Annotated in this window: 53 protein-coding genes, 1 tRNA gene and 3 pseudogenes; 29 read left to right on the top strand and 28 right to left on the bottom strand. The window is 46.9% G+C overall.

Going from position 1 to position 57671, the window contains the following annotated elements; all coding sequences use genetic code 11:
* The first annotated feature begins 62 nt into the window (after nucleotides 1-62).
* Nucleotides 63-326 (top strand): hypothetical protein, encoded by a 264-nt coding sequence (locus LPW36_RS03950; protein ID WP_230608167.1) that lies wholly within the window; start codon nucleotides 63-65, stop codon nucleotides 324-326.
* Here the strand turns inward: LPW36_RS03950 and fldB are convergent.
* The gene (gene fldB / locus LPW36_RS03945) at nucleotides 321-839 is read right to left on the bottom strand and encodes a flavodoxin FldB (RefSeq protein ID WP_230608166.1); all 519 of its coding nucleotides are present in this window, start codon (nucleotides 837-839) and stop codon (nucleotides 321-323) included. The genes LPW36_RS03950 and fldB overlap by 6 nt on opposite strands.
* Nucleotides 840-943: 104 nt before the next feature.
* Here fldB and xerD point away from each other — a divergent pair, with 104 nt between their 5' ends.
* From xerD to LPW36_RS03920, 5 genes are all read left to right on the top strand, one after another.
* Complete coding sequence (gene xerD / locus LPW36_RS03940) at nucleotides 944-1843, top strand: site-specific tyrosine recombinase XerD (RefSeq protein ID WP_230608165.1); 900 nt, start codon at nucleotides 944-946, stop codon at nucleotides 1841-1843.
* Between the two features lie 37 nt (nucleotides 1844-1880).
* Entirely contained in the window at nucleotides 1881-2618 is a 738-nt protein-coding gene (gene dsbC / locus LPW36_RS03935; RefSeq protein ID WP_230608179.1) for a bifunctional protein-disulfide isomerase/oxidoreductase DsbC, read from the top strand.
* A 95-nt stretch (nucleotides 2619-2713) separates the two neighbouring features.
* A complete protein-coding gene (gene recJ, locus LPW36_RS03930) occupies nucleotides 2714-4444 on the top strand; it encodes a single-stranded-DNA-specific exonuclease RecJ (protein ID WP_230608164.1) in 1731 nt (576 codons plus the stop codon).
* 479 nt (nucleotides 4445-4923) lie between these two features.
* Nucleotides 4924-5730 carry a DUF937 domain-containing protein gene (locus tag LPW36_RS03925; protein ID WP_230608163.1) on the top strand — a complete coding sequence of 269 codons (807 nt, stop codon included), beginning with the start codon at nucleotides 4924-4926 and terminating at the stop codon, nucleotides 5728-5730.
* Nucleotides 5731-6147, top strand: coding sequence for an OmpA family protein (locus tag LPW36_RS03920; protein ID WP_338085961.1), 417 nt, complete (start codon nucleotides 5731-5733; stop codon nucleotides 6145-6147).
* Between the two features lie 55 nt (nucleotides 6148-6202).
* Here LPW36_RS03920 and LPW36_RS03915 read toward each other — a convergent pair whose 3' ends face one another.
* From LPW36_RS03915 to LPW36_RS03860, 12 genes are all read right to left on the bottom strand, one after another.
* The gene (locus LPW36_RS03915; protein WP_230608162.1) at nucleotides 6203-7144 is read right to left on the bottom strand and encodes a p-hydroxyphenylacetate 3-hydroxylase reductase component; all 942 of its coding nucleotides are present in this window, start codon (nucleotides 7142-7144) and stop codon (nucleotides 6203-6205) included.
* A 23-nt stretch (nucleotides 7145-7167) separates the two neighbouring features.
* A complete protein-coding gene (locus LPW36_RS03910) occupies nucleotides 7168-8337 on the bottom strand; it encodes a p-hydroxyphenylacetate 3-hydroxylase oxygenase component (RefSeq protein WP_230608161.1) in 1170 nt (389 codons plus the stop codon).
* Nucleotides 8338-8543: 206 nt separating this feature from the next.
* Nucleotides 8544-9476 (bottom strand): 4-hydroxyphenylacetate catabolism regulatory protein HpaA, encoded by a 933-nt coding sequence (gene hpaA, locus LPW36_RS03905; protein ID WP_230608160.1) that lies wholly within the window; start codon nucleotides 9474-9476, stop codon nucleotides 8544-8546.
* A 511-nt stretch (nucleotides 9477-9987) separates the two neighbouring features.
* Entirely contained in the window at nucleotides 9988-11376 is a 1389-nt protein-coding gene (gene hpaX, locus LPW36_RS03900) for a 4-hydroxyphenylacetate permease (protein WP_420844711.1), read from the bottom strand.
* A 403-nt stretch (nucleotides 11377-11779) separates the two neighbouring features.
* Nucleotides 11780-12592 carry a 4-hydroxy-2-oxoheptanedioate aldolase gene (gene hpaI, locus LPW36_RS03895; protein WP_276574006.1) on the bottom strand — a complete coding sequence of 271 codons (813 nt, stop codon included), beginning with the start codon at nucleotides 12590-12592 and terminating at the stop codon, nucleotides 11780-11782.
* 16 nt (nucleotides 12593-12608) lie between these two features.
* Entirely contained in the window at nucleotides 12609-13412 is an 804-nt protein-coding gene (gene hpaH, locus LPW36_RS03890) for a 2-oxo-hept-4-ene-1,7-dioate hydratase (protein ID WP_230608158.1), read from the bottom strand.
* A 14-nt stretch (nucleotides 13413-13426) separates the two neighbouring features.
* Nucleotides 13427-14878: an NAD-dependent succinate-semialdehyde dehydrogenase gene (locus LPW36_RS03885; protein WP_276574005.1), complete on the bottom strand. Its 1452-nt coding sequence runs from the start codon at nucleotides 14876-14878 to the stop codon at nucleotides 13427-13429.
* A complete protein-coding gene (locus LPW36_RS03880) occupies nucleotides 14875-15267 on the bottom strand; it encodes a 5-carboxymethyl-2-hydroxymuconate Delta-isomerase (RefSeq protein WP_230608157.1) in 393 nt (130 codons plus the stop codon). The genes LPW36_RS03885 and LPW36_RS03880 overlap by 4 nt, the downstream gene beginning before the upstream one ends.
* A gap of 29 nt (nucleotides 15268-15296) precedes the next feature.
* Entirely contained in the window at nucleotides 15297-16172 is an 876-nt protein-coding gene (hpaD, locus tag LPW36_RS03875; protein ID WP_230608156.1) for a 3,4-dihydroxyphenylacetate 2,3-dioxygenase, read from the bottom strand.
* Nucleotides 16173-16286: 114 nt separating this feature from the next.
* Nucleotides 16287-17753 (bottom strand): 5-carboxymethyl-2-hydroxymuconate semialdehyde dehydrogenase, encoded by a 1467-nt coding sequence (gene hpaE / locus LPW36_RS03870; protein ID WP_230608155.1) that lies wholly within the window; start codon nucleotides 17751-17753, stop codon nucleotides 16287-16289.
* Nucleotides 17744-18514, bottom strand: a complete 771-nt coding sequence (locus tag LPW36_RS03865) for a fumarylacetoacetate hydrolase family protein (protein WP_230608154.1) — start codon at nucleotides 18512-18514, stop codon at nucleotides 17744-17746. Before LPW36_RS03865 ends, hpaE begins: the two co-directional genes overlap by 10 nt.
* Nucleotides 18511-19146 (bottom strand): fumarylacetoacetate hydrolase family protein, encoded by a 636-nt coding sequence (locus LPW36_RS03860; RefSeq protein ID WP_230608153.1) that lies wholly within the window; start codon nucleotides 19144-19146, stop codon nucleotides 18511-18513. Before LPW36_RS03860 ends, LPW36_RS03865 begins: the two co-directional genes overlap by 4 nt.
* A gap of 403 nt (nucleotides 19147-19549) precedes the next feature.
* Between LPW36_RS03860 and hpaR the strand changes: the two genes are divergently transcribed.
* Nucleotides 19550-20002, top strand: a complete 453-nt coding sequence (gene hpaR / locus LPW36_RS03855; RefSeq protein WP_140920942.1) for a homoprotocatechuate degradation operon regulator HpaR — start codon at nucleotides 19550-19552, stop codon at nucleotides 20000-20002.
* Nucleotides 20003-20328: 326 nt separating this feature from the next.
* Here hpaR and LPW36_RS03850 read toward each other — a convergent pair whose 3' ends face one another.
* Entirely contained in the window at nucleotides 20329-22344 is a 2016-nt protein-coding gene (locus tag LPW36_RS03850; RefSeq protein WP_230608152.1) for an LTA synthase family protein, read from the bottom strand.
* Nucleotides 22345-22638: 294 nt separating this feature from the next.
* Between LPW36_RS03850 and prfB the strand changes: the two genes are divergently transcribed.
* The 5 genes from prfB to LPW36_RS03825 all read left to right on the top strand — a co-directional run bounded on the left by prfB (nucleotide 22639) and on the right by LPW36_RS03825 (nucleotide 27238).
* Nucleotides 22639-23737 (top strand): peptide chain release factor 2 gene (gene prfB / locus LPW36_RS03845; protein ID WP_230608151.1). Its coding sequence is split into 2 segments (ribosomal slippage): nucleotides 22639-22713 and nucleotides 22715-23737, totalling 1098 coding nucleotides; the frame shifts between segments, so codons are not numbered across the junction.
* A 17-nt stretch (nucleotides 23738-23754) separates the two neighbouring features.
* Nucleotides 23755-25278 (top strand): lysine--tRNA ligase, encoded by a 1524-nt coding sequence (lysS, locus tag LPW36_RS03840; RefSeq protein ID WP_230608150.1) that lies wholly within the window; start codon nucleotides 23755-23757, stop codon nucleotides 25276-25278.
* Nucleotides 25279-25538: 260 nt separating this feature from the next.
* Nucleotides 25539-26210 carry a CsgG/HfaB family protein gene (locus LPW36_RS03835; protein WP_230608149.1) on the top strand — a complete coding sequence of 224 codons (672 nt, stop codon included), beginning with the start codon at nucleotides 25539-25541 and terminating at the stop codon, nucleotides 26208-26210.
* An 18-nt stretch (nucleotides 26211-26228) separates the two neighbouring features.
* Nucleotides 26229-26585, top strand: coding sequence for a DUF4810 domain-containing protein (locus tag LPW36_RS03830; RefSeq protein WP_230608148.1), 357 nt, complete (start codon nucleotides 26229-26231; stop codon nucleotides 26583-26585).
* A complete protein-coding gene (locus LPW36_RS03825) occupies nucleotides 26582-27238 on the top strand; it encodes a DUF799 domain-containing protein (protein WP_230608147.1) in 657 nt (218 codons plus the stop codon). Before LPW36_RS03830 ends, LPW36_RS03825 begins: the two co-directional genes overlap by 4 nt.
* 168 nt (nucleotides 27239-27406) lie before the next feature.
* Here the strand turns inward: LPW36_RS03825 and focA are convergent.
* Nucleotides 27407-28249 (bottom strand): annotated as a pseudogene (gene focA, locus LPW36_RS03820) (formate transporter FocA); the annotation flags it as partial.
* A gap of 524 nt (nucleotides 28250-28773) precedes the next feature.
* On the opposite strand from focA, the gene dps reads away from it, so the two are divergent.
* On the top strand, nucleotides 28774-29280 hold the full coding sequence (dps, locus tag LPW36_RS03815) for a DNA starvation/stationary phase protection protein Dps (protein WP_230608146.1): 507 nt from the start codon (nucleotides 28774-28776) through the stop codon (nucleotides 29278-29280).
* Nucleotides 29281-29521: 241 nt separating this feature from the next.
* On the opposite strand, the gene LPW36_RS03810 is transcribed toward dps, so the two are convergent.
* The 5 genes from LPW36_RS03810 to LPW36_RS03790 form a co-directional block, all read right to left on the bottom strand.
* The gene (locus LPW36_RS03810; RefSeq protein WP_230608145.1) at nucleotides 29522-30436 is read right to left on the bottom strand and encodes a LysR family transcriptional regulator; all 915 of its coding nucleotides are present in this window, start codon (nucleotides 30434-30436) and stop codon (nucleotides 29522-29524) included.
* A 417-nt stretch (nucleotides 30437-30853) separates the two neighbouring features.
* A complete protein-coding gene (locus LPW36_RS03805) occupies nucleotides 30854-32065 on the bottom strand; it encodes an acetyl-CoA C-acetyltransferase (protein WP_230608144.1) in 1212 nt (403 codons plus the stop codon).
* Nucleotides 32066-32084: 19 nt separating this feature from the next.
* Entirely contained in the window at nucleotides 32085-32816 is a 732-nt protein-coding gene (gene fabG, locus LPW36_RS03800) for a 3-oxoacyl-ACP reductase FabG (RefSeq protein ID WP_230608143.1), read from the bottom strand.
* Between the two features lie 81 nt (nucleotides 32817-32897).
* Nucleotides 32898-34454 carry an acyl CoA:acetate/3-ketoacid CoA transferase gene (locus LPW36_RS03795; RefSeq protein ID WP_230608142.1) on the bottom strand — a complete coding sequence of 519 codons (1557 nt, stop codon included), beginning with the start codon at nucleotides 34452-34454 and terminating at the stop codon, nucleotides 32898-32900.
* A 30-nt stretch (nucleotides 34455-34484) separates the two neighbouring features.
* The gene (locus tag LPW36_RS03790; protein WP_230608141.1) at nucleotides 34485-35876 is read right to left on the bottom strand and encodes a GntP family permease; all 1392 of its coding nucleotides are present in this window, start codon (nucleotides 35874-35876) and stop codon (nucleotides 34485-34487) included.
* 731 nt (nucleotides 35877-36607) lie between these two features.
* On the opposite strand from LPW36_RS03790, the gene LPW36_RS03785 reads away from it, so the two are divergent.
* Nucleotides 36608-36681, top strand: a tRNA-Gly gene (locus LPW36_RS03785).
* A gap of 333 nt (nucleotides 36682-37014) precedes the next feature.
* On the opposite strand, the gene apgM is transcribed toward LPW36_RS03785, so the two are convergent.
* Nucleotides 37015-38256 carry a 2,3-bisphosphoglycerate-independent phosphoglycerate mutase gene (gene apgM / locus LPW36_RS03780; protein ID WP_230608140.1) on the bottom strand — a complete coding sequence of 414 codons (1242 nt, stop codon included), beginning with the start codon at nucleotides 38254-38256 and terminating at the stop codon, nucleotides 37015-37017.
* A gap of 11 nt (nucleotides 38257-38267) precedes the next feature.
* The gene (locus LPW36_RS03775; protein WP_230608139.1) at nucleotides 38268-39749 is read right to left on the bottom strand and encodes an SLC13 family permease; all 1482 of its coding nucleotides are present in this window, start codon (nucleotides 39747-39749) and stop codon (nucleotides 38268-38270) included.
* A gap of 208 nt (nucleotides 39750-39957) precedes the next feature.
* Here LPW36_RS03775 and LPW36_RS03770 point away from each other — a divergent pair, with 208 nt between their 5' ends.
* Nucleotides 39958-40860, top strand: a complete 903-nt coding sequence (locus LPW36_RS03770) for a LysR family transcriptional regulator (protein WP_230608138.1) — start codon at nucleotides 39958-39960, stop codon at nucleotides 40858-40860.
* A gap of 211 nt (nucleotides 40861-41071) precedes the next feature.
* Here LPW36_RS03770 and LPW36_RS03765 read toward each other — a convergent pair whose 3' ends face one another.
* Together LPW36_RS03765 and LPW36_RS03760 are read right to left on the bottom strand one after the other, a co-directional pair.
* Nucleotides 41072-41470, bottom strand: a complete 399-nt coding sequence (locus LPW36_RS03765; protein ID WP_230608137.1) for a hypothetical protein — start codon at nucleotides 41468-41470, stop codon at nucleotides 41072-41074.
* A 120-nt stretch (nucleotides 41471-41590) separates the two neighbouring features.
* Nucleotides 41591-41854: a hypothetical protein gene (locus tag LPW36_RS03760; RefSeq protein ID WP_230608136.1), complete on the bottom strand. Its 264-nt coding sequence runs from the start codon at nucleotides 41852-41854 to the stop codon at nucleotides 41591-41593.
* Nucleotides 41855-42152: 298 nt separating this feature from the next.
* On the opposite strand from LPW36_RS03760, the pseudogene LPW36_RS03755 reads away from it, so the two are divergent.
* From LPW36_RS03755 to LPW36_RS03715, 9 genes and pseudogenes are all read left to right on the top strand, one after another.
* Nucleotides 42153-42338: pseudogene (locus LPW36_RS03755) on the top strand (hemin ABC transporter substrate-binding protein); the annotation flags it as partial.
* A gap of 84 nt (nucleotides 42339-42422) precedes the next feature.
* Nucleotides 42423-43739, top strand: a complete 1317-nt coding sequence (gene hutW / locus LPW36_RS03750) for a heme anaerobic degradation radical SAM methyltransferase ChuW/HutW (RefSeq protein WP_230608135.1) — start codon at nucleotides 42423-42425, stop codon at nucleotides 43737-43739.
* 29 nt (nucleotides 43740-43768) lie between these two features.
* Nucleotides 43769-44263: a heme utilization cystosolic carrier protein HutX gene (gene hutX / locus LPW36_RS03745; RefSeq protein ID WP_230608134.1), complete on the top strand. Its 495-nt coding sequence runs from the start codon at nucleotides 43769-43771 to the stop codon at nucleotides 44261-44263.
* Entirely contained in the window at nucleotides 44260-44889 is a 630-nt protein-coding gene (locus LPW36_RS03740; RefSeq protein ID WP_230608133.1) for an NAD(P)H-binding protein, read from the top strand. The genes hutX and LPW36_RS03740 overlap by 4 nt, the downstream gene beginning before the upstream one ends.
* A 123-nt stretch (nucleotides 44890-45012) precedes the next feature.
* Nucleotides 45013-45552, top strand: a complete 540-nt coding sequence (locus LPW36_RS03735; protein ID WP_230608132.1) for a DUF2058 domain-containing protein — start codon at nucleotides 45013-45015, stop codon at nucleotides 45550-45552.
* A gap of 92 nt (nucleotides 45553-45644) precedes the next feature.
* Nucleotides 45645-45842 (top strand): annotated as a pseudogene (locus LPW36_RS03730) (IS256 family transposase); the annotation flags it as partial.
* A gap of 267 nt (nucleotides 45843-46109) precedes the next feature.
* Nucleotides 46110-46316, top strand: a complete 207-nt coding sequence (locus tag LPW36_RS03725) for a hypothetical protein (protein WP_230608131.1) — start codon at nucleotides 46110-46112, stop codon at nucleotides 46314-46316.
* Between the two features lie 93 nt (nucleotides 46317-46409).
* Nucleotides 46410-46646 carry a type II toxin-antitoxin system Phd/YefM family antitoxin gene (locus tag LPW36_RS03720; protein ID WP_230608130.1) on the top strand — a complete coding sequence of 79 codons (237 nt, stop codon included), beginning with the start codon at nucleotides 46410-46412 and terminating at the stop codon, nucleotides 46644-46646.
* A gap of 224 nt (nucleotides 46647-46870) precedes the next feature.
* Nucleotides 46871-47125 carry a CopG family ribbon-helix-helix protein gene (locus LPW36_RS03715; protein ID WP_230608129.1) on the top strand — a complete coding sequence of 85 codons (255 nt, stop codon included), beginning with the start codon at nucleotides 46871-46873 and terminating at the stop codon, nucleotides 47123-47125.
* Nucleotides 47126-47394: 269 nt separating this feature from the next.
* Here LPW36_RS03715 and exuR read toward each other — a convergent pair whose 3' ends face one another.
* The 4 genes from exuR to LPW36_RS03695 all read right to left on the bottom strand — a co-directional run bounded on the left by exuR (nucleotide 47395) and on the right by LPW36_RS03695 (nucleotide 51253).
* Nucleotides 47395-48177 carry a transcriptional regulator ExuR gene (exuR, locus tag LPW36_RS03710; RefSeq protein ID WP_230608128.1) on the bottom strand — a complete coding sequence of 261 codons (783 nt, stop codon included), beginning with the start codon at nucleotides 48175-48177 and terminating at the stop codon, nucleotides 47395-47397.
* A gap of 191 nt (nucleotides 48178-48368) precedes the next feature.
* Nucleotides 48369-49688 carry a TRAP transporter large permease gene (locus LPW36_RS03705; RefSeq protein ID WP_230608127.1) on the bottom strand — a complete coding sequence of 440 codons (1320 nt, stop codon included), beginning with the start codon at nucleotides 49686-49688 and terminating at the stop codon, nucleotides 48369-48371.
* Entirely contained in the window at nucleotides 49688-50188 is a 501-nt protein-coding gene (locus tag LPW36_RS03700; RefSeq protein WP_230608126.1) for a TRAP transporter small permease, read from the bottom strand. The genes LPW36_RS03705 and LPW36_RS03700 overlap by 1 nt, the downstream gene beginning before the upstream one ends.
* 75 nt (nucleotides 50189-50263) lie before the next feature.
* Nucleotides 50264-51253 (bottom strand): TRAP transporter substrate-binding protein, encoded by a 990-nt coding sequence (locus LPW36_RS03695; protein ID WP_230608125.1) that lies wholly within the window; start codon nucleotides 51251-51253, stop codon nucleotides 50264-50266.
* A 316-nt stretch (nucleotides 51254-51569) separates the two neighbouring features.
* Here LPW36_RS03695 and uxaC point away from each other — a divergent pair, with 316 nt between their 5' ends.
* The 5 genes from uxaC to LPW36_RS03670 all read left to right on the top strand — a co-directional run bounded on the left by uxaC (nucleotide 51570) and on the right by LPW36_RS03670 (nucleotide 57524).
* On the top strand, nucleotides 51570-52982 hold the full coding sequence (gene uxaC / locus LPW36_RS03690; RefSeq protein ID WP_230608124.1) for a glucuronate isomerase: 1413 nt from the start codon (nucleotides 51570-51572) through the stop codon (nucleotides 52980-52982).
* Nucleotides 52983-53078: 96 nt separating this feature from the next.
* A complete protein-coding gene (locus LPW36_RS03685) occupies nucleotides 53079-54542 on the top strand; it encodes a tagaturonate reductase (protein WP_230608123.1) in 1464 nt (487 codons plus the stop codon).
* Nucleotides 54543-54557: 15 nt separating this feature from the next.
* Nucleotides 54558-56048: a UxaA family hydrolase gene (locus tag LPW36_RS03680; RefSeq protein ID WP_230608122.1), complete on the top strand. Its 1491-nt coding sequence runs from the start codon at nucleotides 54558-54560 to the stop codon at nucleotides 56046-56048.
* 181 nt (nucleotides 56049-56229) lie between these two features.
* On the top strand, nucleotides 56230-56940 hold the full coding sequence (locus LPW36_RS03675; RefSeq protein ID WP_230608121.1) for a GNAT family N-acetyltransferase: 711 nt from the start codon (nucleotides 56230-56232) through the stop codon (nucleotides 56938-56940).
* Nucleotides 56941-57083: 143 nt separating this feature from the next.
* The gene (locus LPW36_RS03670; RefSeq protein WP_230608120.1) at nucleotides 57084-57524 is read left to right on the top strand and encodes a helix-turn-helix domain-containing protein; all 441 of its coding nucleotides are present in this window, start codon (nucleotides 57084-57086) and stop codon (nucleotides 57522-57524) included.
* The last annotated feature ends 147 nt before the right edge of the window (nucleotides 57525-57671 follow it).

Here is a 57671-nt window from a genome sequence, read left to right as displayed (position 1 = left end):
TAGAATAACTGAACAAATTCTGTAAAATGTTTCAGATAATAGGGACATACGAGGTTAATCAAATGGTTAAACAACACTTGCTGCAACAATTTGTTATAATTGAACGAGTAACTTATTTGCACCGGTCCGATTTCGGTCTGAAATTGCTGGCAGTAAGATATTCAGTGGAAGAGGCCGAAGCATTGGTGCAGCAACTCAGGCAATCCTATCGGCAGAATGAACATAATCTGATTAGCTTTCTCTACTTACAAGTCGATAACGCCTTGCTTAAACAGCGATTAGGCGTGAATCATCTCGCAGAGAGTGGCACTGAGTATCAGTTATAACAGCGCCTGCATCTCACCTAATATTTGTTCGCACCAGTTCTCAATACGTTCATCGCTGGCGTCATACTGCACCACATCATCCAGCGCCAAACCAACAAACTGAGTGCCGTCCGGCGTAACGGCTCTTTGACTGGTAAAGTTATAACCTTCGGTTGGCCAGTAACCAATAAATTTAACCCCCATTGGTTTAAGATGGTCGTGCAGCATACCCAGTGCGTCCAGAAACCATTCGCTATAGCCTTCCTGATCGCCCATGCCGTAAAGCGCTACGATTTTACCGTGCAGGTCAACGCGTTCCAGCGCTCCCCAGACCTTATCCCAGTCTTCCTGCAGTTCGCCAAAATCCCAGGTAGGAATACCCATGATCAGTATTGGATACTGTTCTATCAGGGTAACGGGGTCGTCTTTAACGTTGTGCAGAACCACTAAATCTTCACCGAGAACATCGCGGATTTTTTCTGCCGCCATTTCGGTATAACAGGTACTGGAACCATAAAACAGGCCGATCTTCATGGTGTATATCGCTTTATTACAGGTAGAAGTTTAGGGAGAAGTATACCAGATAGGGTATTATCAGACATCATTAAGCAAAAGGTCGTGTCAGCGAAGGAGGAAAGGTGGCGCAGGATAACACAATTCTGATTGAACAATTTCTGGATGCGCTCTGGCTGGAACGCAATCTGGCAGAGAATACGCTGGCATCTTATCGTCTGGATTTACGGGCCTTAAGCGAATGGTTACAGGCTCACGACCTGACGCTGGAAAACGCGCAGGCATTAGATCTGCAATCGTTTCTGGCAGACAGAGTCGATGGTGGATATAAGGCAACCAGCTCGGCGCGTATGTTAAGCGCAATGCGGCGGCTGTTTCAGTATCTGTATCGTGAGAAAATCCGTAGTGATGACCCTTCGGCTTTGCTCTCTTCGCCAAAACTACCACAGAGATTGCCTAAAGATTTAACCGAATCTCAGGTAGAATCGCTGTTGCAAACCCCCCGCACTGAAGAACCGATTGAACTGCGCGATAAAGCCATGCTGGAAGTGCTGTATGCCACCGGGTTGCGGGTGTCTGAACTGGTCGGTTTGACCATCAGTGATGTCAGCCTGCGTCAGGGGGTGGTGCGGGCCATTGGTAAAGGTGATAAAGAACGGCTGGTTCCCCTGGGGGAAGAGGCGGTTTACTGGCTTGAACAATATCTTCAGTATAGTCGACCATGGTTGATCAATGGCGGCACACTGGATATCCTGTTCCCCAGCAAACGCGGGCAGAAAATGACCCGCCAGACATTCTGGTATCGCATTAAACATTATGCGGTGCTGGCTGGTATCGACAGTGAGGCACTTTCGCCTCACGTATTGCGACATGCATTTGCGACACATTTATTGAATCATGGTGCAGATTTGCGTGTCGTACAGATGCTATTAGGTCACAGTGATTTGTCGACCACCCAGATCTATACTCATGTAGCAACCGAACGGTTGAAACAGTTACACCAACAGCACCATCCCCGGGCCTAACCGGATGGGCTCGGACTGATACTCCAAAGGAAAAATGATGAAGAAAGGTTTATTGCTATTAACGCTGGCGCTGACAGCATTCACTTCCGCAGTTCAGGCGGATGATGCGGCGATTAAGCAGGCTCTGCAACAGAAGCTTGGCGCCACTCAGATAGAGATTCTGCCATCCCCTATTGCCGGGTTGCAGACCGTGCTGACTGAGGGTGGGGTACTTTATGTCTCCAGCGATGGTAAACATATTCTGCAAGGACCTTTATATGACATCAGCGGGCCGGTGCCGGTTAATGCCACTTCCGATCAGTTAGGGCCAATTCTGTCCAAGCGTATGGAAGCTCTGAAAGATGAGATGATCATTTATAAAGCACCACAGGAAAAATATGTAGTGACCATTTTTACCGACATTACCTGCGGTTACTGCACCAAATTACACAAAGAAATGTCCGGTTATAATGACTTAGGTATTACCGTTCGTTATCTGGCTTATCCACGTCAGGGCGTTGAATCAGATGCAGAGAAGAAAATGGCTTCCATTTGGTGTGCATCTGACCGTATGACCGCTTTTGATGATGCAATGGCCGGTAAAGCGGTAAAACCTGCCAAGTGTAATATTGATATTAAACGTCATTATGAGCTGGGGTCGCTGTTCGGTATTCAGGGTACGCCAGCTATCGTTGTCGATGGAACCACCGTACTTTCCGGCTATAGCGCACCAAGCGATCTGAAAGCGACGCTGGATGCCTATACCGCTCATAAAAGCGGTGTAAAAGTTAACTAATTCTTTCGTTAGTCGCCCGCAGCGGTTGGTTCTACTGCTGCGGGTACTGCTTTTTGCGTTCCGCTGTAAACATCAGGTTTAAATACGCTTTCGCTATGAATAAAACACAATTACGTCGTCGTCCTCAGGTTGACAGCAGCACTCTGCCATCGACAATCCCACCGCTATTGCGTCATTTATATGCCTCCCGTGGGGTAACGGATGCCAGCCAGTTGGATAAAGGTGCCAGAAGTTTGCTGGGTTATCAGCAACTGGATGGTATTCAGCAAGGAGTTGATTTGCTGTTGGCGGCGCTGAAGGATAAACGTCAGATTGTTATTGTGGGTGATTTTGATGCAGATGGGGCAACCAGCACGGCGTTAAGCATTCTGGCGCTGCGCAGTATGGGATTCCCCCGGGTGAATTATCTGGTGCCTAACCGATTTGAAGATGGTTATGGTCTGAGCCCGGAAGTGGTTGAGCAGACCGCCGAACTGGGGGCAGAACTGATTGTCACCGTTGATAACGGTATCTCTTCCCATGCCGGGGTTGATAGCGCCCATGCCAAAGGTATTCAGGTGTTGGTTACTGACCACCATCTGCCGGGTGAGGTTTTACCCGCTGCGGAAGCCATTATTAATCCAAACTTAGCTAACTGTGAGTTTCCCTCCAAATCTCTGGCGGGAGTTGGCGTTGCTTTCTATTTGATGCTGGCGTTGCGGGCGCGGTTACGCGAAGAAAAATGGTTTGAACTGCAAGGCATTGCGGAACCTAATCTGGCAGAACTGCTGGACTTAGTGGCGCTGGGCACTGTAGCGGATGTGGTTCCTCTGGATGCTAATAACCGGATACTGGTGCATCAGGGGCTTAACCGTATTCGCGCCGGGCAGTGTCGTCCGGGCATTAAGGCATTGCTGGAAGTCTCCAAACGCGATGCCAGACAGCTAACGGCGAACGATATGGGCTTCTCGCTGGGGCCACGGCTGAATGCGGCAGGGCGTCTGGATAATATGTCTATCGGCGTTGAGCTGTTGCTGTGTGACGATATGTCTGAAGCGCGCGGAATGGCAAGCGATCTGGATACCCTGAATCACACGCGCCGTGAGATTGAACAGGGAATGCAGGTTGAAGCACTGGCCCTGTGCCAGCAGCTTGAACAAAACGAAGCAGAACTCCCTTACGGTGTGGCGATGTACCATCCTGAATGGCACCAGGGGGTAGTGGGTATTCTGGCATCGAGAATTAAAGAGCGTTTTTATCGCCCGGTAATTGCGTTTGCTCCGGCAGGTGACGGTATTCTTAAGGGGTCCGGGCGCTCCATTGCCGGATTGCATTTGCGCGATGCCCTTGAACGATTAGATACGCTTTATCCCGGGTTAATGCTGCGGTTTGGTGGTCATGCTATGGCTGCCGGGCTATCCCTTGAAGAATCCCGATTCAGCGAGTTTCAGCAGCGTTTTACCGATTTGATTGGTGAATGGTTGGACCCTTCTGCACTGGAAGGCGTTATCTGGACCGACGGTGAATTGGAAAATGCTTTACTGACGCTGGATACCGCTGAACTGTTACGTGATGGCGGTCCCTGGGGGCAGTCGTTTCCGGAACCGGTATTTGATGGTCAGTTTAAAATTTTACAGCAGCGGCTGGTTGGTGAACGTCATTTGAAGCTTACCGTTGAACCTTTGGGCGGCGGCATGCTATTAGATGGTATTGCATTCAATATTGATACGACTCAGTGGCCGGATGCCAGTATTAAACAAGCTACTATTGCTTATAAACTGGATATTAATGAATATCGCGGGAATCGTAATGTTCAATTAATGATTCAGCATCTATGGGGTAATTAATTTAAGTTAAATAAATTCAGTCTTTATTTTACTTAGGTCAGACACAATAACCACACTTGTGATAATCAGTCGCTGTAATGCACCTATTTTACCGAGTAATGCATTTATTAGAATAAAAAAAATAACGAGAAGTTATCTTTTACTGCGAAACTATTATCAACCAGTGAGAGAGAAATTGCGCTTTAATTCCAATTAAAATCATGCTGTTAGATTGGTCATGCTCAGGGCTAATACTATTTTTAACTATTTAGGCTATTCCTGTAAACAATCTATTGTAGGACAAATACCCGAGCTGAACCTAAATAGATTGACGTTTCCTGTTTCTTTCTCTTAAGCTCCCTCCCGTTAATTATTTCCTTTAATAATTAAACCGGCAATAAGATGATTAACCTCATTAATAATTTAACTAACTTCTATATTTATAGTGAACTGTAATGGTTTGTTATAAATACTATTTATCCAAGGATAGATGAATAACAATGGACAATATAATTAAGCTACTGACTGCCAATGTAACACCGCAGCTAATCGAAAAATTATCTCATTCTTTGGGAGAGAAAGAGAGCGGTCTGGGACTGGCATTACCCAGCGTTTTTCCTGTCGTTTTAGAGCAGGTGAGAAATTACCTGAAACATTCAAATAGCTCACACGAGTTTATTACTGAATTAGAGGAAATTCCTGAGTTTAATATTAATAGTCTTATTGATGGCAATCATCATCAGAGCGATAAGTTATCCTCACTGATGGCGATGATCACCGGTAAAATGCCTGAAATTACTGATAAAGTGGCTTCAGTATTTAATCTGAACGGTAGTTCCGCCAAGATGCTGTTAACCGTTGCTAGTGGTATGGTGATGAACGCGCTGAGAGATTATGTGAATAATCGCGCGACTCAATCTATTTCACTGAAAGGATGGTTATCTTCACAGGCTCACCTGATTTCTGCCGAACTGCCGGTTCAGTTCCAGTCATTCTCCAGTGATGAAGTGATTAAGCAAAATACCGTTAAGGTAGCTGCTCCGGCTAAACCATTACTGAACCCGGATGCACCAATCAAGCCAACGCCAAAATTACCCGAGAAGAAAAAGGGCGGCGGAAAATGGTGGCTGCTTCTGCTGTTACTGTTGGTTCTGGCGGCAGTTTATTTCCTGCGTAGCTGTGGTACCACTAAAGAGAGCACTCCGGTAGTGATTACACCACCAGCGGCTACCACTCAGGTAACTGTGGGAAGCCTGTGGGGCAACCTGGGTGACTTTTTCCGTAAGTTATTACCAGATGGTAAATAGCTGAATATTCCACAGTACGGCGTTGAAAATAAACTGATTGAGTTTATTGAAAGCAGTGCACCGGTAGACAGCACTACCTGGTTCTTTTTCGACCGTTTACTGTTCAAAACCAACAGCGCTCAACTGGAGCCGCAGTCTGATGAACAACTGAATAACATCGTTGCGATTCTGAAAGCATATCCAAATGTGAAGTTGAAGCTGGGTGGCTATACCGATAACACCGGTACTGAAGAAATTAACCTGAAATTATCTCAGGATCGTGCAGATTCTGTACGTGCTCAGATGATTCAACTGGGTGCTGATGCCAGCCGCCTGGAAGCTAAAGGTTATGGTTCAGAACATCCGGTAGCGCCAAACGATACTGACGAAAATCGTGCTAAAAACCGTCGTATTGATATTTTAGTTATCGAGAAGTAATGCATTAATCTCTCTCAACCTGTTTTACAGGTTGAGAGAGAGTTTCAATCACTCATCATCGCAGTGCAATAATTCCTTTTAGCACCTTACGTAATGTTTCCACCTCTTCTTCCGTGAACGCTGATAACACATGTTCCTGCTGTCTGGCTGCAATATCCCATAGCATTTCAGCCTGAGTATTACCCGCATCCGTCAGGCGATAGCCGTTTTGAGTATGGATGACCAATCCTTTTCGGCACAGATTATCTTCCGCCTCATCAATTTCACGGTCCGGCATCGCAGCCTCGGTTAACAGGCGGGAACGTTCCAGTTCAGCATCATTCTCCAGCACCATCAGCATACGGGCTTCATTGGCGCGTAAACCGGTAGAAAGCTGTTTAGGCTGATAGTCAGCCTGATAGCTGCGTAATGCCTGAGTGAGCAGATAGAAGATATTGTTACGCAGCCTGCCCTGAAAAGTACTCGGCGAGGTGCAGCACTCCTCTTTCTTTTGCACGCGTGGATAGGGCAGGACCATCGAGTAAGAGCCCTGATGGTAAACCAGCGGTGAACGGCCACAGTCATCAAAAGCGACCACTTTTCCGATCATAATCCAGTGGTCACCGCCATCGACCTGCTGATATTTTTCGCACTGAAAACGGGCCGAACAATCAATAAACAGCGGCGCACCGCCAACACCGGTTTCAGTGTTGACACCAGCAAACTTATCGTCCTGTGGGCGGGCAAACTGGTTAGACAGATTGACCTGATCCGCTGCCAGCACATTAATGGCAAAGTGAGTTGCCTGCTCAAATACCGGGTAGCTACCGGATCGCTTATCAATGCTCCATAGCACCAGCGGTGGATCGAGAGAGACAGAGTTAAAACTATTGGCGGTGACTCCGACTTTAGTTCCGTCAGGCAAAGCCGCCGTTACAATGGTTACGCCGGTTGCAAAGTTACCCAGAGCGCGACGGAAAGCGCGCGGGTCCAGAGTATTATCAGCATGGGTTGTCATGAAGCAGGACTCCTTTTCTCATCTCAAACCATGGTTGGATCGGGTTCCAGCCCCATCAGCTCGCGGCCGAGGATCTGTGAACAGATGTCGTAGTCGGTGTAGGCATGTGCCGCCGTCATATGTGAATCGCGGAACAGGCGCTGCATTTCATTGTGTTCCATCCAACTGGTTGCTCCGGCGGCGCTGAACAGGCGATCTACGGCTTCCACGCACATTTTTACCGCATAGGCCTGATTGGTACGCCAGTTAGTGAGGGTTGCACGGGTTGGATATTGATGGTTACGGCCATGTTCGGCATGCTCTTCCCAGGTTTTTTCCAGAAATGCACGGGCTGCGCCAACCTGATGGGTTGATTCCGCCAGACGCATCAGCGCTGGTGTGGCGGTACCGACTTTCGCACCGGTGTAAGCACGCACCCGGTTTTGGGTTTTCTCTTTGAATGCCACCAGCATACGTTCGGCAACCCCAAGGCTGATAGAGGCAAAGCCGCAGGCAAAATAGGGGCGATAAGGAGTATAGAAAATATCGCTGTCAGGATAGAGATCAAAACCGCTGGAGCGACCTTCCATCATGTCCTGTGCTGCTTCAATTCGATGGTTAGGTATAAAGGCATCTTTAATTACCAGCGTTTTGGAGCCACTGCTGCGCATACCAATGGCATACCAGTCATCGCGGATTTCATAATCGCTGCGTGGGATCACACCAAAGCTATAAATCAGTTCACCTTTGTCGTTTTCACGGCGCATACCGACAATAGCCCATTCTGCGTGGTCACAGCCGCTGCTCCAGCCCATTTCACCGCTGAGATAGACGCCACCATCTCCTTCGCGAATGGTACTGAATGGTGCGATACTGCTACTGGCGGTAGCATCCGGGTTATCTCCCCAGATTTCATCCTGTAGCTGTTTTGAGAACATCGCTAGTTGGTGGTTATGGGTACACAGCAGACTAAATGCCCAGGCGGTACCACCGCAGGCTCCGGCCAGTGCTGCTACGCAGTCGGTAAATTCAGGCAGGGATAGCTCCATGCCGCCATAGTGTTTTGGCTGAAATACGCGATGCATACCGATGCCTTTTAACAGGGCGATGTTTTCGTCAGGCACTTTTCGTTCCAGCTCTGCACGAGCTGCATTGGCGGCAATGGCCGGAAGAATAGGTTTTAACTTCTCAAGCATCGGGTTGGTCTTTTTCATAATCTGATTGCCTCCATGGTGTGTCAGTACGCTGTAGTGCGCTTTTTATTGTTCTCCCTTCGCCAGTTACGAAGGGGCTTTAATGTAGTGGTTAAAATAAATGTTATTTATTTGTTTAAATTTTGTTTTTATATTGAAACAAGATAACCACAGATAAAGAAGAGACTTTTAAGGTAATGACGGGTATTTTTCATGGGCTGACAGGATTAAGTCGTTGGTTCTGTCTGCTTATCGGAAAGAGAAACCCGACTCATGCGGTAACCAGTGGGAGAACTACCGGTCATTCGGTTAAAAAAGCGGGCGAAATAGGCCGGATCTTTGAAACCTAACTGATAGGCAATGGTATGAACTGAGTCGGTTGAAAACAGCAACGAACGTTTAGCTTCACTGATAATGCGCTCAAAAATGAGTCGCTTGGGCGGCATATTCGAGAAGCGGCGGCAGAGGTCGTTAAGTCGCGATTCCGTAATGCCAATCAGCTCTGCATAGTAGGGCACGTTATAGTGTTCCCTATAATGCTGGGCGATCAAAAAGTTAAAGCGCTGAAACAGCCTAATATTGCCTTTCACGTTACATATCGAGGACTCCAGCTCCTCAATATTGCGCAACAGTTGAATAAACAGCGCCTGAGAAAGCAGGATCAGCGTTTGCTCGCCTGGTCCGTCCTGCTGTTGAAATTCGGTGGCGATAAGTTGCCAGTAGGTTCTGATGGTGCTGAGTGCTTTATCCTGCCCGGATAATGACTGACAGATGGCTGGTAAATTTAACGCCCCCTGATTGCCGGGATAGAGTCTTTCTAATAGCGGCCAGACCAGTTCCTGATGCAGCGTCAGAACATGACCATCGCTATCAGATTTAGTATTGAACGCATGGGGAATGGAAGGCGGAGTAATAATAAACAGCGGCGCCTGAACCGAATAGTGCTGATCGTCAAGCTGTAGTTCAATTTGTCCGCTGTCTAAAAAATGTACCTGAAAATAGCAATCATGCCAGTGAACCTGCATATCCCGACCAAAAAACTCAGCCAGACGGGCAAAGGATTCATAGTGAACATCCCGTGATTCATAGCGGGCGTCATATACTTTGCTGATATCGATATTAGGAATAAAGGGCTGTGGGTGGTGGTTTTTATCGTTCATGGACGCCTCCCGTTTTTTTTGGTTTTTAATTGGTTTAAAAGAAAATTTAGTATTGAGTTTGTTTCGTCCACTGATTCTGTTGTGTTTGGATAGACCCTTGTGCAGGGAGGCATTAGGGCGAACTCACTTCGCGCCTTCGCACCTATATTCAAGTTGCCTACAGATAAACCTAATAAATCAGCACCTGTGAATATTCCGACCGTAATAACGCGGTGCTTATATCTGCACCGATAACGGTCGGTAAACCGTCTGTACTCAGCTATGGAACGCGTTGGGCCTGGCCGGGTTAGGGGCGCTTCGTTGGCTTACGCCAAGTCGACCCCAACACCCGTCCCTCCCAACGATTGGCTATTTTAAAACACAAAACTGAGCTATCAGGTTTTGTTATCAATCGGATACATCACCTCATGATGCAATCACGCTTTCGGGTCCGTACAGTTGTTTCAACTTAGCCGCAGAGTCTCTTTTGAATAAACTAAATTCTGATACTTCTGCGGCGTTATAAATAAATTTATGGTGTAGCCCTTGGTCTTGAGTGTTGCATCGGGATAAACCAAATGATGATGGCACCTACAATCAGCAATCCGGCGACGAAGTAGAGTCCGGAGGAGAAGCTGCCGGTCTGGTCTTTCAGAATGCCTATCAACAGTGGGCTTACCGCGGAGCCAACGTTGCCGGTGGCGTTGATAACTGCGATGCCAACGGCTCTGGCTCGCAGGCTGATGGATTGGTCTGGGGTTGTCCAGAAGATAGCCATCGCGGTAAATGAGCCAACCGAGGCCATAATAATACCCAGCAGTTGAACCATTGAGTGATTGGTTAATGACGCCAGAACCCAGCCACAGGCGGCGAAGATATACGGCAGTACGGTGTGGACTTTTCGCTCCTGCATTCGGTCGGAACGGCGGCTCCACCAAATCATTCCTGCTACGGTACAGAACTGAGGAATGGCGGTCAGAATACCAATCATAATGTTGCTGCTGCCCTGATTGAAGCTCTGCATTATCTGCGGCGTCCAGATATTAATGGCGCTCAGGGTATTGGTCAGGCAGAAGTAGGCCAGGGTGTACATTAGCACTACCGGGGATAGTACTTCCCGCCACAGGCTTTTTTGTTGCACGGCGTCATAACTGCGTGGGCCTTCCGGCTGAACTAAAGTCAGGCGGTCCGATTCCATCATGTCATGCAGGCATTTTTTGTCTTCATCGGTTAACCATTTGGCTTTTTGCGGGGTATCGTCCAGATAGAACCACACCACAATACCTAACAGTACCGATGGGAAGCCTTCCAGCAGGAATAACCACTGCCAGCCTTTAAGGTTCAGAATGCCATCCATCGACAGAATGTAGCCGGAGGCCAGTGAGCCGAGGGCCATGGTGACCGGCATGGCAATCATAAATAACGCATTGGCTCTGGCGCGGAAGAATGCCGGGAACCAGTAGGTCAGGTACACCAGAATTCCTGGCAGAAAGCCCGCTTCGGTAATACCCACCAGCATGCGTAGAATGTACAGGCTGGTAGGGCCGGTGGCGAACATGGTGGCAGTGGAGGCCAGCCCCCACAGCACCATGATGGTCGCTATCCAGCGTCGGGCGCCGACGATGCCGAGCATGATGTTGCTGGGTATACCGAAAGTTACATAGGTGGCATAGAACAGGGTGGCTGCAAGGCCAAACATGGTGGAAGACAGCCCCAGATCTTTACCCATGGTTAATCCGGCAAAGCCGATATTAATTCGGTCCAGAAATGAGAACACGAATAATACAAACAGGAAGATGATCACGCGACGGAATAGTTTCTTGATTACCGCCTGTTGTTGTGGTGTATGGGTGGTGTGCTGCATATCCGGTGAGGTTGAGCTGCCACCTGTATTGTTGTGTAGAGATTCTGTATTGTTCATAGGCTTCTCGGTTTGTGTGGTGGTGAGTATTAGCTTCGGTGGATATTTGTATCTTAAACAGTGTGATGACAAGCTATCATCACACTCCGGCCGTAAAGGCTAATGTGCACATATCGCCGTTGTGCTCGGCCGGTAAACCCTATGTACTTAGCTTTTGTGAGCGTCGGGCCTAGGTTGCCTACGGGCTGTTACAAAACACCTTCGGTGTTTTGCCCTTCGGGCCAGCGCTAGCGCTGTTCAAACAGGCTTCGCCTGTTTGTCGTTGGCTTACGCCAAGTCGACCCCCACGGCACCCTCTCCCTCCGATTAGCTTCGTTAATAAAACCAAAAGGATGATTTTTTCTCTTTAATTAGTTTTATTAGTAATGCCGAAGGACGGCTTTACTTGTTGTTCACCTACTTTCTAATAAACACTACTTGTACTGTTTGTTTCCGGTGTTGCTGTCTGTTCAGCGGTTTGTTGGAACTGTTTTGCCAGTGATTCGGCGGCTTTGCTGAGTAAGGTGGTGTCAACGCCGACGGCGACGAACAGGGCTCCCAGTGACAGGTAGTGACGGGCCATTTTTTGGTCGGCCATCAGGATGCCGGGCGCTTTTCCGGCGCTGATGATTTGGCGGATGGCGTGCTCAATGGCCTGTTGTACTTCCGGGTGGTTTGGCTGGCCGGGGAGTCCCATGTCGGCGGAGAGGTCCGCAGGGCCAATGAATACCCCGTCAATGCCTTCAATCCGGAGTATGTCCGGTAAATTGACTAACCCACGGCGGGTTTCAATTTGTACCAGTACGCACATTTCACTGTCGGCTTTTTGTAAATAGTCAGGGATGCGGTTCCAGCGTGAGGCTCTGGCCAGTGCGCTACCGACTCCCCGAATGCCATTGGGTGGATAACGGGTGGATTGAACCGCCAGCCGGGCCTCTTCTGCACTTTGCACCATCGGTAACAGCAGAGTTTGCGCGCCGATATCCAACAGCTGTTTCACTTTTACCGAATCGTTCCACGGCGGGCGAACCACCGGCTGGGAGGCGTAAGGGGCAACCGCCTGTAGCTGGCTTAAAATGGTTTGCAGATCGTTAGGGGCGTGTTCACCATCGATCAACAACCAGTCAAATCCGGAACCGGCCAGCAGTTCTGCGCTGTAGGGGCTGCACAGGCCGAGCCATAAGCCAATCTGCGGTTTTTTCTCTGCCAGTGCGCGTTTAAAGTGATTAATCGGCATTTCCATGATGTTCTCCTTAGACAAACCGGCAACTGATAGCGCCCATTGAACCGTAGTCCACATGGAAAGTATCACCCGGACGGGCAGGTACCGGGCGCGTGAAAGATCCGCCCAGGATCACCTGTCCGGCTTCCAGTTGAACGCCATAAGGGTGGAGTTTATTGGCCAGCCAGGCCACGCCGTTAGCCGGGTGGTTTAGTACTGCGGCGGCGACGCCCGACTCTTCAATTACGCCATTGCGATACAACAGAGCGCTGATCCAGCGTAGATCCAGTGCATCAGGTTTGATTGGCCGCCCGCCCATCACCACGCCAGCATTGGCAGCGTTATCGGAGATGGTGTCAAACACCTTACGTGGCCGCTGGGTTTCCGGATCGATGTTGTGGCAGCGAGCATCAATGATCTCCAATGCCGGAATGATGTAGTCGGTGGCGTTATACACATCGAAAATGGTGCAGTTCGGGCCCGTGAGCGGTTTCGCCAGAATAAAAGCTAACTCCACTTCAATACGCGGCACGATAAAGCGATCCGCTGGAATATCGCTGCCATCGTCGAAGAACATGTCGTCCAGCAAAGTGCCGTAGTCCGGCTCACTGATTTGCGAGCTGTATTGCATGGCTTTTGATGTCAGGCCAATTTTGTGACCTTTCATCTGACGACCCTCTTCGATTTTGAGTTTTACCCAGGTGCGCTGAATGGCATAAGCATCTTCCAGCGTGATATCCGGGTTTTGCAGCGAGATCTGTTGGATCTGCTGTCGGTCTTTCTCCGCCTGGTTGAGTTGCCGGGCCATGCGCATAATGGTGTCTTGATTTAACATATTGATTTCTCACTTCAGTCCAGGCTGCCAAAACAGAGATACTTAATCTCCATATAGTCTTCAATACCGTGCCGGGAGCCTTCTCGTCCCAGACCCGACTGTTTAATGCCGCCAAACGGAGCCGATTCATTGGAGATTGCACCTTCGTTTATTCCCACCATGCCGCACTCCAGCGCCTCTGCTACCCGGATAATTCGGCCAATATCCCGTGAGTAGAAGTAGGCAGCCAAACCGGACTCTGTCTGGTTTGCTAACTGAATCGCCTGCTGTTCGGTATGGAATCGAATTAACGGCGCTACCGGGCCAAAGGTCTCCTCATTGGCGATCAGCATGTTCTCAGTCACCCCGGTCAATACCGTTGGTTGGAAGAAGAACCCGTCTTGACGGTACGGTTGACCGCCGGTAAGAACCCGGGCGCCATGCTGTTTGGCATCATCAATGTGGGATTGAACTTTGGCCACGGCAGCGGCGTTGATAAGCGGACCTTGCTGAAATTCGCCTTCCAGCGCAGGACCAGCCTGTAATGTGGCAACAGCTTTAGCCAGTTTTTGGCTAAAGGCGTCATACACCGAGTCCTGAACCAGCAGACGGTTGGCACAGACGCAGGTTTGACCGCTGTTGCGAAATTTAGCGGTTAGCGCACCGGTAACGGCAGCGTCGAGATCGGCATCATCGAATACGATAAACGGCGCATTGCCCCCCAGCTCCAGCGACACTTTTTTCACCGTACTGGCGCACAGGGCCATCAATAATTTTCCGACGTGGGTAGAACCAGTGAAAGAGAGTTTGCGTACCACCGGGCTTTGAGTCAGCGCTCTGCCTATGGCTACCGCATCAGTACCGGTTACTACATTAAATACACCGTCAGGAATGCCGGCTTTTTGGGCCAGCGCCGCCAGAATTAATGCTGACAGCGGTGTTTCCGGTGCCGGTTTTAATACCACAGTACAGCCAGCCGCCAGCGCCGGAGCCACTTTGCGGGTGATCATGGCGTTAGGAAAGTTCCATGGGGTAATGGCTGCCACTACGCCGATAGGCTGTTTAATGGTGATAATACGGCGGCCGGGAAGAGGCGAAGGAATGGTCTCCCCATAGGTGCGTTTACCCTCTTCGGCAAACCATTCGATAAAGCTGGCGCCATACAGAATCTCGCCCCGGGATTCTGCCAGCGGCTTTCCCTGTTCAAGGCTGAGTAGTCTTGCCAGAGGTTCCTGCTGCTCAACTATTAATTGGTACCAGGTTTGCAGGTACTGACTACGCTGTTTGGCGGTGAGTTTTTGCCAGGCAGGCAGGGCCTGACGAGCGGCATCGATGGCTTCCAGCGTTTCAGACTCACCCAGATTACTGACGTGAGCAATCACTTCACCGTTAGCCGGGTTATTTACCGGATAGGTGGATTTATCCTGCGCATCGCACCACTGTCCGTTAATAAATGCCTGACGATAAATCACTTCCGGTAACATCATGCGGCACCCCCGTTAAAAAGGGCGTGAACGTTATTCTGCTTAAAGTTAAGTTCAGCGTCGAGCTCGATCATCTCAAATGAGATCGCGAGATAACGTTCCGTCATTAAAGAGGAAAAATGCTGTTTGATTAACGCAAATAGGGATTCAGCCACCTGTTTACGGCTTTCTGCACTACGCCCGTGTCCGATTTTTAATGTCATATGTACAAAGGCGTAATCGTGGGCGCCATCAGCCATCTGCCAGGTATCTAACCAGATAGCGCGGCTGCGGATCCCGGACAGAGGGAATATCCCTGTTGCGGCCAAATGTTGATTAACCTTGGCGAACAGCGCAGGTAACTGAGCAGAATCACGTATGTTGTCCGTACATTCAGCATAAAAGTGTGGCATATCGCCTCCGGTTTCAGAAAATGACGTAATCAGGCAGCGGCCCGGGAATTGATATCATCCGGCAGTGGGAAGATGGCATTAACCTGCCCGGTGCCGGAGCTTGGGAACAGCTCGGTGACAAACTCCACTTTGCCGTCGTATTTATCCCAGCCCAACAGGCCTAACAGCATCACGGTGTCGTGCATATTGCCTTCGCCAAAGCAGTATTGAGCGTATTCCGGCAGCATGGCGCAGAACTCTTTAAAACGACCCTCTTTCCACAGCTTGACCACGCGCTCATCCATCTGACGGTCGAATTCACGGGTATAGCTGTGCATGCCTTCTTCGGCACGGCGGTCATCAATAAAGCGGTGAGAGAGGGAGCCGCTGGCCAGCACGGCGACGGTACCGTCATACTTCTTAATGGCGTTAAGAATGGCTTCACCCATACGGCGGCTGTCTTCAAAGTTATGAACGGTACAGAACGCAGAAATGGAGATCACTTTGAAATGTTTGTCTTCATTCATATAGCGCATAGGGACCAGCGTGCCGTATTCCAGATTCAGACTGGGAATATCATGAGCCTGAGCACGAACCCCCAGATTACGGGCTTCATCCGCAATCATTTGGCCCAGATCCGGGTTACCGTCGTAATCGAAAGTGATGTCGCGAATAAAGTGCGGCAGTTCGTTACTGGTATAAATGCCCTTGAAACTTTTAGTACAGTTGATGTGATAGGCGCTGTTTACCAGCCAGTGGGTATCAAATACGATAATGGTATCGACCCCCAGCTCACGGCAGCGTTTGCCGATCTCTTTATGACCGTCGATGGCTGCCTGACGGCACCCGTAATTTTTCCCCGGAAATTCTGATAAATACATCGAGGGGACGTGTGTTGTTTTAGCTGCTAACGCTAACTTACCCATATGTTCCTCACTTGATGCCCGCGATGGGGCATCACAATAATGGTCGATGATCGGGAGCACTCAGGCTCCGGTACGAGTTACGCTTAGTAATAACAACTGCCAGGGATATACCCCTTAAACACCCCAACGTGGGATGTGATGATCGCCGAATGAGATACAGACGTTTTTCATTTCGGCAAACACTTCAAAACTGTATTCACCGCCTTCACGTCCGGTACCTGAGGCTTTGATTCCGCCGAATGGCTGGCGTAGATCCCTTACGTTTTGGGTGTTAACAAACACCATGCCTGCTTCAATGCTGCGTGACAGGCGAAGTATCTTGCTGATGTCCTGAGTCCAGATGTAGGAAGCTAATCCGTACTCCACGTCGTTAGCCATGCGCAGGCCATCTTCTTCGCTGTCGAATGGAATCAGGCAGGCAACCGGTCCGAAGATCTCTTCTTGCGCCACGCGCATTCTGTTATCCACGTCTGCCAGTACGGTAGGGCGCAGGAAGTGACCTCCGCGCAGGTGTTCCGAAAGATCGGTTGGTTTATCCGGTCCACCGGCCAGCAGGGTTGCTCCTTCTTCAATACCCAGGCGGATATAGCCGGAGACCTTGTCCCAGTGCTGCTGGCTGATTAGTGAACCAAGCTGAGTATTCAGATCCTGCGGATCGCCTACTTTCAGACGGTTAGCCCGCTCGGCAAAACGTTTTATAAACTCAGGATAGATACTGCGCTGAACAAAGATGCGCGAGCCTGCGGTGCAACGCTCTCCATTAATGGAGAAGATGGTAAACAGCGAGGCATCCAGCGCCCGTTCAATGTCGGCATCTTCAAAAACCAGTACCGGTGATTTACCACCCAGTTCCATGGAGTATTTTTTCAGTCCGGCACTTTCCATAATCTTGCGTCCGGTCAGGGTGCCACCGGTAAAAGAGACGGAGCGAACGTCATGATGACGCACCAGTGCATCACCGGCGGTAGCGCCATAGCCCTGAACCACGTTCAGCACTCCGGCGGGGATACCGGCCTCCAGCGCCAGTTCGCCAAGGAAATTGGCGGTAAGGGGAGACAGTTCGGACATTTTCAGCACCGCGGTATTACCCAGCGCCAGACAAGGGGCAACTTTCCAGGTAGCGGTCATAAAGGGCACGTTCCACGGGGAAACCAGAGCACAAACCCCAACCGGTTGAACTAGGGTATAGTTGAGCATCTTGTCGTCTACCGGATAGGTTCGGCCATCCATGCGTTGGCAAACTTCGGCAAAGAACTCAAAGTTATGGGATGCTCGAGGGATCAATACATTTTGCGTTTGGTGTAGCGGCAGACCGGTATCCGCCGTTTCCATTTGGGCGATTTTGGGCACGTTTTCCGCAATTAAATCACCCAGGCGGCGCATCAGGCGAGCGCGCTCTTTCATTGGCAGATTAGCCCATTTAGGGAAAGCAACTTTGGCTGCTTCAACCGCCTGATGAATTTCTGCTTCTCCGCCGGAAGCGACATCAGCTAACACTTCGCCGGTAGCCGGGTTCAGGGTTTGGAAGGTCTCTTTACTTGAAACACGTTTGCCATTAATCCAGTGGTTAATCATTTGCATGACAGGGTTTCCTCATATTCAGTTTCACTTACAATCCGGTTGATTAGGCGTCCTACACCTTCTACTTCCACAATCACTTCATCACCGGGCACCACATCGGAGAGGCCTTTTGGCGTGCCGGTGGAAATCATGTCCCCCGGTTGTAGCGTCATAAACTGGCTCAGGTAAGCGATCAGAAAGGGAATATCGAAAATCAGATCTTTGGTGGATCCTTTCTGGCGCAGTTCGCCGTTGACCTGAGTGGTAAGCGTCAGGTTATGCGGATCGGCAACGTCTTCTTTGTCCACAATCCATGGGCCAAGGGGCGTCAGGGTATCGCGGCTTTTTACCCGCAGATTAGGGCGGTAGTAATTCTCCAGATAATCGCGAATGGCATAGTCATTACATACCGTGTAGCCGCCTACATATTCCATGGCTTTTTCACGGCTGACGTTGCGGGCGGTTTTACCGATCACCACCACCAGCTCTGATTCGTAGTGCATGTAATCGACATTATCCGGACGCACGCTCACCTGCTGGTGGCCGGTCAGGGTATTGGAGGCTTTAATAAAGATCAGCGGTTCTTCCGGCGCTTTAAATTCCAGCTCGGCAGCATGGTCGGCATAGTTCAGGCCTAACGCAAACAGCGTGCCGTCGGCTGGTGGTAACCACTCAAAGCTGCCTGCGGCAAGCAGGGTTCCGTCTGCCAACACCGCCCGCTCCCGATCGTCGATCGTGACCTGATAAGGCTGGTTCTGATATTGAATACGGGCGTGTCTCATACAGCAGCTCCTTGTTGCATCACGATATTAGTTAATTCAGGCATTCCTTCGGCACGAACGGTGATTCGGTCTCCCGGATGAATTCTGGCGCGTTGATGAGGAGTACCGATCAGAATCTTGTCGCCCGGTTGCAGTGTGGCAAAATCACTCAGCGCAGCCACCAGTTCATAAGCCGAGCGTTGAAGGTCGGTGGTATTCCAGCGGTCAACCTCACTGCCGTTAACTTCGGTAAAAATGGTTAATTGCTCAGGGTTAATACCCGCAACGGTTTCACCAATCGGGCAGAAGCCATCACAGCATTTGGCTTTAATCGCCGGACGATAGAAGCTGGTTTCCGGCAGGCTGATGTCGTTAGCCAGTGCGTAACCAGCGATATAGGCCAGCGCTTCGCCAATCGGAACTTTACGTGCAGTTTTACCAATCACGACCGCCAGCGTGGCACCGCTCAATACTTCTGGCTCACCCGATGGATAAGGGATAGGAGCCAGAGGTCCAATTTGAGTGTTGTGCGGCTTAATAAACCATACCGGAGTTTTAGGCAGCGCCTGATAGGGCGGCTGCCGAAATGCACTGCTCCAGACCGCAAGCTGACTTTTATGATTCAGGGCTACTGCAAACACATTGTTCTTCATGAACGTCATCCTCGGTTGCAAATTATTTTCATCCGATTACCCCACATAAGATAATCGTTAATATATTAATGATATCTATTTATACCCATGTCTCATGGCGATCAAATAAAGATTTAAATATTGTGATATAAGTAACAATTTATTTACAAATAATTGATATTTATTTTATTTATCAATTAAATAAAATGTTAAATATTGATTGAGTGATTCAGCTTTTGTTTTTATCATTAATATTTAATTGAATTTTTACTGCAGAGATTTGGTTAAATGGTTAATATGGCTGGAAAAGCATCCTTCAGGATGGTGGTGAAACCCATTTGGGCGTGTTGAATTGAAATGAATATCTGGTTTACATGCCATACTGATGTGAGTTATCTGAAGTTTAATTGAGAGTGAAATATTTATGCATGAGTCTCTGACCATTGCCCTGTTGCAAGCGCGTGAAGCCGCAATGGGCTTTTTTCGTCCGATCCTGAATGAATATAATCTGACGGAGCAGCAGTGGCGTATCATCCGGGTACTGGCAGAAATGCACTCCTGTGATTTTCACCTTCTGGCAAAACAAACCTGCATTCTGCGGCCCAGTCTGACAGGAATTTTGTCGCGTATGGAACGCGATGGCTTGATCATTCGCCTTAAACCCCTCAACGATCAGCGCAAACTCTACGTCTCGCTAACCGATAAAGGTCATCAGGTCTACCAGCAGGCAAAAGAACACATCGAAAAAGGCTATCGTCAGATTGAAAGCAGCTTCTCCGAAGAAAAACTGGGAGAACTCATGGTGCTTCTGGAGCGATTTATCGCGGTAGTGGATAACGGGAATAGTGAACAGATTGCTGAAAAATCAGTGAATTAAATGCTGATAAATAGCGTTTAGATAACTTTCTGGATGAGAGGCTAAGTATTTACTGGGGAGAGTAACCAATCGGCGGGCGAGGCCGCCGTTGGGGTCGTAGCAGCTTTAGCTGCCGGACAAACAGGCAAAGCCTGTTTGAACAGCGCCCAGGCGGACCTGGCCCGACATGCACTGAAACTAAGTACAGACGGTCTTCCGGTCGAGTTCAAAGCTAATATAAACACTTTAAATTTTACGACCGGAATATTCATTGAGGCCAATTTATCAGGTTTGTTGCAGTTCAGTACGACACATTAGAGGCTATACCGAACGAATAGACTTCCCGACTATGGCTGTTTATGCACCTGCCTGTTCAACTGCCATAACAGCAAATCCGTAAACCCACTCCAGCGGTTAAATTGCTTCTGTTGTTCCGGGGTCATGGCTTGAGGTTCACCCAATAGCAGACCCTTATCAGAAGCCCAGGGGCGATACTCGCCTTTATCCGTCAGAAGATAAGCGCCCTGTGGTGTAATAACCGCCTCCGGGTTATAGCCCTGACACCAGATATCATCCAGATGTTCTGCCAGCAGGTTACAGCCGGTTTTATAATAAGGGGTATCGGACAGGCTCAGTTGATACAGCGTTGGCCAGATATCCTTATGACTCCCAACGCGTGCCGCATCAAAATGGCTCTGTTGACGATAGGCTTGTGGAACATACAAATAGAAGGGTACTCCGTGCCCCAGTACTCGCTCATGTGTATCAGGGTAGCCGATGCCGCGAATATTGTGGTCACCGGTGGCAGCGATAATGGTACGGGCTCCCAGCGGCTGTAATTTTACCCAACTGATAAATTGCCCCAACTGATCGTTAGTGTAGCGCAGGGTCTGCATTACTTCGTCAAGGGTAGCGCCGGTTGCCAGATTGCTCAGACGCTGCTTTTCTTCGTCGCTGAGAGTTATTTGGGTTTTTTGATAACCATTCGGCGTTTTATAAGGAGGATGGTGGGTGGTGGACATGGACATAATCAGTACATGCTCCCCTTTTTTATCCGCTTCTGCCAGGCGCTCTTCAATATAGCGGAACATAAACTCATCCGGCACGCCCCAGGTACCTAACTGCGCCTCAGGATAGCGTTTTTTCAGGCCGTTTTGCTCCATAAATTCGCTAACCCCAAGATGGGAAAGAAACTGATTGAGGTTACGCCATGAACCATTGCCGGAAGTCACGAAAATTACTTTATAGCCGTTAGCTAACCAGGGCTTAAACATATTGCTGGCAAAGTCGAGGGACTGGGCGCTGGACTGGGTGATACCGCTCATCGGACTGCGCACGAAAAAGCGGCTTAAGCTATCGATAGTACCATCACCTTCAGAGATAAAGCGTTCAAAACGCCAGTCGCTGGTCCAGTGCTGTTTTAATGCTCCAAACAGATCGCGGTCCGGTCGATCGTAACTTTCAAGGTAATAGCCCATGCTTTCCATGACGGCGAAAACCACATTAGGCGGCGTTTGCTTCGCTACCAGGTTAACATCGGTTTTTGCCATAAAGGGTGCCAGCCCGGCAGGGGTTGGCTTATCCAGAAAGCGACTGAGCAGTTCCTGACCTTGTTGATCGGTGGCTTCGGCAAAATGGTTATTTTCACTGCGGGCTTTAAACGCCCAGCTAAGGGCTATCAGTCCGTTAGGCGTTAGCATATTTAACATTTTGAGTTCGGAAACCTGCGAATCTGACTGACGCAGAGGGAAGGTACCAACGGAACCGCGCATTCCAACAAAACCAATAGCCAGAATCAGCAGCGTAGATAATGCACCCATCGGCAGACCGGCACGACGTTCCGGCTTTGCACTCAGCCGCCGCTGCCAGCGGCGATAAAGCCAGAAAACCAACAGCGCAAACAGCCCCAATCCCAACAGGCCGCGAATGACCGGATAGTCCTGCCACATAGTCGCCAATACCGCCGTGGTATCGTCTTCAATTAAGCCAAAGACAAAAATATCAATAGCCCGATCGTAGGTGGCGTAATAAAAGATATTGCCAACGGTGATCGTCATTACCAGCGTGCTGAACAATGTTGCCAGCCAGGGCCAGAAACGCTGCCAGAAATGAAAGCTGCGCGGACTGATGGCCAGCAAGACGGCAATCAGCAGACAGGGAACAAACAGCAGACTGGCGGTCCGAATATCAAACAGACCGCCAACCCAAAACATCCGTGTTACATCAGAATCGAAACCCGCCAGAATTTCGTTCGAACCGTAAGCTGATAGCAAATAAATTCTGCCAGCGGTTTGAGTTAATACCGCCAATAGCCAGGGCAATAAAAGCGCGACAAAAGCTTGTCGAAATCTGAAAAACCACATAATGCCTTCTTTCTGGTAAACAAACTGGAACAGACACATTCGTTAGCCGGGTAGTGTACGAGATTTATCAGCCTAATTTGAATAGAGAATGATAATAATAGGTTACTGAAGATGAAATTGTGCGCTAACTTTTCCCACACATCTTCTTCTTTCTACACATTCAGGCCATTATTCACCCGCAAGATGTATAAAAAGCCCCTGTTTCAGCTATATTCCGCAGCGCAGATCCGATAGAATTACTCGTTTATGATAAAAATCCTGTCAACGTATACGACGTAATGGTAAGTACAAATCATGTTTGAAATTAATCCGGTAAAAAACCAGATCCAGGACCTGTCCGAGCGGACAGCAGTTCTTCGGGGGTATCTTTGACTATGATGCCAGGAAAGAACGTCTGGAAGAGGTCAATGCAGAACTAGAACAGCCTGATGTCTGGAATGAGCCTGAGCGTGCGCAGGCACTCGGCAAAGAACGTTCTTCCCTTGAAGCTATCGTAGATACCATCGATCAAATTGAACAAGGTGTTGAAGATGTCTCCGGACTGCTGGAACTGGCAGTGGAAGAGAACGATCAGGACACTTTTAATGAGACGGTTGAAGAAGTAAACCTGCTGGAAGAAAAATTAGCCCAATTAGAATTCCGCCGTATGTTCTCCGGCGAATATGACAGTGCCGACTGTTATATTGATATTCAGGCTGGTTCTGGCGGTACGGAAGCTCAGGACTGGGCCAGCATGTTGGTACGGATGTACCTGCGCTGGGCCGAAGCCAAAGGCTTTAAAACGGAAATGATTGAAGAGTCTGATGGTGATGTTGCCGGCACCAAATCTGCCACCATTAAAGTGATTGGTGATTATGCTTATGGCTGGCTACGTACCGAAACCGGCGTTCATCGTTTAGTCCGTAAGAGTCCGTTTGACTCCGGTGGTCGTCGCCATACCTCATTCAGTTCTGCCTTCGTCTATCCGGAAGTTGACGATGACATTGATATTGAAATCAACCCGGCGGATTTGCGCATTGACGTATACCGCGCGTCCGGTGCCGGTGGTCAGCACGTTAACAAAACCGAATCTGCGGTACGTATTACCCATATGCCGACCAATATTGTGGTGCAGTGCCAGAATGACCGCTCTCAGCATAAGAACAAAGATCAGGCTATGCGACAGCTGAAGGCTAAGTTGTATGAGTATGAAATGCAAAAGAAAAATGCGGACAAGCAGGTAATGGAAGAGAACAAATCGGATATCGGATGGGGTAGCCAGATTCGTTCTTATGTACTGGATGATTCACGCATTAAAGATTTACGTACCGGTGTTGAAACCCGTAATACTCAGGCCGTATTAGATGGCGACCTGGACAGATTTATTGAAGCAAGCTTAAAAGCTGGGCTATAAAAAAGGATAGAACAGAAATGTCTGAGCAACCTCAAGAGCATGATGCAGCGCAATCCATTGCGGAACTGAATAACGAGCTACAGGCTCGTCGTGAGAAGTTAGCTGCCCTGCGCGAGCAGGGAAATCCGTTCCCCAACGATTTTCGTCGTGATGTTACATCCGACAAGCTACACGCAGAATATGATGATAAAGAAAACGAAGAGCTGGAAGCATTAGGCCTGGAAGTGGCGATTGCCGGTCGTATGATGACCCGCCGCATCATGGGTAAAGCGTCGTTTGCGACATTACAGGATGCAGGTGGTCGCATTCAGATTTATGTTTCCCGTGACGATCTGCCGGAAGGCATCTATAACGAGCAGTTTAAAAAATGGGATCTGGGGGATATTATCTCTGCCCGCGGTAAACTGTTTAAAACAAAAACCGGTGAGCTGTCGGTTCACTGTCATGAAGTTCGTCTGTTAACGAAAGCATTACGCCCGCTGCCGGATAAATTCCACGGCCTGGCGGATCAGGAAACTCGCTATCGCCAGCGCTATTTAGATTTGATCACCAATGATGATTCTCGTCGTACTTTTGTGATTCGCTCTAAAATTATGGCGGCTATCCGTAATTTCATGGTGAAACGTGACTTTATGGAAGTAGAAACCCCAATGATGCAGGTGATCCCGGGCGGTGCTTCTGCGCGTCCATTTATTACCCATCACAATGCGCTGGATATCGATATGTATCTGCGTATTGCGCCGGAGCTGTATCTGAAGCGTCTGGTGGTAGGGGGTTTTGAGCGGGTGTTCGAAATTAACCGTAACTTCCGTAACGAAGGGGTTTCTCCACGTCATAACCCTGAATTCACCATGATTGAGCTGTATATGGCCTATGCCGATTATAAAGACTTAATTGTGCTGACTGAAGATCTGTTCCGCACCCTGACTCAGGAAGTGCTGGGTACCACCACGGTGGAATATGGCGATCAAACCTTTGATTTTGGTAAGCCATTTACCAAAATGACCATGAAAGAGGCGATTGGCCACTACCGTCCGGAGACTAACCTTGCCGATTTAGATGATATGGATAAAGCGAAAGTTATTGCGCAATCTTTAGGCATTAAAGTTGAGAAGAGCTGGGGTCTGGGCCGCATTCAGTGCGAAATCTTTGAAGAAACCGCTGAAAGTCACCTGATCCAACCAACCTTCATCACTGAGTACCCGGCAGAAGTCTCACCATTAGCCCGTCGTAATGATGATAATCCGTTTATTACCGACCGCTTTGAGTTCTTTATCGGCGGTCGTGAAATCGGTAACGGCTTCTCCGAGCTGAATGATGCTGAAGATCAGGCGCAGCGCTTTGCCGATCAGGTTAGCCAGAAAGATGCCGGTGATGACGAAGCGATGTTCTATGATGAAGACTATGTTACGGCGCTGGAGCATGGTTTACCGCCAACGGCTGGTTTAGGCATTGGTATTGACCGTATGGTGATGTTGTTAACCAACAGCCACACTATTCGTGACGTTATCCTGTTCCCGGCGATGCGTCCGGTGAAATAGCCAAAATTTTACATAGATACTCAGGGGAAGCGTTGTCTTCCCTTTTTTTTGTACCAATCTCCATTAGTGGATAAAAAACATTTTATTATAGATATTATATAATTAAGTGTATTTTTTTTAAAAAATTATTTATGATTGGCAAGTTCAGCGGTGAATAAGTGAACACCTTATCCATTATGTTGTCAGAATGTAGCCATAGTGTATCAATATTATGGATTGGTTTGTAACTTAACTCTATGTAAACAAAGGATTATCTTTTCATGATGAAGAAAATAGTATTAGGGATGGGCGTTAGTGCCATGGTGTTACTGGGCGGATGCGCAACCGAATCTTCTCGTAGTGTTGAAGTACCAAAAGTTGCTTCTTATAACACCAGTTATCAGGGTGAACGTAGCCCGATCTCCGTTGGTAAGTTTGATAACCGTTCCAACTATATGAATGGCGTGTTCTCGGATGGTGTTGACCGTCTGGGAAATCAGTCAAAAACAATCCTTATTACTCATCTGCAGCAAACCGGGCGCTTTAATGTGTTAGATCGCGCCAATATGGAAGAGATTAAGGGTGAAGCAAAAATAACCGGCAAAAGCCAGCAGCTAAAAGGTGCTGATTATGTGGTTACCGGTGATGTGACCGAATTTGGTCGTAAGGAAGTTGGCGATCGTCAACTGTTTGGTATTTTGGGCCGGGGTAAAACTCAAATCGCTTATGCCAAAGTGAGTCTGAATATTGTCAATGTACGCACTTCTGAAGTGGTTTACTCGGTGCAGGGTGCAGGCGAATACGAGCTGTCTAACCGTGAAGTGGTTGGATTTGGTGGTACGGCCAGCTATGACTCAACGCTGAATGGTAAGGTACTGGATCTGGCTATTCGCGAAGCGGTTAATAATTTGGTTACCGGCATCGAAAATGGTTCCTGGAAACCGGCACAATAATTAAATGGAATAGTCATAATGAAATTAGGGTATAAAGCAGGGTTGCTGCTGGTTGCGGGTATGGTGGGCGGCTGTATGAACGCGCCTAAACCTATCTATAGTTGGGATAATTATCAGGATACTGTTTATGAGTATTACAAACTTGAAACGGGGCCCGAAGAACAGATAGCCGCTTTAAAAGCAGCTATCGAACAGGCTAAAGCCAAAGATCTCCCAGTTCCTCCGGGACTACATGCCCATTTGGGTATGTTATATAGCAATACCGGGCATCCTGAACTTGCCGGAAGTGAGTTTGAAGCAGAGAAGGTGCTGTTTCCTGAATCCGCACCCTTTATGGATTTTCTGCAGAAAAAGTTAAAGGGAGTTAAGAAATGAGACATTTAATCGCATTAACGGGTTTAATGGTGTCTTTACTGCTGGCAGGATGTGCTAAACCTGTTGATTATGATTATTCAGCCTTCCGACAAAGCCAGCCGAAAAGCATTTTAGTGCTGTTGCCTCAAAACTCATCACCGGAAGTGAATGCCAGCCATGGTGTTTTATCTCAGGTAACTTTACCGCTGGCAGAATCGGGATACTATGTCTTCCCGGTTGCGGTGGTGGAAGAGGTATTCAAACAAAACGGCATGACCAATGCCCATGACATTCAGGGTGTGAGTGCTACCAAGCTGAGGGAGATTTTTGCAGCTGATGCCGTGCTCTATCTGGAAGTCACCGATTACGGTAGCTCTTATAAAGTGATTAGCAGTGAGTCACGGGTAACGGTAAGCGGCAAACTGGTAGACCTGAAATCCGGTCAACAGTTATGGAGTGGTTCTGCTACGGCCTCTACGGCGGAAGGAGACTCTGGTAATAATGGCATTTTGGGCATGTTGCTTCAGGCGGCGATTACCCAAATCAGCCATACCATATCCGATAAAAGTTATGAAGTTGCAGGTGTTACCGCCGCGCGTTTACTGTCTGCCGGTAGACCAAGCGGTATTCTCTACGGCCCTCGTTCACCAAAGTATGGTAAAGAAGCCGAGTAACTTTAACGGTTATTATTAATTCTTCGGGCCACGTCTGAGATACAGCGCGGCCCGTTTTTTATGGGTTCAGGCAACTTTGGACTCAGGTGGTGATGAGGGAGAAGCATTACTTTTTTGTTCTAAATGCATCACATTGCTATGGGGTGGTGCATTATCCATAGTCTGTTTTCTCAGATACATAAACCAGAAAGGCAGGCCAACCATCAGTCCCCCCAGAATATTACCAATGGTGACCGGCAGTAGGTTCTTCAGTAAAAAGTTAGCCAGTGTCAGATCGGAAAATTGCTCAGGGGAAACACCTGCGGAAACCCAGAATTCAGGTGCGGCAAAGTTTTTAATTACCATTCCCATCGGAATCATAAACATATTAGCGATACTGTGTTCGAAGCCGCTGGCAACAAACATGGCGATAGGTAGGATCAGGATAAACATTTTATCCATCAGGCTCTTACCCGCATAACTCATCCATACTGCCAGACAGACCATCAGGTTGGCCATCAAACCAAGAAAAACCGCCTGAGTAAAACTATGGTGCAGTTTATATTGTGCGGTATTTAATACGTTTAACCCCCATTGCCCATTGACCGTCGTATGCTGACTGGCAAACCAAATGATCGTCACCAGAAGCAGGGCGCCAAAGAAGTTACCGATATACACATGAGTCCAGTTGGCCATCATTTGACGCAAGCTAATTTTACCACTGGCTTTAGCGACGCTGGTTAAAATGGTGGAGGTGAACAGGTCAACACCGCAGGCAACGACTAACATTAGTCCCAGTGAAAAGCAGGCACCACCTAAAAATTTGGCCCACCCGTAGGGGGCACTGGCAGTTCCGGTTGTGGCAGTGATATAGAAGACAAAAGCGATAGAGATAAATAAGCCTGCAAGAATGGCAGAAATATAAACTTGGCTCAGTGGTTTATTGGTTTTATAAATACCGGCATTTTCTGCAATTTTGGCCATTTCCGGGGCGGAAAGGCAACTGACGCCGTCTGTATGAGTATTATCCATAATGTGTACTCTCTTAGTTATTTACATTAACCGTAGATAGCCGGATATTTGGTCATGTCTTTTAGTTATCTGACTATCTGCACATTTAGGCTGTTAAGTGACTGGTGTCGAAATTGAAACCATAACAATGATAAGCAAGCATTTTTTATGCCATAATCGATAGTATTTTAATTAATTGAAAGATAAAGAATAAATTTTTAGCCAGAGAAGGATTGGGGCTGATTCAGCATAAGTGTCGACAATAATATGACGTCATTAGTGTGGGTAGATGAGGGATTTGTATTTGAATAAAGAGGTTTATTTATATATCAACAATATTTTGATCGTTATTAATTTGTTAAATGAGAATCGCTCGTATATAGTAATAGTTATCAAGTTTGGCTGAAAATGATATTTATTTCCCTTTACCACAGTAGCCTATATCTATAATAGGCATATTCTATCTGTAATATCCCCTCAGAGTGCTATACTGAACGCATATTAATTAGATACTCCAATGTTAAAAAACGATGAGGACACGGACAATGAGTACAGTTAAATCATTAAAAGCAAAAGAGTCGAAATTAGCTTTCACACGCATTGATATCAAAGAAAGTGTAAAATTATCCTCAATTAAAGCTTTAAATCATATGGTCGCTCAACTGGCCGATTTAGCACTGATTACTAAGCAAGCGCACTGGAATATGAAAGGTATTAACTTCATCAGTGCTCATGAAATGATCGACGGTTTTCGTGATGTGCTGCTGGCCCATCAGGATACTTTTGCAGAGCGCGTGGTTCAGTTTGGTGGTACCGCAATGGGGACTTTACAGGCGGTAGCAGTAGCCACTACGCTGAAGGCTTATCCAACGGATATTTACACCGTTAAAGACCATCTGACCGCGTTGGCTGACCGCTATGCGGTTGTGGCGAATGAAATGCGTAAAGCAATTACCGAAGCAGAAGATGAAGACGTTGCCGATATGTTTACTGCGGCCTCCCGCGATCTGGATAAGTTCGTGTGGTTTATTGAAGCCCATCTGGCAGAATAATTAATCGTAATAAGATAAATAATAAACCCCTTCTGATAGCAATATCAGAAGGGGTTTTGTTGTATATAAAATTAAAATATATTAAATCTTTCTTTTATTGTTTTTAATCATATTTATGATTAAAGTCGAACCGGGAAATAATTATTTCTGTGTCGGAATGGTTATTGCCTGGAGCCATTTTATTATCAAAGCTAAATAATAAAATACCGCCTCTTTTATTCCGGGGCGGTATGAATTGCTATTATTTCTTTTTTTCTGATAAACGTTTTTCAAGGCTGCTAATTAGATAATCTTTAAATAACGATAGTCTGGCCGGATAGTGTTCACGTCGCTTGTAGTAGAGATTAATATCAAAAGTACTGGCCATATAGTTCTCCAGAATACTGACCAGATGCCCCTGACGAATATCCTCTTCCACTAAAGATTTGGGCAGATAGGCAATACCTGCGTGATTAAGGGCCAATCGTTTGAGGATCTCTGAGTTATCGCACTCAAAAAAGTTCGGAATATTATAGATACTGACTTTGCCATTAAGGAAGAATTGCCATTTGTTACCACCGACCAGACTCTTGGAATACAGACAGCGATGGGTAGCTAAATCCTCTGGACTTTGCGGAGCGGGGTGCTGGCTTAAGTAGCGCGATGAGGCAACGGTGACCAGCGGTTCACTGACTAAGCGTTTACGCACATCAGAAGAGTCATGGTCAATCTTTCCTTTGTAGCTGGCCTGAGCGCGAATGGAGAAGTCGACTTCGTCCACCAGATTAACCGGAAATGGGTTAATAAACAGCTTCACCTTAATTTTAGGGTACTCAATCAGGAAGTTAGAGATGATATCCACCAAATGTTCAGTGGCAAACAGCGGAGTGGAAGCAATACGAATCAGGCCAATATAGTCATTGCCGGTGCTCATGACTTCTTCGATCATTTCACGGGCTTCCCGCGCCAGTGGTTCAAACTTCTCATAAAGGTGCATACCGGTTTGAGAAGGAGATACCCGACGCGTGGAGCGTTTTAACAGGCTGACTCCCATCTCTTTTTCCAACTCGGCAACCCAACGGCTGGCGGCTGAAACTGAAATATTAAACTCCTCTGCCGCTTTGCTTAGTGAGCCCGACTTAACCACGGCACAAAAGAAGATAATTTTATCCAGCATGACGATACTCCCACTTTATCGTTTTTCATTGTTGTTATATTCGCCACGTTATTTGAAGCAAAACTACAGGTTTGGAACAATCTACGCTGGCTGGCGGTAAAAATAATCTATCCCTTAAACGGGACATGAGTCCCAATAGTATATTTTACGATCTCTTATTGTGCAGGTCGCTCTGAGCGCTCACAAAATGGGAGGATAGGTAGGTTCTGTCTATTCAGAGGGAAATAAAAAAAACCTCCTGAACTAATGTACAAGAGGTCAGATTACACGTTAAAGCTAATTGAATCGCTCTTCCGGCCGGGAACTTGGGTGATATGCCCACATAGTCATTACGGCCGAAATATCCACTGAAATTGAATCAGACAAACAACAATCTCACCCCAAAAAAATTCAGCGGTGAGGCATTCGCCGATAAAATCAGAGATTCTTAATCACGATAGCCACACCCATACCGCCACCAATACAGAGCGAAGCCAGGCCATACTGATTATGGCGACGCTTCATTTCATGTATCAGAGAAACGGTAATACGACCACCGCTGGCACCCAGTGGATGACCAAGGGCAATAGCGCCACCGTTCACATTGGTATGAGGTAACAGCGATTCCACGCTACAGCCGTGCTCTTGCGACAGTTCACGTAAAACCCCCAGAGACTGGGCAGCAAAGGCTTCGTTCAGTTCAATTAACTGCATATCCTGTAAACGCATACCGGCATTTTTGAGCGCTTTGCTAATTGCCGGTACCGGGCCAAGGCCCATCACTTTAGGATCGACACCGGCCTGGGCGTAAGAGACGATCTCAGCAATAGGCTTCAGGCCATACTTCTCTACCGCTTTTTCACTGGCAACAATCAGCGCACAGGCACTGTCATTCAGGCCGGAAGCATTAGCGGCGGTGACGGTTCCACCCTCTTTTTTAAAGGCAGTACGCAGCTTTTCCATATCCGCCAGCGTGGTGAAAGGCTTGATGTATTCGTCGGTATCAAAGGTGACCGGGCCTTTACGCCCCGGAACCATCACCGGCACGATTTCATCACGGAATTTGCCTTGTTCCTGAGCTGCACCGGCTTTTTGCTGGCTGGCCAGCGCAAAGTCATCCTGCTCCTGACGGCTGATATGATGTTTTTCAGCGATGTTTTCAGCGGTAACGCCCATATGGATCGGGTTCATGGCATCCATTAAACCGTCAATCAGCATGGAGTCTTCCAGCGTCATATTGCCCATCTTCACGCCGTTACGTATTTTTCCCGGCATCAGGAATGGGGCGGAGGACATATTTTCCATACCGGCCGCCATCACCAGATCTGCATCTCCGGCTTTAATATGCGAGGCAGCATCCATAATGGTTTTCATACCGCTGCCGCACAGCATGTTCAGCGTATAGGCCGGAACAGAATCCGGTACACCTGCTTTTAATGCCGCCTGACGGCCCGGGCCTTGGCCCTGACCAGCGCTTAACACATTACCGACAATCACTTCGTCCAGCCATTCTGGTTTAATGCCTGATTTTTCCAGCGTTTTTTGCATCACTTGCGCAGCAATATCGCTTGCCGGTAATGAGGATAAGGTTCCGCAGAAGCTGCCGATTGCCGCGCGCTGGGCGGCAACAATGTATACTTTATTTGTCATATATCACCTTCTAATGCGCTTACAGCGTTAATCCACCGTCAATTTTCAGAACCTGACCGGTAATAAATTTGGCTTTTTCAGACGCCAGGAACAGAACCCCTTCAGCAATATCTTCTGCGGTGGCCATACGGCCCAGTGGGGTTTTGTTATTGATGCTTTCCAGCACTTTTTCCGGCAGATCTTTGGTCATTGGGGTTTCGGTAAAGCCCGGCGCTACGCAGTTAGCGCGAATTTGTGCCCCTTTACGGGCGAACTCTTTAGCCCAGCCTTTTGTCATGGCAATAACGCCGCCTTTTGTGGCTGCATAGTTGCTTTGACCAATGTTGCCATCGGTACCCACGATAGAAGACATGGTGATGATTGAGCCTTTGCCGTTTTCGGTCATCAGTGCCACGATGGCCTGTGTCATATTGAACACGCCCTTCAGGTTGACATTAAGCACGGCATCCCAGTCATCTTCGGTCATTTTACCGATCATGGCATCACGGGTGATACCGGCATTGTTAACCAGAACGTCGATTTGGCCGAATTCGGCTTTTACGGCATCAACAAAAGCGGCGATAGCCGGGCGATCGCACACATTCAGTTTGGCCGGGCGTACATTTGGGTATTGGTTTTCCAGTGATTTCAGCTCTTGCTCGTTCATATCAACGGCAAAAATCATTTTGGCACCGGCTTGTGAAAATTTCTTCACGATTTCCAGACCAATTCCGCGACCAGCGCCAGTGACCACACAAATTTTGTTTAACATAACTTTTCTCCAGTTGAGCATAGACGTAAATAATTTGGTTAATTACCGCGCCCGGTGATAAGCGGCGCGGTAATTGGGGTGTTATTTCAGCGTTAAACCAATAGGGCGGTCGTGGAAAATGGCTTCATCCATAGTTTTCAGATTCGGGCTGATTTGTGGAACGAATTCCATCTTGCCGAGAATGTCTTTTTCCAGATCGATACCCGGTGCAATTTCCGTTAGTTCTAATCCCTGTGGGGTCAGACGGAATACTGCACGTTCGGTGATATACAGCACCGGTTTGTGGTTTTCGTTGGCGGTTTTCGCCGAGAAGGTGATTTGCTGAACTTTGTCGATAAATTTGCTGATATCGCCATCTTTATTGATAGTGAGTTTGCCGTCACCAACCTGAATATCAAATTTTCCAGCGGTAAAGGTGCCACAAAAGAACACCGCTTTAGCGTTTTGGGTGATATTGATGAATCCACCGCAGCCGGGAATTTTGGTACCAAAACGGGACACGTTAAGGTCGCCGGTTTTATCGCACTCCGCCAGACCAAGGAATGCCTGATCGATGCCGCCACCGTCATAAAAGTCAAACTGCTGATCCTGAGTAATGATCGCTTCCGGGTTAGCGGAAGCTCCAAAGCTTAAGCCACCGGCAGGCGTACCGCCAATGGCACCCGGCTCAACGGTCAGGTTCATCGCGCCTGCCTGTCCTTCTTCGGCGACAACGGCGGAGATATATTCCGGCAGACCAATACCCAGATTCATGATGGCTCCGCGCTTCAGCTCCTGAGCGGCACGACGGGCAACGACTTTTTTAGCATCCAGTTTTACTGGCTCAACGGCTTTTTCTACTTTTGGCGTCAGGCGGCAGTAAGCATCATTTTGCTGTTCAGCGAAGGTCTGCATATGTTCTGCCGGGTTATCAACGACCACTACCATATCCACCAGAATGCCGGGAATACGGACCTGTTGCGGCTCAAGGGTTCCCGCCTTGACCTTACGTTTTACCTGTACCACAACCCGACCACCGTTATTTTTTACCATTTGGGCCGCTGCCAGGTTTTCCACAAACAGGCATTCGTCTTCCATGGTGATATTGCCGTTTTCATCGGCGGTAGTACCGCGCAGCAGCGCAACGTTGGCGTCTAAACGTTTGTAGAACAGATACTCTTTATTATGGATGGTGATAACTTCGACCCAATCCTCTTTGGTGGACTTATTGATCTTTCCGCCTTCAATACGCGGGTCAACAAACGTTCCCAGCCCGACATGGCTGAGTGTGCCCGGTTTACCTGCGGCGGTATCACGCATCAGGTGGGCGATAATGCCCTGTGGCAAGTTATAACCGGTGATTTTTTCTTCATTAGCCAGTTTTTGCAGCTTAGGAATTAAGCCCCAGTGGCCACCGATAACGAAAGAGACCAAACCCTCTTCCGACAGATTGTTTACCGCTCTTTCTGCTGAATCACCCTGACCTGCGGCGAAGTAGAGGGACAAATTACGTGGATGTCCCTCCCGCTTAAAGCGAGAACCAACGGCTTTTTCCAGCGCTTCGGGTACTACCGCGCCGATAAAACCACCAAGTACCAGCCTGTCCCCATCCTGAATGGATTGGGCAAACTCATCCAGAGATACAAATTGAGCAGCCATTTTTATACTTCCTTAGCAATCAGCTAAAAATCAAACTAATCCGGTCATGTAATAAACGCCGATGACGAAAAACACCGCCAGAGTCTTAATGCAGGTCACGGCAAAAATATCTTTATAGGACTCTTTATGGGTCAGGCCGGTAACGGCTAACAGCGTGATAACCGCGCCGTTATGGGGCAGGGTATCCATACCGCCACTGGCCATTGCGACCACGCGGTGTAGTACTTCAGGGCTGATTCCTGCGGCCTGAGTTGCTGCCAGTAACTGATCTCCCATGGCGGCCAGAGCAATACTCATACCGCCGGAGGCCGAACCGGTAACCCCGGCCAGTGATGTTACGGTAACGGCAGCATTAACTAATGGGTTAGGAATACTGGTTAACGCATCACGAATAATCATAAAGCCTGGCAGTGCGGCGATAACGGCACCAAAACCATATTCTGATGCGGTGTTGACCGAGGCCAGCATGGCACCACCAATGGCGACTTTCGTGCCTTCAGCAAAGTTCTTACGCACCACATTAAATGCCGTACAAAGAACGAAAATAATACCCAACAGCAGCGCTGCTTCTACCGCCCAAATACCAACGATGGAAGGCACTTTGGTGACCAATGGGCTTTTCAAGCCTGGCAGTGAGACGATGTGTTCTGCGCCATACCATTTGGGTATCAGTTTGGTAAAGACCATATTGGCTACGCCAATCAGGATCAGCGGCGTAATAGCCAACCAAGGTGAAGGTAGGTCGCTGGTATCTACCGGCGCTGGCTCATTTAGCAGATTAGTACCATAGCCTTCCCCTTTACGAATGGCAGTGCGTAAACGCCAGTTCAGATAAGCCATACCAATACAGAAGACAAATACCGCACCAATACAGCCCAGTATCGGTGCCGCTAAGGTTGTCGTACCAAAGAAAGTGGTAGGAATGATGTTCTGAATTTGTGGCGTGCCGGGTAGGGCATCCATAGTAAATGAGAATGCCCCCAGTGCCACAGCACCGGGAATTAACCGTTTGGGTAGATTTCCTTGTCTGAACATCTCAGCGGCGAACGGATAAACAGCGAATACCACAACGAACAGTGAAACGCCGCCGTAGGTCAGCAGAGCACAAACGATCACGATAACCATAATGGCGCGTTCACGTCCGATCCACTTGATAACGGCGGCAACAATTGATTTAGAAAATCCGGAGAGTTCTATCACCTTACCGAAAACAGCACCCAGCAGGAACACCGGGAAGTAGAGTTTAATAAAGCCCACCATCTTATCCATAAACAGCCCGGAGAAGACAGGAGCAACGGCGGCAGGTTGGGTGAGAAGAACGGCACCGAGAGCAGCGATGGGTGCCATCAGAATAACGCTATATCCGCGATAGGCTGCGAACATTAGAAAACACAGGGCACCGAGAACAATGATGAAATCCATCGTTAAGTTACTCCTAAGGTTTAGTGCGGTTAGAAGATGTTTTTATTTTTAATTTTTTATTTATACGCTCAGGATCCTATTTTCCTGATGTTTGAATTGAGTTTTTCCAACTGATAATTAGCAGGAAAATATTTTATTTATGAGTTTTTTGCTGACTATAAAAATAAGCAAATTTAAATAGTCTGTGGCTGAGGATAATAGTCATCAAAGCGGATGGCGTAAATATAAAAGAATCTTTAACAGGCGGTTTTGGTTAATTGTTAAATTTAACAAACTAATAATATATCAATGAAAATTAATGGCTTATTTTAATGGGTGCTTATGCTGAATCGTTTTTATTTGCATTTTTAGAAAATCATATTTGCAAAAATGAAATTAGAATCTAACGGGATAATACCCCTTTTTTTATTAGGGTAATGTGGTGGAATAATGTATTAATGGATTGGTATTACCAATTCACAATAAAGGTTTTTTTATTATTTGATGGGGTTCACATTATTGGCTTTTTTTAAATGATGAATGAAAGTTTAAATGTTTTTTAAATAAATTTAAGGTGGTTAATATGGTTTTTTATTTTTTGTATGGGGTCGGGGTATATAAAGGGAAATGGTGTGGTGTTTTGTTTAGCTGTTGTTTTGCTATGGAGCATCAACAGACTAGTTTTGTTGGTAAATTTTACTTTTATCTGCCGTGATTTGCGGTTTATAATCATGCGGCAATTATTCCTCCTGGCGGGTGTAGTTCAATGGTAGAACGAGAGCTTCCCAAGCTCTATACGAGAGTTCGATTCTCTTCACCCGCTCCAAACTATTTCTTAAGCATTGTGACATATTGAATCCGAAGGGATATGGCTTTATGCCTCCTCGCAGAGTTACTAACTGTAACCCTGACAGGGTATATGGACACCTGTTTTATTCTCAGGCTAGCACCTATTTATATCAGCGTAACGGCGTCTATTACTTCCGTATTAGAGTCTATAAGCCGTATCAATTCTATCTCATTGAGAACCAAGGATAGACGTTTGGCTACTTCCGGCCGTCCTTCCCTTAAGACAATCCTGACACTGCTGAGATGAATATAAACATAGATTACAGGTAGAAGTCCTAATATTACTATTAAGACTTCTACCTAATCATCATTAACTTCCTTGTTTATGGCTATATCCCATATAGTCAAAGATCGTATTGATAAAACAGGTTCCGGTTAGCCTTTTTAAACTTCCTTCTGCACAAGCAATTTCATCATAAGTAAGAACGTGATCCCTGCGAATATCTTTGCCATAGATAGCGACGGGCACTGGTTCTCCCGTATGTTCTTGAACTTCACAAGGTGTTGAGTGGTCAGCTACAAGCGCAAAGTAGGTATATTCCGGTAGTTGGTCAAGTATTGCTCCAACCATTCGATCGTAACATTCGATAGCTTCAATTTTCTCAAAAGGGAGATTATCATGCCCGGCAAGATCAGTGGCTTTAATATGCACAAACACCAGATCATTTTGCTCTATTGCCTTCAACGCCATTTCTGCTTTCAATGCAAAGTCAGTATTCAAATTAGCTGTAAAGCGAACATCCGTTTTGATGTCAAACCCCGTTAACTTAGCTACGCCAAGTACCGTAGTCTCACCAGCAATACAGCACCCTCTAAATCCCTGACGTTGTGGAGTAGACGCGATTTTTTTGAAGTTGCCCGCACCTCTGGTTAAAACAAAGTTTGCTGCAAGTTTTCCTTGGGCTGTACGGCGCAAGTTCGTTGGGTGGGCATCCAGAATTGCATGGCTTTTCACCAAAAATTCATTAAGCAATCTGGCCGTATTTTGCGCTGAAGGTGTGTTATCTGTAGGTGTTACTTCCAGATAGCGTTTGTTCTGATGTGGTTCTTTTGGGTCTGAGTCAGTAATTTTATCGCTCAGGTCAGAACCTCTCAAAATTAATACCGCACGATGCTCTGTAGCTGGTCTGAAATAGGCTGTGACATCATTACCCAGTTTCATTCCAGATATTGACCGGGCCAATTCCTCAGTACTTTCACTAATCCTCCCTGCCCGACGGTCTATCACTACCCCCTGTTGATCAACTGTTGCAAGATTGCAACGTAAGATAACGTCACCCTCTTGTACGTCCATATCGATACCATAGGCTTCAATAGGGCCTCTTCCTGGATAATCACTTGGGTTTCCTCCAAACAAAATCAAATGCCCCATATCGGTGCCAACAGGAATTCCGGGAGCGAGAAGGTCTACCATTCCACAAATCCCCTGAGCTGCTAGTTTATCCAGGTTAGGTGTGAATGCTTTTTGTAATGGTGTTAAGCCGTTAAGTAGTGGGTTAGGTCTATCTCCTAATCCGTCAGCTATCGCGATAATCGCTTTCTTATAATACATGGATACCATCCCTAACCTGTGAATATTCCGATGATTTTGAACCACGTGAATAAGGCGATACTGATAACAGATGCACCGATAAAACACGTAATCATAGCGTATTTAATTTGATCGAGTATGCTGAAGTAACCTGTAGAGAAATATATGGCATTAACTTTAGAATGTGGCGGTAATGTAATGGTGTAACTGGTGGTAATTGCCGCTGCAAGTGCTAAACCAACAGGATCCATACCTAATGTTTTTGCTAGTGCAATAAACGAGGGTATCAAGATGGTGACTCGAACTGTTTTACTGGTAAAGATCAGGTGGCTATACATACTGATAAACACAACCAGAATATATACTGTTGTATGACTCATATTTTCCATGCCTAATATGTTGACAACTTTACCAATTAACCACTCAGCTCCTTTTGATTTCTCCAATGCATTACCTGCGGCATATGCACCAGCAGCAAATAACATCAAATCCCATTTTATTTTGGCCTCACTCCAACTCAGTATCCCTATTTGAGGAAGCAGACAAAAAGTGGCCGCAATAATTGCAGTCATATAAATGCTAATCTCGAAGCCAAACCATGCTTCGTGATAGTCAGACGTTGCCCACAATATTACCGTACCGAGAAAAATAAATAGTGTTTTCTGCTCTACCGTTGATAACCCTCCCATATTTGAGAGCTCTGTATGTAATCGTTTGATACCTTCACTAAAGGTTGACTCCCCCTTGAATGAAAATACACGCAATCCAATAAAAAAGGTTATCCCCATAGTGATAATGGCCGTGGGCATAGCTGCCAGCAACCAGTCCATATAACCAATAGTTGAACCGGTTAAGTCATTAATAAAGCCCACGGCAATAATATTACCGGCGGTTGCAGTCAATACACCGGAGGTCGCTAAAGCATCGGCTTGAACACCCTGTAGCATCATAACGCGGCCAAGATTACTCTCACCAGGCAAAGCTTTGTACACTTCCAACAATATAATACAGATAGGAACCATCAATGTGGCGCGAGCTGTTGTCGAGGGAACAAAGAAAGCTAGTATAAAATTGATAAATACCAGAATGAATAGGGTCTTTTTGGGTGTTTTGCCAAAGTGAGTGACCATATATAGAGCGAAACGACGCGCCAGATTTGATTTAATCATGGCCGAAGTAAGTACAAAAGCAGATACCATTAACCAGATAACTTCATATCCTAAAGTTCCTAGCACTTTTTTCTCTGCCCACGTACTCGTCAGGCTGAGTAAAATAATAGTAATCAGAGAAGTTAAATAAATTGGAATCGGGCAACTAACCCACATAACTAAAGCAAATACAAAAATTGCAATTGCTTGCTGACCTTCCTTTGAAAGGCCTTCAGGCGTAGGCATAAAAAATAGAATAAGAAAAAGAATAGCTGCTACAAAAAAACCATACTTCTTCATCAACGATTCACCCTGATCTTTTCCTACCTTATCCGGGTTGAGATCCTGCATATGTTTTTTTTCCATTGTTTTTTTCCACCTGAGTTATTGGTTTTTTTAATTATTTTCTTTCATGGCTTAATTAATTTATTTTTAAATGAATACTCTGGTACTTTTCTTATTATCTCTAATGTGTTTTAGTCATCATAATTCTGTTGTTAAACCTAAAACAATTTGATTTATTTTTAATAACTATAAGAAAACCCTATAGTGAAAATTAGAACGGAGAATAATAATGAATATTGGACGACTTAGAACATTTATTGTCTTAACAGAGTATTTGAATTTCTCTGAAGCAGCTGAGTATTTATTTTGTTCTCAACCTACTGTAAGCATGCAAATTCGTACCTTAGAAGAAGAATTGGGTTGTGTTTTGTTTGATCGGGTAGGAAAAAAAATACATCTAAATCAACAGGGCGAAGCCTTTAAACCTTATGCTGAAAAAATTATAAACTTATGGCAAGAATCGAAAGACAATGCTCAACAAATAAGCTCAGGTGAGCAAGGAACTCTGGCTTTTGGCGCTAGCAATTTCGTCGGTGTCTATTTAATTCCATCAATATTAAATAGTTTTAAAACCAGTTACACTAAGGTAAAAGTCAATATTCAAATTAGATCTTCACCAACATTACTTAAACAACTTGAAAATAATGATGTCGAGTTTTTAGTGTTGTCAGATAAGATAAAAGTAAATGAAAATCATTATCAGACGAACTTGTTTTATCAAGATGAATTAATTTTGGTCGTGCCACCTGGTCATCCTTTAGCTGAGAAACAGAATGTTCAGCCTTATATGATTGAAAATTATACTTTGCTTTGGAAACCAAAACATTCGGCTACTCGTGAGTTTTTGGAGCAAATGTTGAAAGGCCACTTAATATCAATATCAAACTATATGGAGATAAGCAGTCTTGAGGCAATAAAACAAGGCGTGATTCATTCTCTGGGAATTGCTTTTATTTCTCGATTTGCTGTAAGCCAGGAATTAAAAAGTGGGATACTAAAACATGTGTTTATTTCTGATCTAAATATTAAACGGGGGATCATGTATGTTACCCGAAAAGATAAAATTTTATCGCCAGCTGCAAAGAGATTTATATCTCTTTTACCGATGATAAAAGAGCAGAACTCATCTTGAGCAGCTCGTTGATATTGAATCGGCGCTTCATTATCAAATAAATTAATAATCTGTATTAAAGGAGTTCTGACTATTAATTTTAGAGCGCATTGTTCTACTATTTCTTCCTATTATCGCGCCTTTGGTGCGGTTACCGGAAATTAGACAATGAGAAGTCAGCCCCTTATTAATAGTTTCGTTTTCACCCGCTCCAGATTTTTCAGCACCAGATCTATTTGACCGTTACCCCAGTAATTTTACCATCGTTACTTTGCTTGAATGCTGCCACGAATCCTGCTTTTTTCCACCTGGTGCCTTCCTGATTTGAGCGGCTCCAGCCATCTGCCGTCATGGCATCAACAGCCTGCCCGAGGTATTTCCCTGATATTTTTTTATCGAGCTCCCGGGCTGTTTCAACGGCTGGTCCGGATAATGCTGTTCCGGAATTTTTATTAGCTTCTGATTGGTTCTGGCTTTTGGAATGGTGGAAGTTACAGGCTCCGGACGCTTCGCTAACCTGTGTGCAACCGGATGCATCAAGCTGTTTTCTATAGGCTTCACTTATGGCAAATGCGTTATAAGAGGTCATTAAGATAGTGAAGAGCGTTGTGGTGATAATGACTTTTTTCATTTTAATTAACCTCAGTGAAGACAACGGATGCCAATGGATCAATCGGAATCAATAAGCAATCTATGGGTATGATTAGAGGGTAGTAGAAATGGTTGAGATCGCCATTGATGCCAGACCCGTTTATTGATTATTTATCTCTTTGGTATCAGAAAGGCCATTGATGTAACTAAGGTATTCCAGCCAGGCAAATTCAGGATTTATATCATCATATCCCCGTTTTTCAGCCATCATGGCATTGCTTCCGGAAGGGAGCGCTATACATACAGCATTATCCCTAATAGCTTCCACTTCGTTTTGTGTTAGTGGCTCACCTTTTGTTTTTTGGGCGTTAATCAGTAATACGATTAACGCGGGCATGAATATTAGCTCTAAATTGTCTTCCATAATTTTTATCCTTTTTCATTTTCTATCGATTTATTTTCTGACATACGAATTTTATTGATGCAAGTCAATCATATATTTGATCGATACCTTTTTGTATGGATCTTACCTAAAATGATAATATAAACTCTTATTATAATGAAAATCATTTCTATTAAGTATTGGTGGTATGAGTTTACGCATAAGGAACTTCTCAGTCTCTTTTGGCTATTCAAAGCATATCTGCTGCGATGCATGCGGCTTCCGGTTCAGTCCTTGCCGATGAACGACAGGAGATACCGGGTGTTGAAGTCACCGATATTCTCAGCGTGTGACATCGGAAGCCCAAAGAAAGCCGTTCGGTAATATAGCGGGAGTGACCCGCACGGCGGCCTGGAAAAACCAGCGCATTATCGAAGTGGATCAACCCCTGATTCTGGGCATGGGGCCGCGGGTTGTTGAGGCAGTGGAACAGTGGCATCAACGGCGTTATCCGAATAGCCCATAGCTTTTACTTACGCTGACCATGGGTGAGTCAGTATTAATTCACCCATGGCCGGTACAACTTAAAATAACCGTGAAAGACGCTACAATGAAATTGTCACAGCCGGATTTTACTGCTCATTTTGCTTTACCGGGTTCTCAACCTTTTCGCGATCGTCGCGCTATGATGCCCTGGCGCAGCGCCATGCCTGTACCAAAGGAACAGCGGACTTCGGCCTGGAATACGCTGGTGAACACCATTACTCCATCACGCAAAAGATTGATCTATCTTCATATCCCGTTTTGCGCTACCCACTGTAGTTTTTGTGGCTTTTATCAAAACCGATACGATGAAGACCACTGTAGTCAATATACCGATGCGCTGTTGCGCGAAATTGAGATGGAGGCAGATAGTCCTCTGCATCAATCGGCCCCGATACATGCGGTCTACTTTGGCGGCGGTACGCCATCGGCGCTGGCGGCTAAAGACTTAGCACGCATTATCACGACGCTGCGCCAACGCCTGCCGCTGGCTCCAGACTGCGAGATTACCATTGAAGGGCGGGTGCTCAACTTTGATGATGAACGCATTGATGCCTGTCTGGATGCGGGAGCAAACCGTTTCTCTATTGGTATTCAAACCTTTAACAGCGAAATTCGTAAACGCATGGCGCGTACTTCCGATGGACAAGAAGCCAGACGTTTTATGGAGGGCCTGTGCCGACGGGATCGTGCCGCAGTGGTATGCGATCTGTTGTTTGGTTTACCGGGGCAGGATACGCAAAGCTGGGCCGAGGATTTAGTCACGGTGCGCGATATCGGCCTTGATGGTGTCGATCTGTATGCATTGAACCTGCTGCCAAATACCACCTTGGGCAAAGCGGTGGAAAACAATCGTATTAGCGTACCAACACCGGCGGAGCGGCGTGACTTCTATCTTCAGGGCTGTGATTTTATGGATCAGAATGGCTGGCATAGCATCAGTAATAGCCACTGGGGGCGCTCTACCCGGGAACGGAATTTGTATAACCTGCTGATAAAACGCGGGGCGGACTGTCTGGCCTTTGGCTCCGGCGGTGGTGGTTCGGTGAATGGTCACGCCTGGATGGTGGAGCGCAATCTCGATAGCTATTTTCAGGGTATCGAAAACGGTGCCAAGCCCCTCATGATGATGACGCAAAGCACCGACACTCAATATCAATGGCGGCACGATCTACAGGCCGGCATTGAAGTGGGGCGGGTTCCACTGGAGACCCTGACGCCACTGGCCGGGGTTTTATCACCGCTGTTGGAACAGTGGCATCAGTCCGGCCTGTTGTTTGATAGCTCCACCTGCCTGCGGCTGACCAACGAAGGACGGTTCTGGGCTAGCAATTTGCTGCAATCTTTGCAGGAACTGATTTTAGAACTTAACGCGAAGCAATAATTGACTGGCAATATCAATAAGGAATGAATATGAACGCTGAATTACATGAATTAATGAAAACCAATCCTGATGGCACGCTGGAAGCTATTGCAGGTCAATTTAACACTACGCTGCTGGACGTGATTGAGCACTTACCGGTACGCACTCTGGTGAGTGGCGATCGGTTCGATACGGTGTGGGATGTCGCCGTTGAGTGGGGCAAAGTAACCACGCTGGTACATACTTCAGATGTTATTCTGGAGTTTACCGGTGAGCTGCCATCGGGTTTTCATCGTCATGGTTATTTTAACCTGCGCGGCAGGCAGGGTATGACCGGACACATCAAAGCAGAAAACTGCAAACATATCGCGCTGATTGAGCGTCAGTTTATGGGGATGGATACCGCCTCTATTCTGTTCCTTAATGAGGCTGGCAGCGCGATGTTCAAAATCTTCCTTGGTCGTGATGAGCACCGTCAACTGTTGGCCGATCAGGTGGTGGCATTCCGTGCGCTGGCTGTTCAGTTAGAGGAGGTGCCAGCGTGAAGCCCTGGTTAATTTTTGGTGCCGGCGGCAGCGGTGTTGGTGCTTGCTTACTTGAACTGGCGCTCGCCGAGGGGCGTTCGGTGGTGGTATTAGTACGTAAGCCCGATGCTGCCCAACGCCTGCGGGATTTGGGTGTAACAGTGATTGAAGGGGATGCCAGTGACCCACATGCCGTTGAACAAGCCTGTCAGGCCGCCGGAGGGTCCGCGGCGATTATCTCCACTCTGGGTGGGACACAGGACTATCTGGCTCATCGCATTATTGTCGATACCGCTGAAAAATGCGGACTGTCGCAAATGGTGATGGTGACTTCATTAGGCTGTGGTGATAGCTGGCCAACCCTGTCTCTGCGGGCGAGAGTGGCATTCGGGCAGGCGGTGCGTGAGAAATCACTGGCTGAAATCTGGTTGCAAACCAGTACGCTGGATTTTGCCATTGTGCGTCCCGGCGGTTTACTGAACGGTGCGGCAACGGGGCTGGCTCAACGTTATCAGCATCAGGAAGTTCACGGTTTTGTCTACCGTAGCGATGTGGCAATAGTGGTTCAACAACTGCTGGCGGAGGTTTCGCTGAACAACCAGACTTACAGCTTAGTGCAACCTGAGTTAACGCCTGCAACCAAGTAATTAAAAATACTGCGCCTTAACGGCGCGGAACTTCTTGTATCTCATTCGGATTCTGCAATCTGGTACAGCCTCAACGATTACAGGTATAATCCCATAAATTATTCAACCGGTTTAGAAACGAAGATGACAAAACTCACCTTACAAGAGCAGCTGTTAAAAGCGGGATTAGTAAACAGCAAAAAAATGGCCAAAGTGCAGAGAACGGCCAAAAAATCACGGGTTCAGGCCCGTGAAGCGCGAGAAGCGGTAGAAGAAAATAAAAAAGCACAGCTTGAACGCGATAAGCAGTTAAGCGAGCAGCAAAAACAGGCTGCCTTATCTAAAGAGTATAAAGCTCAGGTAAAGCAGCTTATTGAAATGAACAGAATTGTCATTTCAAAAGGCGATATTGATTTTAACTTCACAGACGACAATTTAATTAAAAGAGTGACGGTGGATAAGCTGACGCAAGCGCAGTTGATTAGTGGTCGTCTGGCTATTGCTCGTTTGGTGGTTGATGGTAGTGGTGAGAGTCAATATGCGATTATTCCTGCGAGTGTGGCGGATAAGATTGCGCAGCGGGATGCGGGTAGTATTGTTTTAAATAGTGCGCTTAGTCAGGAGGCGTTGGATGAGGAAGATCCGTATGCTGATTTTAAGGTGCCGGATGATTTGATGTGGTGATTTTTGGGGATGTTTATGAGACTGTAATTAAATTTGTGTAATTGCCTGTTTTTGATATGTTCACTCCAACAACGGAGACAGGCAAATTATGGATGAAAAAACTTAAAGCTCTTGCGGCTGAGCTGGCTAAGGGCCTTAAAACCGAAGCCGACCTTAACCAGTTTTCCCGTATGCTGACAAAGCTTACCGTCGAAACAGCGCTCAATACTGAGCTGACCGACCATCTGGGGCATGAGAAAAATTCCCCTAAAACCGGCACCAACACCCGTAATGGCTACTCGTCAAAAACATTCCATTCCATTGACCCTCTCCCTGTACAAATATACTGTGTTCTTGCTGTCGGTTTTTTATCCGCCAGCCAAAATAGCGAAACCCCGCAGTGTTCGAGCACATACGGGGTTTCTGACCACAACGTTACGGAGTTAACATTATGGCTGTAAAGAAGCATACCCAAACTCACTCTAAATTTATACTCGCAGTAAGATCCAAATGCGGATCCGGATCGAAAAAACGATCCTCCATTTCAGCAAGTTGCCTGAAAAAGGGAGGGAGCCATCATGCTTAATCTTATCGACTCCACCCCAAAAGATCCGCTGGAACTGGTTGAACAATGCTTAGCGCTAACCTGCGCCGTTATCAACATCAACGAAGCGGCGGTAAAAGAGTCACTACAATTCATCCTGCATGAAAAGATGGAAGCGCTGTTTAGCTCCCTCTATCGCGTGGAGGATGAAATGAAATCAGAGGTAGCAGGGCAGGAATAAAAATTATTGAAATCAAGGCATTGATAGGAAGAGATTCTTATCTTTGCCTTTGATATGAAAATAAACCTTTTAATGGAAGAAAGGCAAAATCCAATGAAAATAAAAACAGCCCGCTACATTAAAAAACATGCCGCTGATTTAGATCTTTCTGAACCAATACTGGTAATCAATAACGGTATACCCATATATGTTATCGAGTCCTGTGAAGAGAGAAAACTCAGAGATGATGCGATAGCAATGCTCAAGATTTTGACGCTCTCTGAAAAGGATAAACAGCAGGGTAAATTGTATTCCCGGGAACAGGTGCTGAAGGATATATCTTCAACATAATGTCAGCAATTTGCCGAGGTTTTATCATTCTTAAATATTTGCGAACCGTCTCCATATTTGTAAATTAACCCACTAACTTACTGTTTCAATTATTGATCCTTCTCTGATATGAATATATTGTTCGGGATAAGTTGATGGTTATGAAATTACGTCAATGCTTTGGTGAGCTTCGTACATTAACAAAAAAGTATATACATTGTTAATACCATTTAAGGGGACGCACTATGAATAGACAACCGGTATTTACAATGAAACTTGAAACAGAGCTTAGGGATACTTTTATGAAATTAGCTGAAGCCGAACATCGTTCCGCGCCTCAAATAGTTCGCGATCTAATGCAACAATATATTGAACGGCATGAATATAAACACTTTCTTGAAGATAAAGTAACGTCCGCCCGCGCATCAATAGCCAATGGACAAAGCATCACCCATCAAGATGCCAAAGCAATATTCAAAACACGCAGGGAAAAGGTTTAAAGGGATTATTGATATAACGTAATGATAAATTTCGATAGTCGAATATCTCTCTCTGGATGCAGCCAAACGGAGGGAGAGCTTTCCGTGGGGGTCGACTTGGCGTAAGCCAACGAAGTGCCCGTAGGAAAGGTAGGCCCGACGCACTCAGGAGTAAAGTACAGACGGTCTTCCGGCCGGGCATAATGCTAATATGTTAATTATCCGGGTTCCATACCCGGAGATTCAGGACATACTCTGTTGTTCTGTTTTTACCAATGTGAAAGCCAATATTACTTTCTTTTCTCAAGCACCGAAGCATGCTCCAGATGCACCACCGGGTTTTCAGCAAACATATAGCGATCGACGTTAAATTCGAAGTCTTCACTGGTGGCGTTAAACAGCATCTGTTTGGTGTTTTCCAGATGCTCCCACATGGCGACTTTGGCGGCGTAGGGGTCTTTACGGGTTAACGCTTTCAGGATTTTATCGTGTTCGTCGCACCAGCTTTCGATGGAACGGTCGTCAATGTGCTCATGCAGTTTACGCCAGTAAGGGTTTAGTACCCGCTGGCTCCACATTTTCTCAACGATGGTGGCCATCGCGGTATTGTGGGTGGACATGGCAACCTGAATATGAAATTTTAAATCCCACTCGGAATCCCGAAAACGGTCCTCTTTGCGGGCGTGTTCCTGAATTTCCATCAGTTTAAGTAAATCTTCTTTGGTTACCTGAGTGGCAGCAAATTCAGCGATATTGCTCTCAATCAACTGGCGGGCCTGTAACAGTTCAAATGGACCGCAGGAGGCAAATTCCAAACCGCTGTGGGGCATTACTCTGGTTTTTGGCTGATTAGAAATAACATGAATGCCTGAACCTTTGCGTACATCCACATAGCCTTCAACTTCCAGCATGATGATGGCTTCGCGCACTACCGTTCGGCTAACGTTCATTTCATCAGAGATCAGACGCTCTGCCGGTAATTTTTCACCAACGGGATACACGCCTTGCTCAATACGGCGTTTTAATTCGGTAGCGATTTGTTGATATAAGCGAGAACTGTCGACCATTTGCATATTGAGTACTCTAATCGTTAAAACCAGTGATTGATGACTTAACTGGATACCTTAAGGCTATCATACCACTTATAAAATAGGTGCACTATGTTGTGTTTAACTCAGTGAAGGGTATTGGTTTATAGCGGTTTTTATCTTTTAATCGTTCATCACTGGCACTACAAATGCAGTACCAGCGATGAAACAGAACCTTATTTCATGCCAAACAGACCCGGCAAGAACAGGGAGAGCTGAGGAATGTAACTCACGGCGAACAGTGATACCAGCAATGCGGCAAAGAACGGCATCATAGGCCTTAGCAGATCTTGCAGTTTCACACCGGAAACCGAGCAGCCAACAAACAGGGCGCTACCAACCGGCGGCGTACAGAGCCCGATACACAGGTTGAATACCATCATAATACCGAAATGTACCGGATCCATTCCCATTGATTTAACGATAGGTAAAAAGATGGGGGTGAAGATCAGCACCGCGGGCGTCATATCCATAAACACCCCGATAATTAACAGAATAATGTTAATGATCAGCAGAATGACAATCAGATTATCCGAAACGCTGATTAACGCTTCGTTAATCATATAAGGGATATCCGCATTGGTCATCGCCCATGACATGCCCACAGAAACACCTATCAGGAACAGCACGATTGAGGTGGTGACGACCGAATCAAGAATGATTTTTGGCAGATCTTTAAATTTGATTTCGCGGTAAATCAGCACCGAAAGCACAAAGGTATAAACCACCGCAATGGCGGATGCTTCAGTGGCCGTAAAGATACCGCCCAGAATACCGCCCATGACGATCACTACCATCAGCAGGCTTGGAATAGCATCCAGAAAGGCTTTCACAACCATCTGTACGGTTGGGCGCGGTGCCATCGGATAGTTACGGCGTTTAGCGATAACGTAGGTCACTAACATGACGCTCAGTCCCATCAGAATGCCCGGAATATAGCCGGCCATAAACAGGGTGGCTACCGAGATGCCGCCAGCGGTTAACGCATAAACGATCAGAACGTTTGACGGTGGAATTAACAGGCCAGAGATACAGGAGGTTACGTTAATGGCTGTGGTAAAAGAGGGCTCATAGCCTGCTTGCTTTTGCATCGGGGCCATGGTGCCACCAACTGCGGCGGCGGCGGCAACCGCTGAACCAGAAATTGAACCGAACATCATATTGGCCATAACGTTAACGTGACCCAGCGAGCCAGGAATACGACCAACCATAATTTGAGAAAGATTAATCAGACGGTGGGCAATACCCCCGCTGTTCATCAGTGAGCCAGCCAGTATAAAGAACGGTATGGCCAGCAGAGAAAAACTGTCGAGCCCAGTGGCTATCTTTTGACCGGATATGGTCAGTGTCACATCGGTTGGTAACATTAGTGAACCGGCTACCAGAGTAGCGATACCAATGGCAAAGGAGATTGGAACGCCGGTGAAAACCAGGATGACAAAGGTCATCAACATCATAAGGGGAACAAACCATTCCCAGGCAGTGAGCCATTCCATTATTTACTCTCCTCTGTTGTCCCGGGATTGACAATGGCATCAATAATAAACAGCAGGCTGTAATACACCATGATGATGCCGCTTATCGGTAACACCACATAGATGTAAGCCATAGGAAGCTGCATAGCCGGGGAAACCTGACCAGACTCATATACTTTTGCCAGCAGGGTATAACCGCCCCAAATCATCACACCGCCGGAAAAACCGCAGATGCAAAGGTTAATAACAATGTTGCTGATACGGCGTTTAATGCCGGTCAGGTTTAAGGTGAAGAGGTCAATGGAAAGGTGCTTTTGTAGGCCAACGGTATAAGCGGCTCCTAATAAACCAACCCAAATCATACTGAAGCGGGCAATCTCATCCGTCATTGTGCTGGGGCTATTGAGGACAAAGCGGCTGAACACCTGCCAGACTACGCAAATTACCAGTATCACCATCATGACAACTGAGAATGTTGCGATAAACCAATCAATTGGTTTTTTTAATTTTTCAATAGGCATGTTGTCTGTTCCATAAAAATAGCGGGCTGAACAACGGCATTTATTAACCCCTTCAGCACCGCTATTGGAAAAATATTACTTGTTTGCTTCGCCTTCGATTTTGGTCATCCATTCCGCCACGCTGGCGTCTTTTCTGAAATCGTCATACAGCGGTTTTAGGGCTTCACGGAATGGAGTTTTATCCACAGTGATGAAGGTTGCACCCATTTCCTGTGCTTTCTTACGTGAGTTGGTGACCTCTTTATCCCATAGCTTCTGTTGATACACTTCAGAATTACGGGCGGCTTTGGTAATAATCGCGCGCTGTTCGTCACTCATGCCGTTCCATACTTTGGAAGCAATAACCAGATAGTCAGGTACGCTGGTGTGTTGGTCTTCGGTATAGAACTTAGCCACTTCAACGTGACGGGTCTGGAAGTAAGACGGTTCGTTGTTTTCTGCACCATCAATAACCCCCTGTTGCAGGGCGGTATAGACTTCACCGAAAGGAATCGGTGCCGGCGAAGCGCCTAACAGTTCGATAATTTTATTGGTGGTTGGGGTAGATACCACGCGGATTTTCATGCCTTTCATATCAGCCGGAGAGTTAATCGGCTTTTTAGCATAGAAGCTACGAGTACCGGCCACGTAAGCGGCAATCGCCACAAACCCTTTGCTGTCAGTTTGCTTCATCAGATCCTGACCAATTGGTCCGTAAAGAACGCGCTTAAAGTGCGCATCGTCTTTAAACAGGTACGGCAGGCTAAATACGGAGAAGGCGCTGGCAAAGGGCTCCATTTCACTGGCGCTACCTTTGGTCATATCCAGTGCTCCGTTCTGCATCATTTCGATGGTTTCACGTGGGCCACCCATTTGACCGTTTGGATAGATACGAATACGTATATTACCGCCAGACTCTTCTTGTATCTCTTTTGCCATCTGGTCCAGCGCTTTATGAACCACGTGTTCCTGATCCAGATTGTGAGCCAGTTTTAATGTGATTTTTTCAACGGCGACAGTGCTCATTGAGGTCATCATCAGCGGTACTGAAATGCAAAGACTCGCTAATAGTGGTTTTAGTTTCATCCTTCTTATTCCTTTTTTAAGTGGAGGTTTAAGGTAGAGCCAATGGTATTTATCTATTTTTGGTTGATAGCTTATGTTAACCTGTCATACATCTTTCGTGGTTGAGGTATATCACAAAAACCAGAATATTATGGCTAACATCATACGAGCGCTAGTGACAGCCGCATTCTTCAATAATTAATCGATAGAGTAAGGTATGTAACAGGCTGTAAAAAGGTGAAGATTGCAAAAATGAGATCTAACTCACTTTGATATTGGTATAACAACTTATAGAATGATATAAACAGCGAATCACTCTGACGAAGGAAATCATTCCATGTCTCAATTTTTAACCGAAGATTTTTTACTGGATACCGAATTCGCCCGCCAGCTGTACCACGGCTACGCGGCAGAACAACCTATTTTTGATTACCATTGCCATCTGCCACCAGAGCAAATAGCCAACGACTACAAATTTAAAAACCTATATGACATCTGGCTGAAAGGGGACCACTATAAGTGGCGGGCAATGCGTACTCACGGCGTGGCCGAACGTTTATGCACCGGTGATGCACCAGACCTTGAGAAGTTTAAAGCCTGGGCCGCCACCGTTCCTCATACTATTGGTAATCCCCTTTACCACTGGACTCATTTAGAGCTGCGTCGTCCATTTGGTATTACCGGTGTATTGCTCTCTTCGTCAACGGCGGATGATTTATGGAACCGCTGTAATCAACTGCTGGAACAAGAACGTTTCTCTGCCCGCGGCATCATGCAACAAATGAATGTCAAAATGGCAGGAACCACCGATGATCCGGTTGATTCTCTGGAACACCACAAGGCGATCGCGCAGGACAGCAGCTTTAAGATTAAAGTATTGCCAAGCTGGCGCCCGGATAAAGCATTCAATATCGATTCACCCGGATTTATTGAATATATTCATCGCCTTGAAGCGGCGGCAGATAACCCTATCCATCGCTTTAGCGACCTGTGCGATGCGTTGAACAAGCGCCTGGACTATTTTGCCGCACACGGCTGCCGCATCGCTGACCATGCGCTGGATGAAGTGGTATACCAGCAGGCGGATGAAGCAACACTGGATGGCATTCTGACGCGTGCACTTCAGGGGCAGGCCCCATCAACTGAAGAAGTAGCCCAGTTTAAAACTGGCGTGCTGCTGTTTTTGGGCAACCAATATCATCAACGTCAGTGGGTTCAGCAGTACCATATTGGTGCTTTGCGCAACAATAATGCGTTTATGCTGCAACGTTTGGGGCCGGATACCGGTTTTGACTCCATTCACGATGCGCCAGTCGCTTTGCCATTGTCGCGCCTGCTTAATGCACAAGCGGCTAATAATGCGCTACCTAAAACCATTCTTTATTGCCTGAATCCGCGCGATAACGAAGTCCTGGCCACCATGTGCGGTAACTTCCAGCAGGAAGGCATTCCGGGCAAGATGCAGTTTGGCTCCGGCTGGTGGTTTAACGACCAGAAAGACGGTATGCAGCGCCAAATGGTTCAGCTCAGTCAACTGGGACTGCTGAGTCACTTTGTTGGCATGTTGACCGATAGCCGCAGTTTTCTCTCCTATACCCGCCACGAGTATTTCCGCCGCATTCTGTGCCAGATGATAGGGCGCTGGGTAGCCGATGGCGAAGCGCCAGCAGATATTCAACTGCTGGGCGAAATGGTGAAAAACATCTGTTTTGACAATGCTAAACGCTATTTCGCCATTGAACTTGAGTAAGGCTATCGCCTGTCCGTATTGAACTTTTATCACCCGTAAGCAGAGGGAGAGCCGCAGTGCTCTCCTCCCATCGGTCAAGAGAATTAGGGTAAAACTATGCAGAATTTAAACCGTCGAAATTTTCCCGGCCCTCAGTACCCGGATAAGATTATTCAATTTGGTGAAGGAAATTTTTTACGTGCCTTTATTGACTGGCAAATCGATCTGTTAAATGAAAGCACCGACTTGAATGCCGGAGTTGTTGTCGTTCGTCCTATTGATAGCGATTTTCCCCCCTCATTAGATACTCAGGAGGGCTTGTACACCACTATCATTCGCGGCCTGAATGAGCAAGGGGATACGGTTCGGGAAACGCGTCTGATTCGTTCGGTTAACCGTGAACTTAATGTTTATCAGCAGTTTGATGAGTATCTGGCGCTGGCGCAGGATGAAAACATTCGGATAGTCTTCTCCAATACGACCGAAGCGGGTATCAGCTTTAATCCGGATGATAAACTGGATGACGCACCACCGGCCAGTTATCCGGCCAAGTTGACCCGTTTGCTATATGAGCGTTTTACCCATTTTAACGGCGCGACGGATAAGGGTTGGATTCTGATCCCTTGTGAGCTGATTGACTATAATGGTGATGCTCTGCGCGAGTTAGTATTACGTTATGCCACGCTGTGGCAACTGCCAGCGGCATTTGTGATCTGGCTTGAGCAGCACAATACTTTCTGCTCAACGCTGGTTGATCGGATCGTTACCGGTTACCCCCGTAACGAAGTGGATGCTTTACAGCAAGAGCTGGGTTACCAGGATACCTTTCTGGATACCGCCGAATACTTCTACCTGTTTGTGATTCAGGGGCCGCGCTGGCTGGAACAGACACTGTGTCTGGATAAACTAAAGCTGAATATTCTGATCGTCGACGACATTAAGCCTTACAAAGAACGCAAAGTTGCGATTCTGAACGGTGCCCATACGGCACTGGTACCTGTTGCTTATCTGGCCGGTCTCGACTATGTCGGTCAGGCGATGGATGACCAACAAATCAGTCGCTTTGTGGAACAGACCATTTTTAATGAAATTGTTCCGGTGCTGTCGCTGCCAAAAGATGAGTTGAACTCATTTGCTCATGCGGTCATTAGCCGTTTTCGTAACCCCTTTATTCAGCATCAGCTACTGTCTATCTCGCTGAATGGTATGACTAAGTACCGTACCCGTATTTTGCCTCAACTGGTGGCGTATCAGCATCAGTATGGAAAACTCCCGATGCATCTGACCTTTGCTCTGGCGGCGTTGATTGCTTTTTATCAGGGCAAACGTGGTGAAGAAGTAACGCCATTACAGGATGACGAAATCTGGTTAACCCGCTATGCCAAACTCTGGGCACAGCAGCAGGCCGGGGAGATATCGCTGATGGCATTAGTTAACGATGTGCTGTCTCAGGCCGCGCATTGGGAGCAGGATTTAATCGCTATTCCCGGGCTGGTGTCACTGGTAACGGAACAGCTTCGGGCGATTCAGGAAAACGGTATGAGAGCGGCGCTAAACCAGTACTGTTTTGCCAATGAGTGACAGCCAGGATCAATTATGAAACAAATGATAAAAATTCATCCTGCTGACAATGTTGCCGTTGTGCTACAGGATTTGCCCGAGGGGGCTATGGTTGATGTTGATGGGCTGGCAGTGCTGCTAAAACAGCCGGTTAGCCGGGGACATAAATTTGCCATTAAAGATATTGCGGCTGGCGGTCAGGTGATTAAGTATGGTCTGCCTATTGGTCATACTTTACAGCCTGTTGCTGTCGGTGAGCATGTACATTCACAAAATCTTAAAACTAATCTGGGTGAGTTGGATAATTATCAGTACCATCCGGTGGAGGTTTCTCTCTCCACTTCACTGCCGGATCCTGAGGTGAAAATTTACCGTCGTAACAACGGCCTGACAGGGATCCGCAATGAATTGTGGATTATTCCAACGGTTGGCTGCGTGAACGGTATTGCCCGCCAGATCCTCCAGCGTTTTAAACAACAACACGATGATTTAAACGATATTGATGGCGTTTATCTGTTTAACCATCCTTTTGGTTGCTCGCAGTTAGGTGACGACCATCAAAACACCCGCACCATGTTGCAGAATATGGTACGCCACCCCAATGCGGGTGCGGTTTTGGTTATTGGTCTGGGCTGTGAGAACAATCAGGTGGATGAGTTTCGCCGTACCCTGGGTCCGGTGGACGAGTCCCGAACCCGTTTTATGGTGTGTCAGAAATATGATGATGAAGTGGAAGCTGGCGTTGAGTTTCTGAATGAACTGTATCAGGCGATGCGTCACGATCGCCGCCAGCCGGGTAAGTTGAGTGAAGTTCGTTTCGGGTTGGAGTGTGGTGGTTCCGATGGTTTGTCGGGTATTACGGCCAATCCCCTGTTGGGGCGTTTTTCTGATTTTCTGATTGCTCACGGTGGAACCACCGTACTGACCGAAGTTCCGGAGATGTTTGGAGCCGAGCAGGCATTGATGAATCACTGCCGTGATAAACAAACTTTCGAGAAAACCGTCAGCATGATTAACGATTTCAAAAGTTATTTTATTGCTCATCAACAGCCGATTTATGAAAATCCGTCACCGGGAAATAAAGCAGGTGGAATTTCCACTCTGGAAGAGAAATCGTTGGGCTGCACTCAAAAAGCAGGCCGTAGTCAGGTCGTTGATGTGTTGAAATATGGCGAACGTCTGAAAGAATCCGGTTTAAACCTGCTTAGTGCACCGGGTAATGATGCGGTAGCCACCAGTGCTCTGGCCGGTGCGGGTTGTAATATGGTGCTGTTTTCTACCGGCCGTGGCACGCCCTATGGGGGTTTTGTTCCAACGATGAAACTGGCTACCAACAGTGAACTGGCGGCAAAAAAACCTCACTGGATTGATTTTGATGCCGGACAGCTGCTGTATGGCGTATCAATGGATGAACTGTTGAGTCAATTTATTGATTACACTGTTACTGTGGTTAACGGTCAATTAACCTGTAACGAAGCTAATGATTTCCGTGAACTGGCTATTTTTAAGAGTGGGGTAACCCTGTAATACTCTGATTTGACCAGATGACTCATGGTGATTTGTCTGTTAACCGCCAGCATTTTTTAGTGCTGGCGGTTTTTCTTTTGCTTCTAATGATGCGTTAAAAATTCATTTACCGGCACTTACTATTGTTGCCACCTGAGGTTAAAGTAATAAAAACACCAATTCACACCGAAGGAGTCTTTCAGTGTCCAACACTTTAAATCAATATCAGCAGCCGGTTGGTGAAACGCTTACGGACTGGCAACCGCGCCAGCATCCGCAGCGCCTTGAGTTAGTCGGTGAATATTGTCGTCTGGAGCCGCTACAGGCTGCACGCCATGCGGCAGATTTATTTCATGCTTTTAGTCAGGCCCCTGATGGCCGTGACTGGACCTATATGGCCTATGGCCCGTTTGACGATTCGGCACTCTATTTTCAGCATGTGGAACAGGCTTCCGGTACCACCGATCCGCTGCATTTTGCCATTATCGATCAGACGACCAACCGTGCGGTTGGTACTATCGCGTTAATGCGCATCGATAAAGTCAGTGGCGTGATGGAAGTAGGGCATGTGACCTTTTCTCCATTGCTGAAGCAAACCCGTATTGCCACTGAAGCCCAGTATTTACTGATGTGTTATGCCTTTGATAAGCTGGGATATCGCCGTTATGAATGGAAATGCGATAACCTGAACGCCCCTTCCCGTTCGGCGGCGCAGCGCTTAGGTTTTACCTTTGAAGGTATTTTCCGTCAGGCTGTCGTGTATAAACAACGTACCCGTGATACCGCATGGTTCTCTATTCTGGATAGGGAATGGCCAGTGATTAAGGCAGGTATGGAACGCTGGCTGAATGAAGCTAACTTTGACGACAACGGTAAACAAAAGCGGAGTCTGAAAGCCTGTCGTGAACTATGATTAAACCAGTTAGTGGCTAGCCCTCTGTTGTGAGAAGTCGCGCTCTGGCAAGGGGAAGATCACATTCATTCAATTCATTTTATATAACACCACGGTTAGTAGGTATAATAGCAACAGATAATTACAACACATCAGGTACAGCCATGAAATTTAATACCGTATCCGATAGCGAAATCATTTCTGAGCTTTGCCGCAGAATTAAAGAGACGCGTATTGCCATGCGGTTATCTCAGATTGAGCTGGCAGAGCGAGCGCAGGTAGGGATAGCGACCATTAAACGGGTAGAAATGGGGGAAGCCGTCACGTTAAGTACGCTGATTGGTATCCTTCGTGGTTTGGATCGTCTGCATCAGTTGGAAGGGATCTTATTTGATTCTGAGGTCAGGGCGTTTAACGCTCAGATTACCCCCGATGCGGAAAAAGCGTCGGTACGTATCCGCAAAAAGAGTGGTGAAAGTGAAGGCGAAGGGGAGAAAAACGCTGCCGGTCTGGAGTCAAACGTGCCGCAGGGTGACAGTAACTGGTATACCCTGGCAGCCAAAAGCAATGTGGTTTGGCCGTGGTTTAAACCGGAAAAGAAATAGCGCATTACTGTAGAATATTTCAACAGACAAAAAGTATCCCCTGTTCGGTAGTGCCGGACAGGGGATATTTATTGTCATTCTTAAACCACCTCCTCTGGAGGTGGTGATTGTTCTTGTAGGGCTTTGCCCGAATAAATACTAAGTCGA

It is taken from the genome of Limnobaculum eriocheiris, assembly GCF_021010575.1.
Taxonomy (GTDB): Bacteria; Pseudomonadota; Gammaproteobacteria; order Enterobacterales; family Enterobacteriaceae; genus Limnobaculum; species Limnobaculum eriocheiris.
This window is presented reverse-complemented; position numbering and strand designations above follow the sequence as displayed.

Coding starts and splice junctions, on each gene's coding strand:
- LPW36_RS03950 (WP_230608167.1), top strand. CDS start 63: ATGGTTAAACAACACTTGCTGCAACAATTTGTTATAATTGAACGAGTA.
- fldB (WP_230608166.1), bottom strand. CDS start 839: ATGAAGATCGGCCTGTTTTATGGTTCCAGTACCTGTTATACCGAAATG.
- dsbC (WP_230608179.1), top strand. CDS start 1,881: ATGAAGAAAGGTTTATTGCTATTAACGCTGGCGCTGACAGCATTCACT.
- recJ (WP_230608164.1), top strand. CDS start 2,714: ATGAATAAAACACAATTACGTCGTCGTCCTCAGGTTGACAGCAGCACT.
- LPW36_RS03925 (WP_230608163.1), top strand. CDS start 4,924: ATGGACAATATAATTAAGCTACTGACTGCCAATGTAACACCGCAGCTA.
- LPW36_RS03915 (WP_230608162.1), bottom strand. CDS start 7,144: ATGACAACCCATGCTGATAATACTCTGGACCCGCGCGCTTTCCGTCGC.
- LPW36_RS03910 (WP_230608161.1), bottom strand. CDS start 8,337: ATGAAAAAGACCAACCCGATGCTTGAGAAGTTAAAACCTATTCTTCCG.
- hpaA (WP_230608160.1), bottom strand. CDS start 9,476: ATGAACGATAAAAACCACCACCCACAGCCCTTTATTCCTAATATCGAT.
- hpaX (WP_420844711.1), bottom strand. CDS start 11,376: ATGAACAATACAGAATCTCTACACAACAATACAGGTGGCAGCTCAACC.
- hpaI (WP_276574006.1), bottom strand. CDS start 12,592: ATGCCGATTAATCACTTTAAACGCGCACTGGCAGAGAAAAAACCGCAG.
- hpaH (WP_230608158.1), bottom strand. CDS start 13,412: ATGTTAAATCAAGACACCATTATGCGCATGGCCCGGCAACTCAACCAG.
- LPW36_RS03885 (WP_276574005.1), bottom strand. CDS start 14,878: ATGATGTTACCGGAAGTGATTTATCGTCAGGCATTTATTAACGGACAG.
- LPW36_RS03880 (WP_230608157.1), bottom strand. CDS start 15,267: ATGCCACACTTTTATGCTGAATGTACGGACAACATACGTGATTCTGCT.
- hpaD (WP_230608156.1), bottom strand. CDS start 16,172: ATGGGTAAGTTAGCGTTAGCAGCTAAAACAACACACGTCCCCTCGATG.
- hpaE (WP_230608155.1), bottom strand. CDS start 17,753: ATGCAAATGATTAACCACTGGATTAATGGCAAACGTGTTTCAAGTAAA.
- LPW36_RS03865 (WP_230608154.1), bottom strand. CDS start 18,514: ATGAGACACGCCCGTATTCAATATCAGAACCAGCCTTATCAGGTCACG.
- LPW36_RS03860 (WP_230608153.1), bottom strand. CDS start 19,146: ATGAAGAACAATGTGTTTGCAGTAGCCCTGAATCATAAAAGTCAGCTT.
- hpaR (WP_140920942.1), top strand. CDS start 19,550: ATGCATGAGTCTCTGACCATTGCCCTGTTGCAAGCGCGTGAAGCCGCA.
- LPW36_RS03850 (WP_230608152.1), bottom strand. CDS start 22,344: ATGTGGTTTTTCAGATTTCGACAAGCTTTTGTCGCGCTTTTATTGCCC.
- lysS (WP_230608150.1), top strand. CDS start 23,755: ATGTCTGAGCAACCTCAAGAGCATGATGCAGCGCAATCCATTGCGGAA.
- LPW36_RS03835 (WP_230608149.1), top strand. CDS start 25,539: ATGATGAAGAAAATAGTATTAGGGATGGGCGTTAGTGCCATGGTGTTA.
- LPW36_RS03830 (WP_230608148.1), top strand. CDS start 26,229: ATGAAATTAGGGTATAAAGCAGGGTTGCTGCTGGTTGCGGGTATGGTG.
- LPW36_RS03825 (WP_230608147.1), top strand. CDS start 26,582: ATGAGACATTTAATCGCATTAACGGGTTTAATGGTGTCTTTACTGCTG.
- dps (WP_230608146.1), top strand. CDS start 28,774: ATGAGTACAGTTAAATCATTAAAAGCAAAAGAGTCGAAATTAGCTTTC.
- LPW36_RS03810 (WP_230608145.1), bottom strand. CDS start 30,436: ATGCTGGATAAAATTATCTTCTTTTGTGCCGTGGTTAAGTCGGGCTCA.
- LPW36_RS03805 (WP_230608144.1), bottom strand. CDS start 32,065: ATGACAAATAAAGTATACATTGTTGCCGCCCAGCGCGCGGCAATCGGC.
- fabG (WP_230608143.1), bottom strand. CDS start 32,816: ATGTTAAACAAAATTTGTGTGGTCACTGGCGCTGGTCGCGGAATTGGT.
- LPW36_RS03795 (WP_230608142.1), bottom strand. CDS start 34,454: ATGGCTGCTCAATTTGTATCTCTGGATGAGTTTGCCCAATCCATTCAG.
- LPW36_RS03790 (WP_230608141.1), bottom strand. CDS start 35,876: ATGGATTTCATCATTGTTCTCGGTGCCCTGTGTTTTCTAATGTTCGCA.
- apgM (WP_230608140.1), bottom strand. CDS start 38,256: ATGTATTATAAGAAAGCGATTATCGCGATAGCTGACGGATTAGGAGAT.
- LPW36_RS03775 (WP_230608139.1), bottom strand. CDS start 39,749: ATGGAAAAAAAACATATGCAGGATCTCAACCCGGATAAGGTAGGAAAA.
- LPW36_RS03770 (WP_230608138.1), top strand. CDS start 39,958: ATGAATATTGGACGACTTAGAACATTTATTGTCTTAACAGAGTATTTG.
- LPW36_RS03765 (WP_230608137.1), bottom strand. CDS start 41,470: ATGAAAAAAGTCATTATCACCACAACGCTCTTCACTATCTTAATGACC.
- LPW36_RS03760 (WP_230608136.1), bottom strand. CDS start 41,854: ATGGAAGACAATTTAGAGCTAATATTCATGCCCGCGTTAATCGTATTA.
- hutW (WP_230608135.1), top strand. CDS start 42,423: ATGAAATTGTCACAGCCGGATTTTACTGCTCATTTTGCTTTACCGGGT.
- hutX (WP_230608134.1), top strand. CDS start 43,769: ATGAACGCTGAATTACATGAATTAATGAAAACCAATCCTGATGGCACG.
- LPW36_RS03735 (WP_230608132.1), top strand. CDS start 45,013: ATGACAAAACTCACCTTACAAGAGCAGCTGTTAAAAGCGGGATTAGTA.
- LPW36_RS03725 (WP_230608131.1), top strand. CDS start 46,110: ATGCTTAATCTTATCGACTCCACCCCAAAAGATCCGCTGGAACTGGTT.
- LPW36_RS03720 (WP_230608130.1), top strand. CDS start 46,410: ATGAAAATAAAAACAGCCCGCTACATTAAAAAACATGCCGCTGATTTA.
- LPW36_RS03715 (WP_230608129.1), top strand. CDS start 46,871: ATGAATAGACAACCGGTATTTACAATGAAACTTGAAACAGAGCTTAGG.
- exuR (WP_230608128.1), bottom strand. CDS start 48,177: ATGCAAATGGTCGACAGTTCTCGCTTATATCAACAAATCGCTACCGAA.
- LPW36_RS03705 (WP_230608127.1), bottom strand. CDS start 49,688: ATGGAATGGCTCACTGCCTGGGAATGGTTTGTTCCCCTTATGATGTTG.
- LPW36_RS03700 (WP_230608126.1), bottom strand. CDS start 50,188: ATGCCTATTGAAAAATTAAAAAAACCAATTGATTGGTTTATCGCAACA.
- LPW36_RS03695 (WP_230608125.1), bottom strand. CDS start 51,253: ATGAAACTAAAACCACTATTAGCGAGTCTTTGCATTTCAGTACCGCTG.
- uxaC (WP_230608124.1), top strand. CDS start 51,570: ATGTCTCAATTTTTAACCGAAGATTTTTTACTGGATACCGAATTCGCC.
- LPW36_RS03685 (WP_230608123.1), top strand. CDS start 53,079: ATGCAGAATTTAAACCGTCGAAATTTTCCCGGCCCTCAGTACCCGGAT.
- LPW36_RS03680 (WP_230608122.1), top strand. CDS start 54,558: ATGAAACAAATGATAAAAATTCATCCTGCTGACAATGTTGCCGTTGTG.
- LPW36_RS03670 (WP_230608120.1), top strand. CDS start 57,084: ATGAAATTTAATACCGTATCCGATAGCGAAATCATTTCTGAGCTTTGC.